59 protein-coding genes (2 of these 59 cut by a window edge) are annotated in these 54,228 nt (G+C 71.9%); 30 read left to right on the top strand and 29 right to left on the bottom strand.

The window, feature by feature from the left end; all coding sequences use genetic code 11:
• The 6 genes from M3147_RS02360 to M3147_RS02385 form a co-directional block, all read right to left on the bottom strand.
• On the bottom strand, window positions 1-133 hold the 5' end (the start) of the coding sequence (locus M3147_RS02360) for a branched-chain amino acid ABC transporter ATP-binding protein/permease (protein WP_251201860.1). Its footprint begins 1,667 nt before the window's first position; 133 of the gene's 1,800 nt are visible here — the first part of the coding sequence; the start codon lies at window positions 131-133; the stop codon falls past the left edge of the window.
• The gene (locus M3147_RS02365; RefSeq protein WP_251201861.1) at window positions 120-980 is read right to left on the bottom strand and encodes a branched-chain amino acid ABC transporter permease; all 861 of its coding nucleotides are present in this window, start codon (window positions 978-980) and stop codon (window positions 120-122) included. Before M3147_RS02365 ends, M3147_RS02360 begins: the two co-directional genes overlap by 14 nt.
• A gap of 88 nt (window positions 981-1,068) precedes the next feature.
• Entirely contained in the window at window positions 1,069-2,253 is a 1,185-nt protein-coding gene (locus tag M3147_RS02370) for an ABC transporter substrate-binding protein (RefSeq protein WP_251201862.1), read from the bottom strand.
• Between the two features lie 222 nt (window positions 2,254-2,475).
• Window positions 2,476-2,868 carry a nuclear transport factor 2 family protein gene (locus M3147_RS02375; RefSeq protein WP_251202137.1) on the bottom strand — a complete coding sequence of 131 codons (393 nt, stop codon included), beginning with the start codon at window positions 2,866-2,868 and terminating at the stop codon, window positions 2,476-2,478.
• Between the two features lie 5 nt (window positions 2,869-2,873).
• Window positions 2,874-3,683 (bottom strand): MoaF C-terminal domain-containing protein, encoded by an 810-nt coding sequence (locus M3147_RS02380; RefSeq protein WP_251201863.1) that lies wholly within the window; start codon window positions 3,681-3,683, stop codon window positions 2,874-2,876.
• 233 nt (window positions 3,684-3,916) lie between these two features.
• The gene (locus M3147_RS02385) at window positions 3,917-4,876 is read right to left on the bottom strand and encodes a helix-turn-helix domain-containing protein (RefSeq protein ID WP_251201864.1); all 960 of its coding nucleotides are present in this window, start codon (window positions 4,874-4,876) and stop codon (window positions 3,917-3,919) included.
• Window positions 4,877-5,062: 186 nt separating this feature from the next.
• On the opposite strand from M3147_RS02385, the gene M3147_RS02390 reads away from it, so the two are divergent.
• The 4 genes from M3147_RS02390 to M3147_RS02405 all read left to right on the top strand — a co-directional run bounded on the left by M3147_RS02390 (window position 5,063) and on the right by M3147_RS02405 (window position 9,354).
• On the top strand, window positions 5,063-5,602 hold the full coding sequence (locus M3147_RS02390) for a DUF5134 domain-containing protein (protein WP_251201865.1): 540 nt from the start codon (window positions 5,063-5,065) through the stop codon (window positions 5,600-5,602).
• A 191-nt stretch (window positions 5,603-5,793) separates the two neighbouring features.
• Window positions 5,794-7,290: a glyceraldehyde-3-phosphate dehydrogenase gene (locus M3147_RS02395; protein ID WP_308201034.1), complete on the top strand. Its 1,497-nt coding sequence runs from the start codon at window positions 5,794-5,796 to the stop codon at window positions 7,288-7,290.
• A 26-nt stretch (window positions 7,291-7,316) separates the two neighbouring features.
• A complete protein-coding gene (locus tag M3147_RS02400; RefSeq protein ID WP_251201866.1) occupies window positions 7,317-8,498 on the top strand; it encodes a thiolase family protein in 1,182 nt (393 codons plus the stop codon).
• A 67-nt stretch (window positions 8,499-8,565) separates the two neighbouring features.
• Entirely contained in the window at window positions 8,566-9,354 is a 789-nt protein-coding gene (locus tag M3147_RS02405) for an SDR family NAD(P)-dependent oxidoreductase (RefSeq protein ID WP_251201867.1), read from the top strand.
• A gap of 73 nt (window positions 9,355-9,427) precedes the next feature.
• On the opposite strand, the gene M3147_RS02410 is transcribed toward M3147_RS02405, so the two are convergent.
• From M3147_RS02410 to M3147_RS02420, 3 genes are all read right to left on the bottom strand, one after another.
• A complete protein-coding gene (locus M3147_RS02410; RefSeq protein ID WP_251201868.1) occupies window positions 9,428-10,405 on the bottom strand; it encodes a permease prefix domain 1-containing protein in 978 nt (325 codons plus the stop codon).
• Window positions 10,402-10,740, bottom strand: a complete 339-nt coding sequence (locus M3147_RS02415) for a PadR family transcriptional regulator (RefSeq protein ID WP_251201869.1) — start codon at window positions 10,738-10,740, stop codon at window positions 10,402-10,404. The genes M3147_RS02410 and M3147_RS02415 overlap by 4 nt, the downstream gene beginning before the upstream one ends.
• 82 nt (window positions 10,741-10,822) lie before the next feature.
• Window positions 10,823-12,040 carry a winged helix-turn-helix domain-containing protein gene (locus tag M3147_RS02420; RefSeq protein ID WP_251201870.1) on the bottom strand — a complete coding sequence of 406 codons (1,218 nt, stop codon included), beginning with the start codon at window positions 12,038-12,040 and terminating at the stop codon, window positions 10,823-10,825.
• 110 nt (window positions 12,041-12,150) lie between these two features.
• On the opposite strand from M3147_RS02420, the gene M3147_RS02425 reads away from it, so the two are divergent.
• Together M3147_RS02425 and ilvA are read left to right on the top strand one after the other, a co-directional pair.
• Window positions 12,151-13,389, top strand: coding sequence for an AI-2E family transporter (locus M3147_RS02425; protein WP_251201871.1), 1,239 nt, complete (start codon window positions 12,151-12,153; stop codon window positions 13,387-13,389).
• Window positions 13,386-14,624: a threonine ammonia-lyase gene (gene ilvA / locus M3147_RS02430; protein ID WP_251201872.1), complete on the top strand. Its 1,239-nt coding sequence runs from the start codon at window positions 13,386-13,388 to the stop codon at window positions 14,622-14,624. Before M3147_RS02425 ends, ilvA begins: the two co-directional genes overlap by 4 nt.
• Before the next feature lie 85 nt (window positions 14,625-14,709).
• On the opposite strand, the gene greA is transcribed toward ilvA, so the two are convergent.
• On the bottom strand, window positions 14,710-15,201 hold the full coding sequence (gene greA, locus M3147_RS02435) for a transcription elongation factor GreA (protein WP_251201873.1): 492 nt from the start codon (window positions 15,199-15,201) through the stop codon (window positions 14,710-14,712).
• A 75-nt stretch (window positions 15,202-15,276) separates the two neighbouring features.
• Window positions 15,277-15,750, bottom strand: a complete 474-nt coding sequence (locus M3147_RS02440; RefSeq protein ID WP_251201874.1) for a DUF4307 domain-containing protein — start codon at window positions 15,748-15,750, stop codon at window positions 15,277-15,279.
• A 67-nt stretch (window positions 15,751-15,817) separates the two neighbouring features.
• Between M3147_RS02440 and M3147_RS02445 the strand changes: the two genes are divergently transcribed.
• Window positions 15,818-16,153: a hypothetical protein gene (locus tag M3147_RS02445; protein ID WP_251201875.1), complete on the top strand. Its 336-nt coding sequence runs from the start codon at window positions 15,818-15,820 to the stop codon at window positions 16,151-16,153.
• Window positions 16,154-16,207: 54 nt separating this feature from the next.
• Here the strand turns inward: M3147_RS02445 and trhA are convergent, their stop codons facing one another.
• Window positions 16,208-17,014, bottom strand: coding sequence for a PAQR family membrane homeostasis protein TrhA (gene trhA, locus M3147_RS02450; protein ID WP_251201876.1), 807 nt, complete (start codon window positions 17,012-17,014; stop codon window positions 16,208-16,210).
• A gap of 72 nt (window positions 17,015-17,086) precedes the next feature.
• Here trhA and M3147_RS02455 point away from each other — a divergent pair, with 72 nt between their 5' ends.
• The 3 genes from M3147_RS02455 to M3147_RS02465 all read left to right on the top strand — a co-directional run bounded on the left by M3147_RS02455 (window position 17,087) and on the right by M3147_RS02465 (window position 20,773).
• Entirely contained in the window at window positions 17,087-17,872 is a 786-nt protein-coding gene (locus M3147_RS02455; protein WP_308201035.1) for an isoprenyl transferase, read from the top strand.
• A gap of 76 nt (window positions 17,873-17,948) precedes the next feature.
• The gene (locus M3147_RS02460; RefSeq protein ID WP_251201877.1) at window positions 17,949-19,067 is read left to right on the top strand and encodes an aminotransferase class V-fold PLP-dependent enzyme; all 1,119 of its coding nucleotides are present in this window, start codon (window positions 17,949-17,951) and stop codon (window positions 19,065-19,067) included.
• Window positions 19,068-19,369: 302 nt separating this feature from the next.
• Entirely contained in the window at window positions 19,370-20,773 is a 1,404-nt protein-coding gene (locus M3147_RS02465) for a PhoH family protein (protein WP_251201878.1), read from the top strand.
• A gap of 83 nt (window positions 20,774-20,856) precedes the next feature.
• Here M3147_RS02465 and M3147_RS02470 read toward each other — a convergent pair whose 3' ends face one another.
• Window positions 20,857-21,480: a pyridoxamine 5'-phosphate oxidase family protein gene (locus tag M3147_RS02470; RefSeq protein ID WP_251201879.1), complete on the bottom strand. Its 624-nt coding sequence runs from the start codon at window positions 21,478-21,480 to the stop codon at window positions 20,857-20,859.
• Window positions 21,481-21,573: 93 nt separating this feature from the next.
• On the opposite strand from M3147_RS02470, the gene M3147_RS02475 reads away from it, so the two are divergent.
• Both M3147_RS02475 and M3147_RS02480 read left to right on the top strand, forming a co-directional pair.
• On the top strand, window positions 21,574-21,912 hold the full coding sequence (locus M3147_RS02475; RefSeq protein ID WP_251201880.1) for a PadR family transcriptional regulator: 339 nt from the start codon (window positions 21,574-21,576) through the stop codon (window positions 21,910-21,912).
• Window positions 21,909-23,021 (top strand): hypothetical protein, encoded by a 1,113-nt coding sequence (locus tag M3147_RS02480; protein ID WP_251201881.1) that lies wholly within the window; start codon window positions 21,909-21,911, stop codon window positions 23,019-23,021. Before M3147_RS02475 ends, M3147_RS02480 begins: the two co-directional genes overlap by 4 nt.
• A 117-nt stretch (window positions 23,022-23,138) precedes the next feature.
• Here the strand turns inward: M3147_RS02480 and M3147_RS02485 are convergent, their stop codons facing one another.
• The 5 genes from M3147_RS02485 to xseA form a co-directional block, all read right to left on the bottom strand.
• Entirely contained in the window at window positions 23,139-24,554 is a 1,416-nt protein-coding gene (locus tag M3147_RS02485) for a class II fumarate hydratase (protein ID WP_308201036.1), read from the bottom strand.
• A gap of 70 nt (window positions 24,555-24,624) precedes the next feature.
• On the bottom strand, window positions 24,625-25,272 hold the full coding sequence (locus M3147_RS02490) for a carbonic anhydrase (RefSeq protein ID WP_251201882.1): 648 nt from the start codon (window positions 25,270-25,272) through the stop codon (window positions 24,625-24,627).
• Window positions 25,273-25,310: 38 nt separating this feature from the next.
• Window positions 25,311-25,967 (bottom strand): DUF4245 domain-containing protein, encoded by a 657-nt coding sequence (locus M3147_RS02495; RefSeq protein WP_251201883.1) that lies wholly within the window; start codon window positions 25,965-25,967, stop codon window positions 25,311-25,313.
• Entirely contained in the window at window positions 25,967-26,221 is a 255-nt protein-coding gene (locus M3147_RS02500) for an exodeoxyribonuclease VII small subunit (RefSeq protein ID WP_251201884.1), read from the bottom strand. Before M3147_RS02500 ends, M3147_RS02495 begins: the two co-directional genes overlap by 1 nt.
• Window position 26,222: 1 nt before the next feature.
• A complete protein-coding gene (gene xseA, locus M3147_RS02505; RefSeq protein ID WP_251201885.1) occupies window positions 26,223-27,458 on the bottom strand; it encodes an exodeoxyribonuclease VII large subunit in 1,236 nt (411 codons plus the stop codon).
• An 86-nt stretch (window positions 27,459-27,544) separates the two neighbouring features.
• Between xseA and M3147_RS02510 the strand changes: the two genes are divergently transcribed.
• From M3147_RS02510 to M3147_RS02525, 4 genes are all read left to right on the top strand, one after another.
• Entirely contained in the window at window positions 27,545-28,585 is a 1,041-nt protein-coding gene (locus M3147_RS02510) for a 4-hydroxy-3-methylbut-2-enyl diphosphate reductase (protein WP_251202141.1), read from the top strand.
• A gap of 84 nt (window positions 28,586-28,669) precedes the next feature.
• Window positions 28,670-29,320, top strand: a complete 651-nt coding sequence (locus M3147_RS02515; protein ID WP_251201886.1) for a TetR/AcrR family transcriptional regulator — start codon at window positions 28,670-28,672, stop codon at window positions 29,318-29,320.
• Window positions 29,311-31,044 carry an ABC transporter ATP-binding protein gene (locus tag M3147_RS02520; protein ID WP_251201887.1) on the top strand — a complete coding sequence of 578 codons (1,734 nt, stop codon included), beginning with the start codon at window positions 29,311-29,313 and terminating at the stop codon, window positions 31,042-31,044. The genes M3147_RS02515 and M3147_RS02520 overlap by 10 nt, the downstream gene beginning before the upstream one ends.
• Window positions 31,041-33,023: an ABC transporter ATP-binding protein gene (locus tag M3147_RS02525; RefSeq protein ID WP_285872964.1), complete on the top strand. Its 1,983-nt coding sequence runs from the start codon at window positions 31,041-31,043 to the stop codon at window positions 33,021-33,023. The genes M3147_RS02520 and M3147_RS02525 overlap by 4 nt, the downstream gene beginning before the upstream one ends.
• Before the next feature lie 108 nt (window positions 33,024-33,131).
• Here the strand turns inward: M3147_RS02525 and M3147_RS02530 are convergent, their stop codons facing one another.
• Complete coding sequence (locus M3147_RS02530; RefSeq protein ID WP_251201888.1) at window positions 33,132-33,758, bottom strand: DUF6264 family protein; 627 nt, start codon at window positions 33,756-33,758, stop codon at window positions 33,132-33,134.
• A gap of 7 nt (window positions 33,759-33,765) precedes the next feature.
• A complete protein-coding gene (fbaA, locus tag M3147_RS02535; protein WP_251201889.1) occupies window positions 33,766-34,797 on the bottom strand; it encodes a class II fructose-bisphosphate aldolase in 1,032 nt (343 codons plus the stop codon).
• A 94-nt stretch (window positions 34,798-34,891) separates the two neighbouring features.
• Here fbaA and M3147_RS02540 point away from each other — a divergent pair, with 94 nt between their 5' ends.
• The 3 genes from M3147_RS02540 (at window position 34,892) to M3147_RS02550 (ending at window position 37,543) form a co-directional block, all read left to right on the top strand.
• Window positions 34,892-35,953 (top strand): fructose-bisphosphatase class II, encoded by a 1,062-nt coding sequence (locus M3147_RS02540; protein WP_251201890.1) that lies wholly within the window; start codon window positions 34,892-34,894, stop codon window positions 35,951-35,953.
• Between the two features lie 143 nt (window positions 35,954-36,096).
• On the top strand, window positions 36,097-37,086 hold the full coding sequence (gene glpX / locus M3147_RS02545) for a class II fructose-bisphosphatase (RefSeq protein ID WP_251201891.1): 990 nt from the start codon (window positions 36,097-36,099) through the stop codon (window positions 37,084-37,086).
• Between the two features lie 67 nt (window positions 37,087-37,153).
• The gene (locus M3147_RS02550; protein WP_251201892.1) at window positions 37,154-37,543 is read left to right on the top strand and encodes a VOC family protein; all 390 of its coding nucleotides are present in this window, start codon (window positions 37,154-37,156) and stop codon (window positions 37,541-37,543) included.
• Between the two features lie 35 nt (window positions 37,544-37,578).
• Here the strand turns inward: M3147_RS02550 and rmuC are convergent, their stop codons facing one another.
• Both rmuC and M3147_RS02560 read right to left on the bottom strand, forming a co-directional pair.
• Window positions 37,579-39,078: a DNA recombination protein RmuC gene (gene rmuC / locus M3147_RS02555; protein ID WP_251201893.1), complete on the bottom strand. Its 1,500-nt coding sequence runs from the start codon at window positions 39,076-39,078 to the stop codon at window positions 37,579-37,581.
• 121 nt (window positions 39,079-39,199) lie between these two features.
• On the bottom strand, window positions 39,200-39,817 hold the full coding sequence (locus M3147_RS02560) for a 3'-5' exonuclease (RefSeq protein WP_251201894.1): 618 nt from the start codon (window positions 39,815-39,817) through the stop codon (window positions 39,200-39,202).
• Between the two features lie 66 nt (window positions 39,818-39,883).
• Here M3147_RS02560 and M3147_RS02565 point away from each other — a divergent pair, with 66 nt between their 5' ends.
• From M3147_RS02565 to M3147_RS02580, 4 genes are all read left to right on the top strand, one after another.
• Window positions 39,884-40,633 (top strand): class I SAM-dependent methyltransferase, encoded by a 750-nt coding sequence (locus tag M3147_RS02565; protein ID WP_251201895.1) that lies wholly within the window; start codon window positions 39,884-39,886, stop codon window positions 40,631-40,633.
• Window positions 40,634-40,701: 68 nt separating this feature from the next.
• Window positions 40,702-41,775 carry a redox-regulated ATPase YchF gene (gene ychF / locus M3147_RS02570; protein ID WP_251201896.1) on the top strand — a complete coding sequence of 358 codons (1,074 nt, stop codon included), beginning with the start codon at window positions 40,702-40,704 and terminating at the stop codon, window positions 41,773-41,775.
• 36 nt (window positions 41,776-41,811) lie between these two features.
• Window positions 41,812-42,516: an AraC family transcriptional regulator gene (locus M3147_RS02575; protein ID WP_251201897.1), complete on the top strand. Its 705-nt coding sequence runs from the start codon at window positions 41,812-41,814 to the stop codon at window positions 42,514-42,516.
• 35 nt (window positions 42,517-42,551) lie between these two features.
• Window positions 42,552-43,091 carry a VOC family protein gene (locus M3147_RS02580; protein ID WP_251201898.1) on the top strand — a complete coding sequence of 180 codons (540 nt, stop codon included), beginning with the start codon at window positions 42,552-42,554 and terminating at the stop codon, window positions 43,089-43,091.
• 280 nt (window positions 43,092-43,371) lie between these two features.
• Here the strand turns inward: M3147_RS02580 and M3147_RS02585 are convergent, their stop codons facing one another.
• The 3 genes from M3147_RS02585 to M3147_RS02595 form a co-directional block, all read right to left on the bottom strand.
• Window positions 43,372-44,361 carry a cation transporter gene (locus tag M3147_RS02585; RefSeq protein WP_251201899.1) on the bottom strand — a complete coding sequence of 330 codons (990 nt, stop codon included), beginning with the start codon at window positions 44,359-44,361 and terminating at the stop codon, window positions 43,372-43,374.
• Window positions 44,358-44,870 (bottom strand): hypothetical protein, encoded by a 513-nt coding sequence (locus M3147_RS02590; protein ID WP_251201900.1) that lies wholly within the window; start codon window positions 44,868-44,870, stop codon window positions 44,358-44,360. Before M3147_RS02590 ends, M3147_RS02585 begins: the two co-directional genes overlap by 4 nt.
• A gap of 76 nt (window positions 44,871-44,946) precedes the next feature.
• Complete coding sequence (locus M3147_RS02595) at window positions 44,947-45,555, bottom strand: CGNR zinc finger domain-containing protein (protein ID WP_251201901.1); 609 nt, start codon at window positions 45,553-45,555, stop codon at window positions 44,947-44,949.
• 66 nt (window positions 45,556-45,621) lie between these two features.
• Between M3147_RS02595 and M3147_RS02600 the strand changes: the two genes are divergently transcribed.
• A complete protein-coding gene (locus M3147_RS02600; protein WP_251201902.1) occupies window positions 45,622-46,854 on the top strand; it encodes an MFS transporter in 1,233 nt (410 codons plus the stop codon).
• 18 nt (window positions 46,855-46,872) lie between these two features.
• Here M3147_RS02600 and M3147_RS02605 read toward each other — a convergent pair whose 3' ends face one another.
• Window positions 46,873-47,448 carry a 1-acyl-sn-glycerol-3-phosphate acyltransferase gene (locus M3147_RS02605; protein ID WP_251201903.1) on the bottom strand — a complete coding sequence of 192 codons (576 nt, stop codon included), beginning with the start codon at window positions 47,446-47,448 and terminating at the stop codon, window positions 46,873-46,875.
• Window positions 47,449-47,512: 64 nt separating this feature from the next.
• Window positions 47,513-48,016: a hypothetical protein gene (locus tag M3147_RS02610; protein WP_251201904.1), complete on the bottom strand. Its 504-nt coding sequence runs from the start codon at window positions 48,014-48,016 to the stop codon at window positions 47,513-47,515.
• Between the two features lie 94 nt (window positions 48,017-48,110).
• Here M3147_RS02610 and M3147_RS02615 point away from each other — a divergent pair, with 94 nt between their 5' ends.
• The 4 genes from M3147_RS02615 to M3147_RS02630 all read left to right on the top strand — a co-directional run bounded on the left by M3147_RS02615 (window position 48,111) and on the right by M3147_RS02630 (window position 51,888).
• Window positions 48,111-48,773: an RNA polymerase sigma factor gene (locus M3147_RS02615; protein ID WP_251201905.1), complete on the top strand. Its 663-nt coding sequence runs from the start codon at window positions 48,111-48,113 to the stop codon at window positions 48,771-48,773.
• An 88-nt stretch (window positions 48,774-48,861) separates the two neighbouring features.
• Window positions 48,862-50,151: a hypothetical protein gene (locus M3147_RS02620; protein ID WP_251201906.1), complete on the top strand. Its 1,290-nt coding sequence runs from the start codon at window positions 48,862-48,864 to the stop codon at window positions 50,149-50,151.
• Window positions 50,152-50,208: 57 nt separating this feature from the next.
• Window positions 50,209-51,048 (top strand): DNA-formamidopyrimidine glycosylase family protein, encoded by an 840-nt coding sequence (locus M3147_RS02625; protein WP_251201907.1) that lies wholly within the window; start codon window positions 50,209-50,211, stop codon window positions 51,046-51,048.
• A gap of 51 nt (window positions 51,049-51,099) precedes the next feature.
• On the top strand, window positions 51,100-51,888 hold the full coding sequence (locus M3147_RS02630) for a GNAT family N-acetyltransferase (protein WP_251201908.1): 789 nt from the start codon (window positions 51,100-51,102) through the stop codon (window positions 51,886-51,888).
• A gap of 57 nt (window positions 51,889-51,945) precedes the next feature.
• Here the strand turns inward: M3147_RS02630 and M3147_RS02635 are convergent, their stop codons facing one another.
• Window positions 51,946-52,161, bottom strand: a complete 216-nt coding sequence (locus M3147_RS02635; protein ID WP_251201909.1) for a hypothetical protein — start codon at window positions 52,159-52,161, stop codon at window positions 51,946-51,948.
• Window positions 52,162-52,259: 98 nt separating this feature from the next.
• Between M3147_RS02635 and M3147_RS02640 the strand changes: the two genes are divergently transcribed.
• Together M3147_RS02640 and M3147_RS02645 are read left to right on the top strand one after the other, a co-directional pair.
• Window positions 52,260-53,120 (top strand): Fpg/Nei family DNA glycosylase, encoded by an 861-nt coding sequence (locus tag M3147_RS02640; protein WP_251201910.1) that lies wholly within the window; start codon window positions 52,260-52,262, stop codon window positions 53,118-53,120.
• Between the two features lie 55 nt (window positions 53,121-53,175).
• Window positions 53,176-53,751 carry a GNAT family N-acetyltransferase gene (locus tag M3147_RS02645; RefSeq protein WP_251201911.1) on the top strand — a complete coding sequence of 192 codons (576 nt, stop codon included), beginning with the start codon at window positions 53,176-53,178 and terminating at the stop codon, window positions 53,749-53,751.
• 1 nt (window position 53,752) lies between these two features.
• Here M3147_RS02645 and M3147_RS02650 read toward each other — a convergent pair whose 3' ends face one another.
• Window positions 53,753-54,228, bottom strand: partial view of a TOPRIM nucleotidyl transferase/hydrolase domain-containing protein gene (locus M3147_RS02650; protein ID WP_251201912.1) — the 3' portion only. 124 nt of this gene lie beyond the right edge of the window; the window shows 476 of its 600 coding nt (coding positions 125-600); its start codon lies beyond the right edge, outside the window — the gene reads right to left on this strand; its stop codon occupies window positions 53,753-53,755.

Here is a 54,228-nt window from a genome sequence, read left to right on the forward strand (position 1 = left end):
CGAGGAAGACGAAGTAGCCCGACAGTCCGATACTCAGGAGGTACCCGGCGACGACGCCCACGACGGCGACGCCGATCGGCCAGGCGAGGCGCAGGGCGCGGGAGCGGGCGAGGCCGGCGTCAGCGTGCGGCATCCCACACCTCCTTCCGCTGCGTCCACAGCAGCAGCACGACGATGAACAGGAACGGCAGGAAGTTGCGGATGAGCGCGACCTCGTCGATCTGCGCGACGAGGCCGGAGAGCACGCCGAGCACAAGTCCGCCGACGACGGCGAGGTCGAGCCGCTTGAAGCCGCCGAGCAGGGCGGCCGCCGCGGCGGGCACGATCAGCATCGCGAGGCTGATCGCGTCGTTCGACTGGGTCGGGGCGACGACGACGATCGCGATGGCGCTGATCACGCCGGTCACGACCCACACGGCGATCGAGAGGGGCTTCGACGGGATGCCGAGCAGCTCCGCCGTCGTCGGCCGTTCCGAGAGCGCGCGGAGCCTGGTGCCGATCGCGGTGCGGGTGAGCAGGATCCGCACCGCCACGGCGACGACGATCGCGAGCGACACGGTGACGAGTGTCACCTGGCTGATCACGACGCCGCCCAAGGTGAACGCCGGCCCGGAGATGATCGAGGCGAAGGGCTGCGGCTTGTTGCCGAACAGGATGAACGAGAGCGAGATGAGCAGCAGCAGCGGGCCGACGGTCATCGCCGAGCGGGTGGTCGTGTCGGCCTCGGACAGCCAGGTCGCGGCGATCCAGCCGATGACCCCCGAGAGCACCCCGGCGAGCAGCACGCCGAGCACCGAGCCGAGCCAGATCGGCAGGCCGGTCTCGGTGACGAGCCAGACGGCCACGAAGCCGCCGAACATGCCGGTCGCGGCCTGCGAGAAGTTGACGACGCGGACGAGCCGCGACATGAGGGTGAGGCACACGGCGAGCACCGCGTACAGTCCGCCGGCGGCGAGTCCGGCGAGCGCGCCCTGCAGCATGGCGTGCTCCTTCCTTGCGGGGTTCGGGGAGGGGCGGGGGAGCGAACGGCGGGACCGGCCGGGGGGAGGGCCGGTCCCGGCGCTCGGCTCACTCCGGGATCACGATCCAGTCGTCCCCGTTGGACTCCCACGCGTTCGTGCCGCTCAGCAGCTTGATGGGCCAGCCCGCGGTGTTGTCGTGGTGCGCGTCGGCGGTGCCGAACACCCACGGCGTGCCGACCATGGGGTTCTCGATCGGCTTCATGTCGTGCAGCGCCTTCGTCACCGTCTCGCGGGTGATGTCACCGTCCATGCCCTCGAGCACCTCGATGAAGTACTTCGCCGCGAGGAAGCCGCCCTGGCTGAACGAGGTGAGCGGGATGTCGTTCGCCTCCATCAGCTCGCGCCACTCCTGGTTGACGTCGCTCTCGGCGTCGGTGAAGGGGTAGAACTCGGCGGGCACGTAGACGCCCGCGCCGACGTCGGAGACGGCCTTCGCGAAGTTCTCGCTGTAGACGCTCGTGAGGTAGAGCCAGGTCACGTCGTCCCAGCCCTGGGCGGCGGCGGCCTTCACCTGGCCGATCGCGTCGGGCTCGACGGGGTTCACGGCCACGGCCTTGCAGCCCGCGTCCTTCGCCTTGACGATGTACGGCGTGTAGTCCGAGGCGCCGTACGGCACGGTGTCGTCGACGTAGATCGGCTCCTTGCCGGTGACCTCGGTCCAGCGATCGATGGCGGCCTGGTAGGTCGGCCGGGTCGATCCGGCGATCTCGAGCAGCACGCAGATGTCGTCGAGGCCGAGCACCTCGGAGCCGTAGTAGAGCGTCAGCGTCATGTCGTTGAAGGGGCCGACGTTCGCGGGCGCGATGTTCGGGGTCGAGAAGCAGCCGGTGTCGACGCCGATGCCGGGGATCGAGAGGATCTGCTCCTGCTCGTAGTACTGGGCGTTGATCTCGCACTCGATGAGGCTCGCGGAGCCGACCATGGCGACGGCCTCGTCGCTGCCGACGATCTCGCGCGCAGCGGCGGACGCGCTCGCCGGGTCGCCCTTGTCGTCGAGGGACTTGTACTCGATCTTCCGTCCGTCGAGCCCGCCGGCCTCGTTGAAGGCGTCGAAGACCGCGGCGGCCGCGAGGCTCGCCTCGGGGAAGGTCGCCGGGCCGCTCTTGGTGTTGACGGAGCCGACGACGATGGGCGAGCCGCTGCCGCCGCCGTCATCGCCGCCGGCGCAGCCGGCGAGCACGAGCGCGGTCGCGGTGGCGAGCGCCGCCGCGCCGAGGAGGTGATGCTTCATTGGATCCTGCCTCTCGATGGCCGCGGCAGTGGACCGCGGCATCCGTCGTCGATCCGGGCACGGAGCGACGTTGGTGCGTGGCTTGCAGTCTCCAGCGGCGCCCGGCGCGCTGGAATGCCGTGCAGCGCACGACGCTTGCCTGAGCGGGAAGACGCGTACGCCGCGTGCCGGCCTGGCTCGCCCCGCACGGATCGGGCCACCCGGCTGCGGGGGGTCGCCCGCTCAGGCGGGGCGGATGGCCCGGTTCACGAGCTCGGTGTCGGTGAACTGCTCGAAGCCGGTCACCCGGCCGTCCTCCAGTCGCCAGACGTGCGCGACGCGGGCGACGAAGAAGCGACCCGTCTCGCGGTAGGTGCCCGAGTAGGTGCCGATGCCGACGACGGTCGCACCGCCGTCGACGAGCTCGTCGATCGTGAGCGTGTAGTCGTCCCACTCGGCCTGGATGCGCTCGAACACGTGCTCGGCGACCGCGTGCGGGCCGACGTAGGTGCCGGCGTACGGGAAGCCCGCGGCCTCCGTCCAGCGAACGGAGTCCGCGAGCGGCGCGAGCATGCCCGCGAGGTCCCCGGCGTCGGAGGCCGCGTAGTGCGCCCGGATGATCTCCGCGTTGCCCATCCCGGTCACACCGGCTGCGCGTCGGGGTAGGCGACCGAGCCGAGCGGGTAGATGTGCCCGCCGGCCTTGGAGTGCTCGCTGCGGCCGTCACCCGTGAGGCCGAGGAAGTTGCCCGTCGTCATGAGCTGGTAGCCGAGGTCGTGCAGCCACACGCTCGCGACGGCGATCCGGAACTCGCGGAAGCAGAACAGGTACAGCCCGTCGTCGAGCTTCCAGACGGTCGAGAGGTCCATGTCGCCGTGGCCGCGCTGCACGCCCTCGAGGCACTGCCACGCGTAGCGCAGGCTCGACACGTAGACGTGCTCGTAGAGATGCTCGGGGCTGTAGCGGTAGACGTTGCGCTTGCCGATGAGGTCGCGGCTCGGGCCGGGGACCTCGCCGCTCGGCTCGGCGCCGTCGATCGTCGCGGCCCAGAACGACTGGCCGACCCGGGGCACGTCGTCCGGCGTCTCGTCGTCGGCGATGCGGCTCAGCACGACGATCGCGCGGCCCGTCGGCGCGGAGAGCACGACCGTGAGCGACTCGCGCGCTCGGCTTTCGAGGGGGAGGGTCACGAAGTGCACGCCCGCGCGCACCTCGACCGCGTCGTACGGGTCGACGGCGGGGGCATCCTGGTCGAGGGCGCCGCCGCCGGTCCAGCGCACGGTGCCGTCGTCGAAGGCGAGCTCGAGGCGGCTCCCGTCGTCGAGCGAGAGCCCGACGCGGCGGCCGGCGAGCGAGCCGCTCGGCAGTCGGTACGTGTCGATGCCCGCCGCGAACTCGTCGTAGCTGTGCCAGTCCTCTTCGCCCTTCACCGGGGCGGTGGTGTCGCTCATGCTGCGTCCTTCCGGTCGTCGTTCGAGCCATGCTCGGACGCGGCCGGCGGGGCCTCAAGGGGACCCGATGGATCGTGCCGGGGCGGTCAACCCGCATGCCGCCCGCGGCAAGCGGCCGGCACCCTGACCCCGAACCAGGGTTGCCCAACTTTCATGAAAGTTGGGCAACCCTGGGGAGGTGCGGCGGCTGGGCGGCCGGAGGCGGGAGCCCGAGCCCGAGCCCGGGGGACGGCTCAGCGGGCGCGGAGCTCGCTCGGCGCGTGCCCGTAGGCGGCCTTGAACGCGCGGCTGAAGTGCGCGGCGTCGACGAAGCCCCAGCGCGCCGCGATCGCCGCGACGGGGCGGTCGGCGTAGAGCGGGTTCATCAGGTCGCGGCGGCAGCGCTCGAGCCGCCGCGTGCGGATCCACGTCGACACGGTGGTGCCCTGCGACTGGAAGAGCCCGTGCAGGTGCCGGGTGGAGATGTAGTGCGCGGCCGCGATGGAGGCGGGCCCGAGCTCGGTCGAGGCGAGGTTCTCGTCGATGTACGCGCGGATGCGCTGCATGAGCGCCTGGTGCGGGTCGCCGCCCTCGCGGTCGAGGTCGAGCTCACGGGCGAACACGGTCGTCACGAGGTCGAGGGCGCTGTGGGTGAGCCGGACGCCGGCCGAGCCGTGCAGCTGTTCGAGGTTGCCGGCGAGCTGCGTGAGGTACGGCACCACGAGCGCGCCGAGCCCCTCGTCGCCCGCCATGCGGACGGCGGTCAGCTGCCCGACGACCTCCGAGGGGAGGTCGATCAGGTGCTTCGGGAACATCACGACCATGGTGCGGAATTCAGCGTCGAAGACGAGCGAGTAGGGCCGGTTGGTGTCGTAGACGGCGAGGTCGCCCGGGCGCAGCACCGCCTCGCGGTTGTCCTGGATGAGGATGCCGGAGCCGGCGAGCATGAGGCTGAGCTTGAACGAACCGCGGTCGCCGCGGGCGATGAGCTCGGGGGTGCGCTCGACGACGTGGTCGGTCGCCCGGACTTCGCTCACGTGCACCTCGTCGACGTTCGCCGCGCGGATGATGCCGCGGAACGGGTCGGGGTGCTCGCTCGTCACCTGCAGCGGCACGAAGGCGTCGCTCACGGCGGTGCGGAAGGCGGAGAAATCACGCGCGAGGATGGTCGAGACGGGGCCTTGCTCGGGACGAGCGGCGGGGGAGCTGTGCACGGGTTCACCTCGATGTGCTCGGAACGCGACTGCGTTGTATACGATCCGTAGCGGCGAGCTTAGCAGGCCGCCGCGGGCGCGGCACCCGCCCCGGAACGGGGCACTCCCGGCGTCGCTGCACTCCCGGTCAAGCCCGCTGCGCCCGCGGCACTGCGCCCGCGGTCCGGCGCTCGCTAGCGTCGGAACGTGCTCGCCCCCGTCCTCATCGCCGCCGCCCTCGGGCTCACGGCGGCGTCCGGCGTCTGCGCGGGCCTCGCCGTCGTGCGCCGCGCCGCGCCGAAGCGGGTCGTGCCCGCCGCGATCGTGATGGCGGTCTCCGCGGTGGACATGCTGCTGCCCGGCACCGTGCTCGCTCCGGTCGCGTGGGGCGCGCTCCTGCTGCTCCTCGCACTCGGCCTGCTGCTCGGTCGCACCGCCCCGGCAGCCCGTCGCGAGCTCGCCTGGCACGCCGGCTCGACCCTCGTGATGGCGGCGATGTGGTTCGGGATGGCGGTGCCCGGCGCGGCCGCCATCACCGATCCGGGCGGGGCGGCCCACGGCGGACACGGCGGGCACGGCGGCCCGATGCTCGGGGTGCTCCTCCTCCTCGCGGCGCTCGCGCTCGCCGTGGCGGCGTTCCGGCACCTCCCGCGGGCCCGTCGTCAGGAGGCGGGCATCGCGGCGTGGCGGCATCCGCTGATGGCCGTCGCGATGCTGGCCATGCTCGCGGCCATGCCCGCCTGGTGAACGGATGGCCTGTCCGCTGCCGCGCGCGGCGCGAACTGAGCGACGCTCGCCGCACGGTACACTGAGGGCGGGCCGAGGTGCCGCCGCGTCCAGTCCTTCCCACTCCGCGGGTCCGTACAATCCCAGACACCCCGTATTCGAGTGCGGTCGACGCTGCCCACCTGTGCGCGCGCGACCGAGAAGGACGCAACGTGAGCCACGAGTTCGAAGCCCGACGTCAGGACTGGATCGCCCGAGAGGAGCTCGCCGAGCGGATGATCCCGCTCATCGGCGGCCTCTACCGAGACCACGGAGTGGTCACGAGCATCCACGGCCGGCGGCTCATCAACCGCTCGGCCGTCGAACTGCTGAAGGCGCACCGCTTCGCCCGCCAGGCCGGCGACGTCGAGCTCGACCTCGAGGACACCATGCGCGTGCTCGAGGCGCTCCGCGACATCGCGCCCGGCCCGGCCTCGATCGACGTCGCCCGCCTCGTCACCCGCTACGCCGACGCCGCGGGCGAGCTCGACGACGCCGCCGCGCTCGCCGACTTCCTGCGCGCGGAGCTCGCGCCCGTGCTCGTCGACGTCGACGCCGCCCCGGCCGAAGGCACCGATGTCGTGCTCTACGGCTTCGGTCGCATCGGGCGCCTGCTCGCCCGCATCCTCATCGCGCACTCCGGCGGCGGCCAGGGCCTCCGCCTGCGCGCCATCGTCGTCCGCCGCGGCAGCGACAACGACCTCCAGAAGCGGGCCAGCCTGCTCCGTCGCGACTCGGTGCACGGCCCGTTCCAGGGCACGATCGAGGTCGACGAGGAGGCGAACACGATCCTCGCGAACGGCACGCTCATCCAGGTGATCTACTCCGACGACCCGGCATCGATCGACTACACCGCGTACGGCATCCGCGACGCGATCGTCGTCGACAACACCGGCCGTTGGCGCGACGAGGCCGGACTCGAGCAGCACCTGCGCTCGACGGGGGTCTCGCGCGTGCTCCTCACCGCCCCCGGCAAGGGCGCCATCAAGAACATCGTGCACGGCATCAACCACGAGGTGATCGAGCCGGGCGACCGCATCCTCTCCGCCGCCTCGTGCACCACGAACGCGATCACCCCGGTGCTCGCGGCGATCGACGAGGCGTACGGCGTCGTCCGCGGCCACGTCGAGACGGTGCACTCCTTCACGAACGACCAGAACCTCATCGACAACTTCCACAAGGGCGACCGTCGCGGCCGCTCCGCGGTGCTGAACATGGTCATCGCCGAGACGGGCGCCGCCAAGGCCGTGTCGAAGGCGCTGCCGCAGCTCGAGGGCAAGCTCACCGGCTCCGCGATCCGGGTGCCGACGCCGGACGTGTCGCTCGCCATCCTGAACCTGCAGCTCGAGCGGCCGACCGACAAGGCGACCCTGAACAGCTTCCTGCGGCAGACCTCGCTGACCTCGCCGCTGCGCCAGCAGATCGACTACATCGAGTCGCCCGAGGTCGTGTCGACCGACTTCGTCGGCTCGAACCGTGCGGGCATCGTCGACGGGCTCGCGACGATCGCCGACGGCACCGATGTCGTGCTGTACGTCTGGTACGACAACGAGTACGGCTACTCGTGCCAGGTGGTCCGCGTCATCGAGGCGATGGCGGGCAGTCACCCGGTCGTGCTCCCGGAGCGCGTGCCGGTGGTCGTCGAGCGCGAGATCGCTCCGGTCCCCTGAGCGGGTTCGCGACGTAGGCTGAGGGAATGAGCACCGAAGCCGTCATCGTCGACGTCGTGCGCACTCCGGTCGGGCGGGGCAAGCCCGGCGGGATGCTCTCGGCCGTGCATCCGGTCGACCTCCTCGCGGGGGTCCTCGACGCGATCGTCGGGCGCAACGATCTCGACCCCGCGCTCGTCGACGACGTCATCGCCGGCTGCGTGAGCCAGGTCGGCGAGCAGTCGATGAACCTCGCGCGCAGCGCGGTGCTGGCCGCGGGGTTCCCGGACACGGTGCCGGCGACCACGATCGACCGGCAGTGCGGGTCGAGCCAGCAGGCCGTCGCCTTCGCCGCGCAGGCGGTGCTCGCGGGGCAGGCCGAGATCGTCATCGCCTGCGGCGTGGAGTCGATGAGCCGGGTGCCGCTCGGCTCGTCTCTGCAGGGGGCCGACCCGCACGGCGAACGGCTGCGCGCCCGTTACCCGGAGGGCCTCGTCAACCAGGGCGTCGCCGCGGAGCTCATCGCGGTGCGCTGGGGCCTCGACCGGGATCGCCTGGACGCCTACGCGGCGCGTTCGCACGAGCTCGCAGCCGCGGCGGCCGAGTCCGGCGCCTTCGCCACGGAGCTCGTGCCGGTGCCGGGCGTCGACCGCCTGAGCGACGAGACCGTCCGACCGGGCACCACCGTCGAGGGGCTCGCCGGGCTGCCTGCGGCCTTCCGCACCGACGAGCTCGCCGCCCGCTTCCCCGAGCTCGACTGGCGCATCATCGCGGGCAGCTCTTCGCCGCTCAGCGACGGCGCCTCGGCCGCGCTCATCATGAGCCGGGCCGCGGCGGAACGGCTGGGTCTGCCACCGCGCGCCCGGTTCCACAGCTCGATCGTCGTCGGCAGCGATCCCATGACGATGCTCACCGGCGTCATCCCCGCCACGGCTCGCGTGCTCGAACGAGCGGGGCTCGGCCACGACGACATCGACGCCTACGAGGTCAACGAGGCGTTCGCCTCGGTGCCGCTCGCCTGGCTGGCGGACACCGGCGCCGACCCGGCGAAGCTCAACCCGCGCGGGGGAGCGATCGCGCTCGGGCACGCGCTCGGCTCCTCGGGCACGCGCCTGCTCACCACGCTCGTGAACCAGCTCGAGGCGAGCGGCGGCCGCTACGGGCTCCAGACGATGTGCGAGGGCGGCGGGATGGCGAACGCGATGATCATCGAGCGGACGGCGTCGTGAACGCCGACCGCGCCGGGCGGCGGGTCGCCGTCGCCCCATCGGCACACGACGAAGGGATTCTCCTGCAATGGAACTGACCGGCACCTCCGCCATCGTCACCGGAGCGGCTTCCGGCCTCGGCCGGGCGACCGCGCGCGCACTCGTCGACGGAGGCGCGTCCGTCGTGCTCGTCGATCTGCCCGGCCCCCGGGGTGAGGAGACCGCCGCCGAGCTCGGCGCCGCGGCGCAGTTCGTCGCCGCCGACGTCGCGGACGAGGCGCAGGTGCAGGCCGCGGTCGAGGCGGCGAGCGCGCTCGGCCCGCTGCGCGTGGCCGTGAACTGCGCCGGCATCGCCACCGGCAATCGCACGGTCGGTCGCGAGGGGCCGGCCCCCCTCGATGTCTTCGAGCGGACCATCCGCGTGAACCTCGTCGGCACCTTCAACGTGACCCGGCTCGCCGCCGCTGCGATGGCGCAGACCGAGCCGGCCACCGCGGGGGTCGAGGGCGGCCCGGCGACCCCGGAGCGCGGCGTGATCGTGAACACCGCCTCGGTCGCCGCCTTCGACGGGCAGATCGGGCAGGCCGCCTACTCGGCGTCGAAGGGCGGCGTCGCCGCCATGACGCTGCCGCTGGCCCGTGACCTCTCGAAGCTGCTCATCCGGGTCGTCACGATCGCCCCCGGCATCTTCGAGACGCCGATGATGGCGGGGATGCCGCAGGAGGTTCAGGACTCGCTCGGGGCCCAGGTGCCTCATCCCTCCCGGCTCGGCTCCCCGGCCGAGTACGCGGACCTGGTGCGCGCGATCGTGCGCAACCCGATGCTGAACGGCGAGACGATCCGACTCGACGGCGCCATCCGCATGCAGCCCAAGTAGCCGCTCGCTCCCCACAGCGACTTGCCCGACTTTCATGAAAGTCGGGCAAGTCGCTTGGAAGGGGCCGGACCGCTCAGGCGGCCGCGCGGCGTGCTCGGCCGGCCCGCCAGGTCTTCACGAAACCGTCGATGACGTCGGCGAGCGCCACGCCCACGATCGTCACGACCGTGACGGTCACCACGATGGGTCCGGCATCGCCCCAGGGCCAGCCCATCGCGTCGAGCGCCGCGGGGTTGACCAGCCGTCCCTCGACGAGCAGCCAGAGGGCGGGCACCGTGAACGCGACGTTCAGCAGCACGTTCACGACGGCGAGCCACCAGGTCCAGCCGAGCAGGAAGATCGCGACGGCGAAGAGGATCTCGAGCCCGATGATGCCGATGAAATAGGGCAGCCAGAAGCTCCACAGCGCGGGGTCGAGGAGCGGCACCGCTTCGAGCTGGGGCACCCAGGGGAGGCCGAACTGCTGCCAGACGAGGAACGCCGCGAACACGAGGAGGAAGAACACGGCGGCGATCAGCTCGGCGAGCCGGGAGGTGCGGGCCGGCTCGATGGTCGCGGGCAGCTGGTCGAGCGTCCACAACGAGTCGATGCCGCGTTTGCCCTCGGCGGTGGGGGTGCGCTCGAGCACGGCGAAGACGAGCGTCGTCCAGAACCCCAGGTGCACGACGACCGAGAGCGACACGACGACCGCCGAGCCGATCACGTCGCCGACGGGGGCTCCGGAGATCGCTTTGCCGAGGGCGACCCCGACGGCGGCGATCGGCACCACGAGCACGAGCAGCAGTTTCAACAGCCGCCACCAGGTGAGGTAGTAGCGCGGCCCGATGAGCTGCAGCGGGCGGTCGACGTATCCGGCGGCGAGCGCGACCGGATCGCCGAGCTCGGTGAGCACCGCGCGCTCGGCATCGTCGGGCGAGGCGCCCTGCTCGAGCAGTGCGTCGGTCTCGTCGCCGATGCGCTCGCGAAGCTCGCGCTCGAGGTCGCGCCGCTGGGCGTCGGGCACGCTACGGGCAGCCGCCCAGACGTAGCGGTCGGTCAGCGTGGCAGTCATGAGTCGTCTCCCGTCAGGCGCGCGAGCGCCGCGTCGATGAGTTTCCAGTCGCCGGTGAGCGCTTCAGCGAGACGCTCGCCCGCCGGGCTCGTGCGGTAGAACTTGCGGGGCCTCGCCTCGTCGGTGTTCCACTCGCTCGTGAGCAGCCCCTGCTTCTCGAGCCGCCGGAGCAGGGGATAGAGGGTGTTCGCGTCGACCGTGATACCGAGCGCGTTCAGCGATTCGAGCAGGGCGTAGCCGTAGTCGGCGGTGCGGAGGCGGATGAGGCAGGCGAGCACGACGGTGCCGCGACGCAGCTCCTGCAGGTGGCCGGCGGTGAGATCGTCTGTGCTCATGGCACACACAGTACTGTGCGTCACACACTATTGCAAGACGCACGATGACGTGTGGATGCCTCGAACGAGTCGGCCCAGCTGTTCAAGCCCGGCGGAGCGCCGCGGCGATCGCGGGGGAGAGCTCGCCACGCCCGGTCACCGCGACGTCGTCGAGCCCCTGCCAGGCCGCCGCGCGGCGCAGCACGGGCACCAGTCGTTCGGCCGCCTCGGCCGGGGCGCCGGGCTCCGCCCAGGCGGACTGCACTCGGAGCACGCCGGCCTGCCGGTCGCTCTTCAGATCGACGCGACCGACGAGGCGGTCGTCGACGAGGAGGGGCAGGCTGTAGTAGCCGAACACGCGCTGCGGCTCCGGTGTGTAGATCTCGATGCGGTAGTGGAAGTCGAAGAGGCGCTCGGTGCGGGGCCGGAACCACACCACGGGGTCGAAGGGCGACAGCAGGGCGGTCGCCTCGACCCGGCGCGGGCGGCGGGCGTCGCGGTGCAACCAGGTGGGCGTCGGCTTCGTGCCGGTGCGCCAGCCGGGCACCTCGACCGGCACCAGGACGCCCGCGTCGCGGAGCTCGTCGATCGCGCGTCGGACCGGCGCACGCTTCATGCGCCAGTAATCGGCGAGGTCGGCCTCGGTCGCGATGCCCAGAGCGGATGCCGCGAGCGCGACGAGCTCGCGCACCGCCTCGGGCTCGGGCGGCGCGGCGTCGAGCAGCTCGCCCGGCAGCGCCTGCTCGGGCAGCGCGTAGACGCGCTCGAAGCGCCGCCGCTCGACGCAGACGACGTCGCCCGTGCGGAACATCATCTCGAGGGTGCGCTTGACGTCGGACCAGCCCCACCACGGCCCGCGCCGCTCGTTCGCGTCGTGCTCGATCTCGCTCGCCCGCAGCGGGCCCTTGGCCGCGAGCTCGGACCGCAGCCAGCCGGCGAGGCCCCGGTCGTCGGCGACCCAGCCGCCCCAGTCCTCGCCGCGGTCGCGGTACTCCGCCCGACGGAACTCGAAGAGCGGCCAGAGCCGTCGCGGGATGAACGCGGCCTGGTGCGCCCAGTACTCGAGGGTGCGCCCGCGCCGGCCGTAAGTGAGTCGGTCGAGGGCCCCGCGGTCGTAGTGGCCGAGCCGGCTGAACGCCGGGAGGTAATGGCTGCGCTCGAAGACGTTGACGGAGTCGATCTGCAGCAGCCCGAGCCGGTCGACCACCCCGCCGACCGCCCGAGCACCGGCGGCCTCGGCGGGCTCGAAGACCGGCTTGCCGATGCCCTGGGCGGCGAGCGCGATGCGCCGGGCGAGGGCGGGGCTGACGGTATCGACCATGTGGCGGAGGCTATCGCCCGCCGCCGACATCCGCCTGCCGGCGCTGCGTCGGCCGGCCGGCACCGATCTCGCATGCCGGCTCCGGAATGGGCCGCATTTAGACTGGAGCGATGGAGGACTCGAAGGGGCGGGCTCGAGGCAGGTTCCGACGTCGGCCGAGGCCGGGTGAGGTCGAAGCGACGACGCAGGCGCCGCCGGACTGCCGTGAGGCGGACGACGGCGTGCCGTACGGCATGCGCCTCGCCGGCGCCTGGTCCTGGCGACTGCTCCTCGTCGGCGCCGTGATCGCGGTGGTGATCTTCCTCGTCATCCAGCTGAGGCTCATCGTCATCCCGCTGCTCGTCGCGGTGCTGCTCTCCGCGCTCCTCGTCCCCTTCAGTCAGTTCCTGCAGCGCCACCGGTGGCCGAAGTGGCTGTCGGTCGCCACCGCCATGGTCGCGATGCTCGCCGTCGTCGGCGGCCTGCTGACGCTCGGCATCTGGCAGATCGCGCGCGGCTCCGACGAGCTCGCCGCGCAGTCGCTGACCGCCTGGGAAGACCTCAAGGTCTGGCTCCTCGAGGGTCCGTTCCACATCACCGAGACGCAGCTGAACGACTGGGTCGGGCAGGCGCTGACCGCGATCCAGGAGGACTCCGGCGTGCTGTGGAGCGGCGCGCTCTCGGTCGGCTCGAGCTTCGGGCACTTCCTCGCCGGCATGCTGCTCGCCCTCTTCGCGACGCTGTTCATCCTCATCGACGGACGCGGCATCTGGAACTGGCTCGTCGGCATCTTCCCGCGCCGCGGGCGCGCCGCGATCGACGGGGCCGGCCGTTCCGGCTGGACCACGCTGCAGAACTTCGTGAAGGTGCAGATCCTCGTCGCGACGATCGACGCGGTCGGCATCGGCCTCGGCGCGCTGCTGCTCGGCGTGCCGCTCGCCATCCCGATCGCGGTGCTGGTCTTCCTCGGCTCGTTCATCCCCATCGTCGGCGCGGTGGCCACGGGCGCCCTCGCCGTCTTCGTCGCCCTCGTCTACAACGGCTGGGTGATCGCGCTCATCATGCTCGGCGTCGTGCTCCTCGTGCAGCAGGTCGAGGGGCACGTGCTCCAGCCGCTCATCATGGGCACGGCCGTCAAGGTGCACCCGCTCGGTGTCGTGATCGCCGTCGCGACGGGGTCCCTGCTCGCCGGCATCCCGGGCGCCCTCTTCGCGGTGCCGATCGCCGCGGTCGCGAACGTCATGATCGCGTACATCGCGAAGGGCGACTGGAAGCGCGGCAGTCCGCCCTCGGCCTCCGACGCGACCTCCCCCCTCTGGCGCACCGTCCCGCAGCGTCCCGGCTTCCAACGAGGAGAACCCACCCCGTGACCAACAGCTTCCCCGGCCCCGGGCTCGCCGACTTCGAGCGCGCCCGCGAGATCGTCGCCGGCGTCGCCCGCGAGACTCCGATGGAGTCCTCCCGCTACCTCGCCCGCGTCGTCGGCGTCCCCGTGCACCTGAAGTGCGAGAACCTGCAGCGCACCGGGTCCTACAAGCTCCGCGGCGCCTACCACCGCATCGCCAACCTGAGCCCGGAGGAGCGTGAGCGCGGCGTCGTCGCCTCGTCCGCCGGCAATCACGCGCAGGGCGTCGCGTTCGCCGCCCGCGAGCTCGGCATCAAGGCGACGATCTTCATGCCGGTCGGCGTCGCGCTGCCGAAGCTCGAGGCGACGCGCGCCTACGGGGCCGACGTCATGCTCGCCGGCGCGTCGTTCGGCGAGACCCAGCAGGCCTCGATCGAGTACGCCGAGCGCACCGGAGCCGTGCTCATCCCGCCGTTCGACCACCCGGACGTCGTCGCCGGGCAGGGCACGCTCGGCCTCGAGATCCTCGACCAGGTGCCCGACGCCGCGACGATCGTGGTGCCAATCGGTGGCGGCGGGCTCGCCGCGGGCATCGCGAGCGCCGCCAAGCAGCGCGCCGCGGCGGAGGGGCGCACCATCCGCGTCGTCGGCGTCCAGGCGGCGAACGCCGCGCCGTATCCCGTGTCGATCGAGGCGGGGGAGCCGATGCAGGTGCCCGTGCTGCCGACGATCGCCGACGGCATCGCCGTCTACCGCCCGGGCGAGCTGAACTTCCGCATCATCCGGGAGACGGTCGACGAGGTCGTCACCGTCGGCGAGGACGACATCGCGCGGGCCCTGCTGGTGCTGCTCGAGCGGGCGAAGCTCGTCGTCGAGCCGGCCGGCGCCGTCTCGGTGGCCGCGCTCATCACCGGCGCGGTGCAGTCCGACGGGCCCGTCGTCGCGATGCTCTCCGGCGGCAACATCGACCCGCTGCTCATGCAGCGCGTCATCTCGCACGGTCTCGCCGCTTCGGGCCGCTACCTGACGGTGCGCGTCGGCCTGCCGGACCGCCCCGGCCAGCTCCTCCGCATCGCGGAGCTTCTGGCCGGCTCGCACGCGAATGTCGTCGAGGTCCTGCACACTCGCCACGGCCGGGGCTTGCAGATCTCGGAGGTCGAGATCGACATCTCGGTGGAGACGCGCGGTCCCGAGCACCGCACCCAGGTGGTCGAGGTGCTCCGCAGCGCGGGCTACGCGCCCGTCGTCCTCGACGACTGACGAGGGTCGCCGCGCGCGACCGCCGCAGACGCAGGATGCCCCGGGCGATCGCCCGGGGCATCCGTTCGTCTCGCGGACCGGTCGGCTACTCGCCGCCCCAGGTCTCGACGCGGACGATCTCGACCGCGATCTCGCGGCCGTTCGGCGCCTCGTAGCTGGTCTTCTCGCCGACCTTCAGGCCGAGGATGGCGGCACCCAGGGGGGACTGCTCGCTGAACACGTCGAGCTCGGAGTCGCCGGCGATCTCGCGGCTGCCGATGAGGAAGGTCTCCTCGTCGCCGGCGATCACGGCGGTGATGACGGTGCCGGACTCCACGATGCCCTTCGACGCGGGCGCCTCGCCCACCTCCGCGTGCTTCAGCAGCTCGGTCAGCTGGCGGATGCGCGCCTCCTGCTTGCCCTGCTCGTCCTTCGCGGCGTGGTAGCCGCCGTTCTCCTTGAGGTCGCCCTCTTCGCGCGCCGCCTCGATGCGCTTGGCGATCTCCTCGCGACCGTGCGTGGAGAGATGTTCGAGCTCACCGGCGAGCCGGTCGTAGGCCTCCTGGGTCAGCCAGGTGACGGTGGCGTCCTGCGCCATGGTGCACACTCCTGTTCGGAACTGCGTCCGGAATAGACGTGTCGCCCCGGCGGATGCCGGAGCGAATCTCCAATGTTAGGTGAGCCAGCACCGGTTGATCAAACCGGTGTTCGCCTCCTGCGCGGTGCGGACGGTCTCGGTGAACTCGCGGATCGGCTTGTCGGATGCGGGGATCTCGACGACCTTCCAGCCGACCACCGTGAAGTCCTCGTTGAACGCCTGCACGATGCACGCCGTCTCGTTGCCCGCGGGGACCGAGAGCTGCCACGTCACCTCGACGGCGCGCTCGTCGGGCTGGAGCACATGGCCGATGTCGGTCGCCTGGATCTGCGGCTTGCTGCCGTCGAGCCCGGCCCACACGACCCAGGCGACGAGCACGATCGCGACGGCGACCCCGCCGAGCACGAGCAGCAGGCGGTCGCGCGAGCGGGCGCGCTTGGTGCGCCCGTAGCGGGCCTCGATCGCCTCGGAGGGCGCCGCGGGGGTGTCGGCATCGGCTGGCGACTGTTCGTCGCTCGGCGCGGATGCCGCGGCGTCGGCAGGGCTCACTCGGGCTCCTTCGAGGTGGATCGACTAGGCTGCATCCAGCCTAACGCCGCCCCCTGAAGGGAACCCGATGCTCCTGTCCTCCGCCGTTTCCGCGCTCTCCGCCGTCGTCGACGCGGCCGAGAAGGAGGAGTTCGACCCGAACACGGTCACGCCCGGCGTCATCGGCTTCGCCGTGACGTTCCTCGTGGCGGTGGCGGTGCTGCTGCTCATCCTCGACATGACTCGACGCATCCGCCGCACGAACTACCGCGCGCAGGTGCAGGAGCAGCTCGACGCCGAGGAGCAGGCGGAGGCCGAGGGCGCCGGCGACTCCGAGACCGACGGGGCAGCCGGCGCCGGGGCGGCGGACACCGCGGCCGAGCCGGTGCAGGAGTCCGAGCCTCCCGCCCCGAAGCGCGACTGACCGCGAGCGCGACTTATCGCGAGCGCGACTGACCGCGTCGTCGCGATCGCCCCGTCAGCCCGCGTTGTACGCCGGTGCGAGCGCGATCAGCAGGGTCGCCGTCCAGTGGCACATGAACGCCAGCACGGTGCACACGTGGAAGATCTCGTGGAAGCCGAAGTGCCCGGGCCACGGGTTCGGACGCTTCAGCCCGTACACGACCGCGCCGATCGTGTAGAGCACGCCGCCGACGATCACGAGCACCATCATCGCGACGCTCGCCGCGAGCAGGTCGCCGAGGTACATCACCGCCGCCCAGCCGAGCAGCAGGTAGATGGGGACGTAGAGCCAGCGCGGTGCCGTGATCCAGAACACGCGGAAGCCGATGCCGAGCAGTGCCCCGCTCCAGACCACGGCGAGCAGCACGAAGCCCTTCTCGGGCGGCAGCGCCAGCACGGAGAGCGGCGTGTAGGTGCCCGCGATGAGCAGGAAGATGTTCGCGTGGTCGATGCGCTTCAGGATGATCTTCGTGCGCGGCTTCCAGTCGAAGCGATGGTAGAGCGCCGAGTTGCCGAACAGCAGCATCGAGGTCAGCACGAACACGGCCGAGGCCCACTTCGCCGGGGCACCGTGGGCGAGCGAGATGAGCACGATGCCCGCCGCGATCGTGACCGGGAAGGTGCCCGCGTGGATCCAGCCGCGCCAGCTGGGCTTCAGCTCGGCCGGATTGGCGGGCGAGGCGTCGAGGAGCGGGATGTTCGGCAGTTCGGGACCGCGGTGCTCGTCGCGGGCGACCGCGGCGTCCGAGGCGTCGAGCTCGGCGGCCGGATGCTCCAGCCGCTCGGCGACGTCTTCTGGTTCGCGCGCGTCCGTGGGGGTCATGTCCCAAGCGTAGGACCTCGGCCATCACGATCCGCTGTGAGTGTCGGCCCCGGGTGGGGGTAGCGTAGTCGGGTGCAGAACAGCGATCGGTCCCTGGGTCGCGGTCTCCTCTACCGGATGTATCAACGGCGCCTGCAACGGGGCCTCGGTCCCGGTGCGGTGCCGCGGCACGTCGCGATGATCATCGACGGCAACCGGCGCTGGGCGAAGCAGCTCGGCTACGACACCGCCGCGCACGGCCACCGGGCCGGTGCCGCGAAGATGCGCGAGTTCCTCGAGTGGTGCGACGATCTCGGCATCCGCGTGGTGACGCTCTATCTGCTCTCGAGCGACAACCTCAGCAACCGCGCCCCCGACGAGCTGGCCGACCTCATCGAGATCATCGCCGAGCTCGCCGAGGAGCTCAGCCACTACCGCGACTGGCGGGTGCAGCACGTCGGCAGCGACGCGGGCCTGCCCGATCCACTCGTCGCCGCGCTCGACGCCGCCGAGCACCGCACGATCGACAAGCGTGGCCTGCACGTGAACCTCGCGGTCGGCTACGGCGGCCGCACGGAGATCACCGATGCGATGCGGGCCATCGTCGCCGCGCACCACGCCGAGGGCCGCAGCCTCGAAGACCTGGCCGAGCGGCTGACGCCCGATCTCATCGGCGAGCACCTCTACACCGGCGGCCAGCCCGACCCCGACCTCGTGATCCGCACCTCGGGCGAGCAGCGGCTCAGCGATTTCATGCTGTGGCAGTCGGCGCACAGCGAGTTCTACTTCGTCGAGGCGCTCGGCCCGGACCTCCGCAAGGTCGACTTCCTGCGCGCGCTCCGCGACTACGCCAAACGGCATCGGCGCTTCGGCGGCTGATCCGGCCGGGCGGTCGGTACGAGCGCTGTTCGCCCGCCGAGCGCTATCCTCAGTGCTGGACTCGAGGAAGGGGCCCATGAGCATCGAGGACTACACCGCCGGATTCACGGAGGAGCCGGGCTATCTCGACTACGGTCGGATCGGCCCGATCTCCTCGGTCGCGGCGGAGGAGACGCTCGCGCTCGCGCAGGTGCTCGCCCGTGCCCGGCACGGCAGTCTCGACGTCATGCGCGAGCAGGACGTCCGGCTGCGCGCCGCGGCATCCGTCCTCCTCGGGCTGCCGAGCGAGCAGATCGTGGCGCAGCCGAACACGAGCCAGGGCCTCATGCACGCGATGTTCGGGCTCACGGGCGGGGTGCTGCTGTCGGCCGGCGAGTTCCCGAGCCTTCCGATCGCGGCGGCGCGCGCGCAGGAGGCGCTGCACGTCATCACGCCGGTGTGGCTCGAGACCGACCACGGCAAGGTCACGCCGGCCCGCATCCGCGAACAGCTCGACCCGAGCGTGAAGGCCGTCGCGGTGAGCCTTGTGGACTCCCGCACCGGTTACCTGTGCGATCTCGAGGGCATCCGACAGGTGATCGGCGACCGTCTCCTCATCGTCGACGCGATCCAGGGCTTCGGCGTCGTCGACGCCCCGTGGGCGCTCGCCGACGTCGTCGCGACCGGGGGCCAGAAGTGGTGCCGTGCGGGCTGGGGGACCGGCTTCCTGGCGCTCAGCGAGCGGGCGCTCGACCGGTTGACCCCGGTGTTCTCCGGCTTCACCGGCACGGAGGAGGACGAGCCGTGGGGCGAGGTGCCGCCGCCGGCCTCGTCGGCGCGGGCGTTCCGGGTGACGAACCCCGATCCGATCGCCGAGGCGCGCTTCGCGGCCGCGCTCGAGGAGATCGCCCGCGTCGGCGTGCCGCAGGTGAACGCCGCGGTGGCGGACCGCGTGAGCCGCGTGATCGAGCTCGCCGACGAGTTCGCGATCGCCGTCTCGTCGTCGCGCGACGAGCACGAGCGCGCCGGCATCGTCGTGCTCGAGCCGCCGGCCGAGCAGGCGACCATCCTCTCCGCCTCGCTGCACAATCACGGTGTCACCGCGACGAGCCGGCAGGGGCGGGTGCGGCTGAGCGTGCACGCCGGAACCACGGAGGAGACGCTCGGCATGCTGCGCGACGCCCTCGTCTCCTACGCCACCGCCGCCAGCTACTGACCCCCCTCTCACCCCACACAACTCAGGAACATGTGCCGGTTATGGCAGACGTGGCGTCGCGGCATCCCTGGATCGATGCGGATGCCGATTCGATGCTTCCTGAGTTGTGAAAGGGGGCGGCAGCGGGGGTGGCAGCGGCCGTGGCGGCGGCGCGCGAAGGTGAACGCCGACATCCGCCCGCGTGTCGCTTCCGGGGTTCCCACGAAACGGTCGTAGCTTCACCTCAACGGGTAAATCACCTGTTCGAGTCGGCTCGTGACCGCTCGTAGGAGGATCGCCGGCCGGCGCGTGATCCGAGCGAAATGCTCGGGGCGGGAGCGGTTGTGGCGTCATCGGTTACTCCTGAATCGGTCGGTCGTTCCGCTGGGCGTGCGAAGGCGCGCGAGGCGGGGGCGGTGCGCGACGAGCTCGCGCAGGCCGAGCGCACGTACGTCCTCGACACCTCGGTGCTGCTGAGCGATCCGCGCGCCCTCTTCAACTTCCACGAACACGCGGTGGTGCTGCCGGTGGTGGTCATCACCGAGCTCGAGGCGAAGCGCAACGACCCCGAGATCGGCTACTTCGCGAGGCAGTCGCTCCGACTCCTCGACGAGCTGCGGATCGAGCACGAGCGGCTCGACTTCCCGATCCCGGTCGGCGAAGGCGGCTCCCTCCGCGTCGAGCTGAACCACTCGAACCCGGCGGTGCTGCCGAGCGGCCTCCAGCTCGGCGACAACGACTCCCGCATCCTCGCCTGCGCGGCGAACCTGCAGGCCGACGGGGTGCCGGTGACGGTGGTCTCCAAGGATCTGCCGCTCCGCGTGAAGGCTGCCTCGATCGGCCTCGACGCGCAGGAGTACCGGCACGAGCTCGCCATCGACTCCGGCTGGAGCGGCATGGCCGAGATCTCGCTCGGCTCGAACGACATGGCCCGGCTCTACGAGCGCGAGACGCTCACGACGAGCACGGTCGAGGGGATGCCGATCAACACCGGCCTCGTGCTGCATTCGGACCGCGGCTCGGCGCTCGGCCGGGTCGTGGGGGAGCGCGAGGTGCGGCTCGTCCGCGGCGACCGCGAGGTGTTCGGCGTGCACGGACGTTCCGCGGAACAGCGGCTCGCGATCGACCTGCTGCTCGACTCGGAGGTCGGCATCCTCTCGCTCGGCGGGCGGGCCGGCACCGGCAAGTCGGCGCTCGCGCTCTGCGCCGGGCTCGAGGCGGTGCTCGAGCGCCAGCAGCACAAGAAGATCATGGTGTTCCGCCCGCTCTACGCCGTCGGCGGCCAGGAACTCGGCTATCTACCCGGCGACCAGGGCGAGAAGATGAACCCCTGGGGGCAGGCGGTGTTCGACACGCTCGGCGCCCTCGTCTCGCAGAACGTGCTCGACGAGGTCGTCGAGCGGGGCATCCTCGAGGTGCTGCCGCTCACGCACATCCGAGGGCGCTCCCTGCACGACGCCTTCGTGATCGTCGACGAGGCGCAGTCGCTCGAACGGAACGTGCTGCTCACCGTGCTCAGCCGGATCGGTCAGAACTCGCGGGTCGTGATGACCCACGACGTCGCCCAGCGGGACAACCTGCGGGTGGGCCGGCACGATGGCGTCGCCTCGGTGATCGAGACGCTGAAGGGGCACGCGCTGTTCGGCCACATCACGCTGACCCGCAGCGAGCGCAGCGCCATCGCGGCGCTCGTCTCGGAGATGCTCGACGGCAACGAGCTCGCGTAGGGGTGTCGCGAGCCGAGCGGCCCGGGGCTTCGGCCCCGGGCCGCTTCCCGTGCCGGGTCGGCGCGCGGCGGCGGCCGCCGGACTCAGTACATGCGCTCGGCGTAACTCGGGCCGTAGTACTCCTCGAGCGCTTCGACGGACTCCTCGGGCCGTTCGAGCGCCTGCGCGATGACGGCCCGGCGGGGCGCGGCGTCGGGCGACCAGCTGGCGGCATCCCAGGTCTTCGAGCGGAGGAACGCCTTCGAGCAGTGGAAGAACACCTGCTCGACGGCGACCTCGAGCACGAGCGTCGGCACGTGCCCGCGCACGGCCATCCGTTCCGCGTACGGCACGTCGCGCAGGACGCGCGCCCGCCCGTTCACCCGCAGCGTGTCGCCACGGCCGGGGATGACGAAGACGAGACCGACGTTCGGATTCTCGAGCACGTTGTGGAAGCCGTCCGCGCGCCGGTTGCCCGGGCGCTCGGGGATCGCGAGCGTCGCGTCGTCGAGCGCGAGCGCGAATCCGGCCGGGTCGCCCTTGGGGGAGACGTCGGCGGCGCCCGAGGCATCCGCCGTCGCGATGAAGCACAGCGGGGATGCCGCGAGGAACGCCCGGTCGATCGCGTGCAACCGGGTCCGCTCCTTCGCCTTCGCGGCGGGCAGTGGTGTGCCGACGAGCGCTTCGAGCTCGGTGCGGTCGGTGACGGGCGTGCCTCCGTGATCCATGCCCCCACGCTACTCCGCTGCGCGCCTCGGCCACCTCGATGCAGCTATTCATTGGGCGTTGATGTGCTATCTCGATATAGCTAGAGTTTGGACATGTCGTCCCTCCGTATCACCGACGCCACCGTCGACGTGCTCGAGTCGCTGCTCGGCGCAGATGAACCGAGCTGGGGCCTCGCCGTGGTCAAGCACTCCGGGCGTCCAGCGGGCACGGTGTACCCGGTGCTCGAACGGCTCGAACGGGCCGGATGGCTCGAGTCCGAGTGGGAAACCGACACCGACCGGCCCGGGCCGCGGCGTCGCTTGTACCGGCTCACCGACACCGGTCGAACAGCGGCGTCGCGCGCGATCGCACATCGAGTCGCGAGCCGACGAGCCACGTCGGCCGTGCGTGCGGCGAGCGGCGTCGCGCACCCCGGCGGGGGGCTCGCGTGAGCGCCGAGCGCTGGGTGGGGGGTGCCGTGCTGCTCCTGCCCGACACGCTCCGGGCACGGTACCGCGAGGAGTGGCTCGGTTCGCTCCGCGACGCCCAGGAGCTCGAGGTGCCCCGCGGTGCGATCGTCCGCGGGGCGTACGTCACCGCCCTCGGCACGCCGCGTTCGCCCGCGGCGTTCGGGCTGACGCCGGCGGCGCTGGGCTTCCGCCGGTTGCGGTGGGCGGCGGCGTGGTTCGCGGCGGCGCTGGTGCTCGTCGTCGGGGGACAGCTCATCCCGGGGAGCGCCTTCCCACCCGCGACGGCGGGCCTGATCACGATCGGGTCGGCCGGGCTCGCCCTCGCCGCCGCGGCGTTCGGCGCGACCGCCGCGACGACCGGCATCCGGGTGCTGCTGCCCGTCCGGAGCGCGGTGCTCGGCTGGACGCTCGCCGTCGGCATCGCCGTCGCGGGCGCGCTGACGACCGCGCTCCTGCTCGGACTCCTCGCGCTCAGCTTCGCGATGGTGCTCGGGCTGTGCGCCGGCATCGCCGTGACCGCGGTGGCGCTCGCCTGGCCGATCGCTCGGGAACCCGCCCTCCGGCGGACGATTCCCGGGGTCCCCGCGGGGATCGGCACCCGGCGCTCGGCTCTGCTCGCCGCGACGACGCTCCTCGTCGCACTCGTCGTCGCGACCGTGCACCTCGTCGTGTGGAACCCGCTGGCGAAGGTGCCGGGACTCGAGCTGCGCGAGATCTACGCCGAACTGGCGGCTCGCGGCGAGGTCCCGGCGATCGGCGTCGGGTTCGTGCTCGTCTGGGCGGCGGGCTGGGTGCCGCTCGTCCTGGTGCTCCTCGCGGTCGCGATCTTCGGCAACCGCGGACTGCTGCGCAACCTCGACGAGCGCCGGGTGGCCCGCACGGCCCTCGCCGGGCTCGCCGCGCTCGGCTTCGGGGTGTTCGTCGCGGGCTTCAGTCTCGGCATGTCGCTCGCCGACGCGTTCCTGACCTCCGGCGCGGATGCCGCGGTCAGCGGGTCCGTGCTGACCGCGGCGGCCACAGTGGCGGGCGTCGCGGCGTGCCTGCGGATCATCCCGCACACCACGGCGCCGATCGAGGCATCCGCTTCCTGAGCAGGCCGCTCCGACCCCGCGCGAATCTCCTCCCCGGGCGGCCGCCCGGCCAGTGGCGTGCCGGAACGACGGATGCCCCGTGCCGAGGTGCGGCACGGGGCATCCGTCTGCTGAACGCTACTTCGCCTGCGGCGGGCGCGTCATCGAGAGCAGGTCGAGGGCCTCGTCGAGCTGGGCCTCGCTCAGCTCGCCGCGCTCCACGTAGCCGAGGTCGATGACGGCCTCGCGCACCGTGATGCCCTTGGCCACCGAGTGCTTCGCGATCTTCGCGGCGGCCTCGTAGCCGATGAGCTTGTTCAGCGGCGTCACGATCGACGGCGACATGCCGGCCAGTGCGGTCGCACGCTCGACGTTCGCCTGCAGCCCGTCGACGGTCTTGTCGGCGAGCACGCGCACCGAGTTCGAGAGCAGTCGGATCGACTCGAGCAGCGCGGTGCCCATGACCGGGATCTGCACGTTGAGCTCGAACGATCCCGAGGCGCCGCCCCACGCGACCGTCGCGTCGTTGCCGATGACCCGGGCGCAGACCATGAGCACGGCCTCCGGGACGACGGGGTTGACCTTGCCAGGCATGATCGAGGAGCCCGGCTGCAGGTCGGGGATGTGCAGTTCGCCGAGACCGGTGTTCGGGCCGGAGCCCATCCAGCGCAGGTCGTTGCAGATCTTCGTGAGGCTCACCGCGATGGTGCGGAGCGCCCCCGAGGCATCGACGAGGCCGTCACGGTTCGCCTGCGCCTCGAAGTGGTCGGCGGCCTCGGTGATCGGCAGCTCGGTCTCCTGCTGGAGGAGCTCGATGACGAGCTGCGGGAAGCCGGCGGGGGTGTTGATGCCCGTGCCGACGGCGGTGCCGCCGAGCGGGACCTCGGCGACGCGGGGGAGCGCCGTGCGCACGCGCTCGATGCCGAGCCGGATCTGGCGGGCGTAGCCGCCGAACTCCTGGCCGAGGGTGACCGGGGTCGCGTCCATCAGGTGCGTGCGGCCGGCCTTCACGACGCCGGCCCACTCGGTGGCCTTCGCCTCGAGGGCGACGGCGAGGTGGTCGAGCGAGGGGATCAGCTCGTCGATGAGGGCGGCCGTGACGGCGATGTGCACCGAGGTCGGGAACACGTCGTTCGAGGACTGCGAGGCGTTGATGTGGTCGTTCGGGTGCACCGGGCGGCCGAGCTTCTCGGTCGCCAGGGTGGCGAGCACCTCGTTCATGTTCATGTTCGAGCTCGTGCCCGAGCCGGTCTGGTAGACGTCGACCGGGAAGTGCTCGACGAAGCCGTGGCGGCCGGCGATGACCTCGTCGGCCGCGGCGACGATCGCCTCGGCGAGGTCCTGCTCGAGCACGCCGAGCTTCGCGTTGGCCTGGGCGGCCGACTTCTTGATGCGGGCGAGCGCGGCGATCTGCGCGGGCTCGAGGCCGCTGCCGGAGATCGGGAAGTTCTCGACGGCGCGCTGCGTCTGGGCGCGGTACAGGGCCTTCGCGGGGACCCTCACCTCACCCATCGTGTCGTGCTCGATGCGGTAGTCGGCGGCGTTGTCCACCACGATGTGTTTCCCTTTCGATCGGCGATGCCGGACGCTCCGGCGGGGCCCGGCTGGCGGCTGGCGTCGGCGGTCAGACCGCGCCGACGACGATGTCGGTCTCGACGCGGCCCTCGAGGAGCCGGTAGTTCGCGCCGACGATAGCCAGCGTACCCGCTGCGATCGCGTCGCTGATCATCTCGGAGGACTCGACGAGGCCGGTGACGGTGTTGCGCAGGTGCTCGCGGCCGACGTAGCCGGCGTCGATGCGTGCGGGCTCGAGCGGGGCATCCGGCCCGATCCCGGCGACCTTGCGCACGGCCGGGACGATCTTCGACACCAGTCCGCCGATGTACGAGGGCAGCGGTGCCGCGTCGGCGGCCTGCGAGTCGATCGCGGCGCGCACGGCGCCGCACTCGTCGTGGGCGAGCACGAGCACGAGCGGCACGTTCAGCACACCCACCGCGTACTCGAGCGAGCCGAGCGCCGAGTCGGAGACGACCTGCCCCGCGTTCCGCACGACGAAGGCGTCGCCGAGGCCGACGTCGAAGATGATCTCGGCGGCGAGGCGCGAGTCGCTGCAGCCGAAGATCGCGACGAGGGGGCGCTGGGCGTGCGCGAGCGACGCGCGGCGCTCGACGTCCTGGCGCGGATGCATCGGGGCGCCGGACACGAAGCGGGCGTTACCGTCGCGCAGCTCCCGCCAGGTGTCGGCGGGCGTCTTCGGGCTGGAGCTCGTCACGGAGGGATCCTCTCGTTCGGCGGCGGTCGCCGGCTCGGTCACTCGGTGCCGGCGGCGCCGTGCGCCGTGATGGTCGGCGCGATCGCCGTGGCCAGCTCGGCGAACTCCTCGGGCGAGGCGCTGCCGATCAGGATGATGGTCTGCTCGCCGGCCTCGGTGACGAGCCCGTACTGCGCGTTGCCGACATCGGCGTCGCTCGTGCGGTTGTCGTACACGGTCCAGTCGACGCCGGCGATCTCGGTCGTGCCGACCGGCAGGGTACGGGCGAGCTGGGTCGACACCCAGCTCGGGTTCGCCCCGACCGCCTGCGACATGCCGATGTACTCGTCGCCGGGCGTGAGGTAGCCGACGTACCAGGCGGTGACCTGGTCGGCCTTGCTGGTGCGGATCTCGGCGGCGTTCGCGCGCCAGCCCTCGGGCAGCACCGGGACGGCGAGATCGTTCGAGAACGCGGCCTGCACCTGTTCGGCCACGGCGGGCACGTCGACGTCGCGCTCGATCGCCGTGTTGCTGCGCGGCACGATGAGCACGATGAAGAGCATCAGGCCGAGGCTCGCGACGAGCGCGAGCACGAGGTTGCGCAGCGTCTGGCGCTGGCGGTGCTTGCGGGAGTTCTCGGCCTTGCGGGCGGCGGTCTCCTCCGGCGTCTCAGGGCGGCCGAGCTCCGCGACGACCCGCTGGGCGCGCTCGGCCATCAGGCCTCGCCCTCCGCATCGGACGAGGACGCCGCGGCGGATGCCCCGGCGCGGGCGGCGTCGAGCCGGGCTTTCGCGCCGATCAGCCACTCCTCGCAGCGCGCCGCGAGGGCCTCGCCACGCTCCCACAGCGCGAGCGACTGCTCGAGCGTCGCCGAACCCTGCTCGAGTTCGGCGACCACGCGCACGAGCTCGTCGCGGGCCTGCTCGTAGCTGAGCTCGGCGATGTCGGGGGAGGAGGGCATGCCTGTCATTCTATTCGCCGCGCCCGGCGGCATCCGGCGCCGCCCCCTCGGAGATCGCCGCGACCGTGCCCTCCGCGAGGGTGAGCGTGAGGGCGGTGCCCGTGGGCGCCGCGGCGGGGGCGCGCACGACGTGCCCGTCGGCGCCCTGCACGATCGCGTAGCCGCGGTCGAGGGTGGCCTGCGGCGAGAGGGCGCGGAGGTGACCGCGCAGCTCGCCCACGCGGTGTTCCTGCCGCTCGACGAGGCGGTCGACGAGCTCGGTGCCGCGGGCGACCCACCGGGTCAGCTCCTCGGCCCGCCGGTCGACGATCCATTCACCGGAGGCGAGCGAGGGGCGGGAGCGCAGATGCCCGACGCGGTCGATCTCGTGGGCGAGGAAGCCCTGCAGGCGCATCGTCAGACGGGCGCGTGCCTGCCCCACGCGCGCGAGCTCCTCGGCGACGTCGGGCACGACGCGCTTCGCGGCATCCGTCGGCGTCGAGGCGCGGAGGTCTGCGACCTCGTCGAGGAGCGGCCGGTCGGCCTCGTGGCCGATGGCGCTCACGATCGGGGTCGTGGCCGCCGCCGCGGCGCGCACCACGCGTTCGTCGCTGAACGCCAGCAGGTTCTGGAAGTCGCCGCCGCCGCGGGCGACGATGATGACCTCGACCTCCGGGTCGGCGTCGAGGCGCTCGATGGCGCGGGTCACCTCGCCCGCGGCGCGGTCGCCCTGCACCGCGGCGTGCACGACGCGGAAGTCGACCGCGGGCCAGCGCAGCCGGGCGTTGCGCAGCACGTCCTTCTCGGCGTCGGAGTCCTTGCCGGTGACGAGCCCGACGACGCCGGGCAGGAACGGCAGTCGGCGCTTGCGCTCGAGCGCGAACAGCCCCTCGCTGGCGAGCTGGGCGCGTAGCCGCTCGAGCCGTTCGAGGAGGTCGCCGAGGCCGACGTGCTTCAGCTCGAAGACCTGGAAGGTGAGGCTGCCGCCCTTCACCCACCAGTTCGGCTTGACGAGCGCGACGACCCGGTCGCCCTGCGCGAACTCCTCGGACAGGCGGGCCTTCACGCTCGACCAGAGGGTGAAGGAGACCGTCGCGGCCTGGTCGAGGTCCTTCAGCTTGCCGTAGACGTTGCCGGCGGAGACGCCCCACTGCGTGATCTCTCCCTCAACCCATACCGTGCCGAGCCGGTCGATCCACTCCTTCACCTTCGTGGAGAGGAGCGCGACGGGCCACGGATCGTCGCGCGTCGCCGGCGCCTGCGTCACTCTGCCTCCCGGGAGCTCGTCAGCCAGCGGCACGTAGGATGGACATCGTGACGAGCTCGATTGATGCCCCGCGGGTCGGCCTCGGCATGCCGAGAATCCCGAGCGTGCGAGGCCGGCTCAAGGATATCCCTGCCGACCGACCCAAGCGCGTGCTGCTCGCCGCGCCCCGCGGCTACTGCGCCGGCGTCGACCGCGCCGTCGTCGCCGTCGAGAAGGCCCTCGAGCACTACGGTGCGCCCGTGTACGTGCGCAAGCAGATCGTGCACAACATCCACGTCGTGACCGAGCTCGAGAAGCAGGGCGCGATCTTCGTGGACGAGGTCGACGAGGTGCCGGAGGGCGCGCACATCGTGTTCAGCGCGCACGGCGTGTCACCCGCCGTCGTGAACGCGGCCGCCGATCGGGGGCTGCACGCGATCGACGCCACCTGCCCGTTGGTGACGAAGGTGCATCGCGAGGCCGTGCGCTTCGCTCGCGACGACTTCGAGATCCTGCTCATCGGCCACGAGGGGCACGAGGAGGTCGAGGGCACCGCCGGCGAGGCCCCCGATCACGTCACGCTCGTGAACAGCCCCGACGACGTGCCCGACATCGAGGTGCGCGACCCCGACAAGGTCGTCTGGCTCTCGCAGACCACCCTCTCGGTCGACGAGACGATGGAGACGGTGCGGCGGCTGCGCGAGCGCTTCCCGAACCTGCAGGACCCGCCGTCCGACGACATCTGCTACGCCACGCAGAACCGTCAGGTCGCGATCAAGAAGGTCGCCGCCGAGGCGGAGCTCGTGATCGTGGTGGGCTCGGCGAACTCCTCGAACAGCGTGCGCCTCGTCGAGGTCGCCCTCGAGAACGGCGCCAAGGCCGCCTACCGGGTCGACTTCTCGAGCGAGATCCGCCAGGAGTGGCTCGAGGGCGTCGCCACGGTCGGCGTCACGAGCGGCGCCTCGGTGCCGGAGGGCCTCGTCACGGAGGTGCTCCTCGAGCTCGCCGACGCGGGCTACGGCGAGGTGGCCGAGGTGAAGACGGCCGAGGAGGACCTGATGTTCTCGCTGCCGAAGGAGCTCCGCAAAGACCTGGCGGGCAATCGCGACGCCCGGGCGCTCGGCGGTCGCACGCGCGCGAACGACTGAGCGCTTCCGTTCCGGCCGGCGGCGGTGCTTCGCCGCCGGCGAACAGGATTGGAGTGAGCGCTCACTCAGCGTAGGCTCCCGCTCGTGACCACCACGAGCGAGGCCCGCAGAGGGCGGGCGAAGCCGATGTCCGTCGACGAGCGCCGCGAGGCGATCGCCCGGGCGACGCTGCCGCTGCTCATGGCGCACGGACGGGACGTCACCACCCGGCAGATCGCCGAGGCGGCGGGCGTCGCCGAGGGCACCCTGTTCCGCGTCTACGAGAGCAAGGACGCGATCGTGGATGCCGCGGTCGCGGCGTACCTCGAACCGGGCCCCTTCCGCGCGGAGCTCCGACGCATCGACCCCGCCCTGCCGCTCGAGCTCAAGGTGCGGATGATCATCGACCGCTTCCACGACCGCTTCACCGGCATCTTCGGCGTCTTCGCCGCCCTCGGCACCCACCCGAGGCCGCCGGTCGACGTCAACGTCGACGCGATCGTGGCGATCTTCTCGGAGCTGCTCGAGCCCGAGCTCGAACGCCTCCGCGTACCGCCGGCGACCGTCTTCGCCTTCGTCCGGGTCGTCGCGTTCGCCTCGGCGCTGCCCCACTTCAGCTCCACGATCTCGCTCGACTCCGCCGAGCTCGCGAGCCTCGTCTGCCGGGGCATCGCGAACGATCCGCCGCACCCAGCGGACACGTCATCCGCCCTCGCCGACCGTCCCACCACCGAGAGGAGCGAGCTGTGCTCGTAACCCTGCTTCGTCGATATCTGAGGCCGTACTGGCCACTGCTCGTCGCCGTCGTCGTCTTCCAGCTGGCGCAGTCGATCGCCTCGCTCTACCTGCCGAGCCTGAACGCCGACATCATCGACGACGGCGTCGCGACCGGCGACACCGGCGTCATCTTCCGCCTCGGCGCCATCATGCTCGGCATCACCCTCGTGCAGGTCGCCTGCGCGATCGCCGCGGTGTACTTCGGCGCCCGCGCCGCGATGGCCCTCGGCCGGGACCTCCGCCGCGGCGTGTTCCGCCGCGTCTCCGACTTCTCCGAGCAGGAGGTGTCGCGCTTCGGTGCGCCGAGCCTCATCACCCGCTCCACGAACGACGTGCAGCAGGTGCAGATGCTCGTGCTCATGAGCTGCACGATCCTCGTCTCCGCACCGATCCTCGCGATCGGCGGCGTGATCATGGCGCTCCGCGAAGACCTGCAGCTCTCCTGGATCATGGTCGTCGCCGTGCCGGTGCTGCTCGTCTCCGTCGGGCTCATCATCAGTCGCATGGTGCCGCTGTTCCAGTCGATGCAGCGCAAGATCGACAACGTGAACCGCGTGCTGCGCGAGCAGCTCACCGGCATCCGGGTCATCCGTGCCTTCGTCCGCGAGGGCGTCGAGAGCTCGCGCTTCGACGAGGCGAACGACCAGCTCACCGACACGGCGCTGAAGGCGGGCCGGCTGTTCGCGCTCGTCTTCCCGATCGTCATGCTCGTGCTGAACCTCTCCAGCATCGCCGTGCTCTGGTTCGGCGCGTTCCGCGTCGAGGACGGCTCGATGCAGATCGGCTCACTCACCGCGTTCCTCAGCTACCTCATCCAGATCCTCATGGCCGTGATGATGGCGACGATGATCGCGTTCCTGCTGCCCCGGGCCGCCGTGTCGGCCGGACGCATCGGCGAGGTCCTCGAGACCGAGCCGAGCGTCGTCGAGCCGACCGCGCCGGTGAGTGAGCTCACCGAGCCCGGCACCGTCGAGTTCCGCGACGTCACCTTCGCGTATCCCGGCGCCGACGAGCCGGTGCTGCGCGAGGTGAGCTTCACCGCCCGTCCAGGCCAGGTCACCGCGATCATCGGCAGCACGGGCGCGGGCAAGACCACCGTCGTGAACCTCGCCGCTCGGCTCTTCGACGCCACCTCGGGGAGTGTGCGCGTCGGCGGCATCGACGTCCGCGATCTCGACCCCGAGGTGCGGAACGACCAGTTCGGCCTCGTGCCGCAGAAGCCGTACCTGTTCGCCGGCACCGTCGCCTCCACCCTCCGCTACGGCAACCCCGAGGCGAGCGACGAGGAGCTCTGGGCCGCGCTCGAGACCGCGCAGGCCCGCGACTTCGTCGAAGCGATGCCCGAACAGCTCGAGGCGCCGATCGCGCAGGGCGGCACGAACGTCTCCGGCGGGCAGCGGCAGCGGCTCTCGATCGCCCGCGCCCTCGTCAAGCGACCACCCGTGTTCCTCTTCGACGACTCGTTCTCGGCGCTCGACACCGCGACCGACGCGCGCCTCCGGGCCGCACTCGAACGGAGCGTGGGCGACGCGACCATGATCGTCGTCGCCCAGCGCGTCGCCACGATCACCGGTGCGGACCAGATCCTCGTCATGGAGGACGGCCGCATCCTCGATCGCGGCACCCACCCCGAACTGCTCGAACGATCGCAGGCCTACCGCGAGATCGTCGAGAGCCAGCTGAGCGTCGAGGAGGCGGCATGAGCGAGACGAAGCCCCCGAGGCCCCCGATGCGCCGCGGCCCGATGGGCGGCGGCCCGATGGGCGGCATGGGCATGCCGGCCGAGAAGTCGATGAACTTCGGGCCCTCCGCGAAGCGCCTCGTCGGACGGCTCGCGCCCGAGCGCGGCCCCGTCGTGTCCGTCATCCTGCTCGGCATCGTGAGCGTCGTGTTCTCGGTGCTCGGCCCGAAGATCCTCGGCCAGGCGACGAACCTCATCTTCGAGGGCTTCTTCTCGGCGCAGCTGCCCGCCGGCGCCACGAAGGAGCTGGTCGTCGAGGGCCTGCGCGCGCAGGGCCAGGACCAACAAGCCGACCTGCTGTCCTCCCTGAACCTCACGCCGGGCCAGGGCATCGATTTCGGCGCGGTCGCGACGGTGCTGCTCTGGGTGCTCGCGCTCTACGTGCTGTCCTCGCTGTTCGGCTGGGCGCAGGCCTATGTGCTGAACGGCGTGACACAGCGCACCGTGTACCGGCTGCGCCGAGAGGTCGAGGAGAAGATCCACCGGCTGCCGCTGTCGTACTTCGACAAGATGCAGCGCGGCGAGCTGCTCTCCCGGGTCACGAACGACATCGACAACATCTCGCAGACGCTCCAGCAGACGATGAGTCAGCTGCTCACCTCGCTGCTCACCGTCGTCGGCGTGCTGATCATGATGTTCGTCATCTCGCCGTGGCTCGCGCTCATCGCGCTCGTCACCATCCCGGCGACGCTGCTCATCACGACGGTCATCGCGAAGCGCTCGCAGAAGCAGTTCGTGGCGCAGTGGACGCACACGGGCGTGCTGAACGCGCGCATCGAGGAGGCCTACTCGGGCCATTCGCTCGTGCGCGTCTTCGGCCGCACGAAGGAGGTCGAGCAGGCCTTCGACGAGAAGAACGAGGAGCTCTACCGGGCGAGCTTCGGCGCCCAGTTCGTGAGCGGCATCATCATGCCGGCGATGATGTTCGTCGGGAACCTCGTCTACGTCGTCATCGCCGTGGTCGGCGGGCTCATGGTCTCCGGCGGCTCGATCTCGCTCGGCGACGTGCAGGCCTTCATCCAGTACTCGCGTCAGTTCACGCAGCCGCTCAGCCAGCTGGGCGCGATGGCGAACCTGCTGCAGTCCGGCGTCGCGAGCGCCGAGCGCGTCTTCGAGCTGCTGGATGCCGAAGAGCAGGTGCCCGACCCCGTCGAGCCGGAGCGACCGGCGGAGGAGTCCGGCCGCCTCGTCTTCGAGGACGTCTCGTTCTCCTACGATCCCGAGCAGCCGCTCATCGAGGACCTCTCCCTCGTCGCGGAGCCCGGGCAGTCGATCGCGATCGTCGGGCCGACCGGCGCGGGAAAGACGACGCTCGTGAACCTCATCATGCGCTTCTACGAGCTCGACGGCGGCCGGATCACCCTCGACGGCGTCGACGTCACGAAGATGACCCGCGACGAGTTGCGCGGCCGCATGGGCATGGTCCTGCAGGACACCTGGCTGTTCGCGGGCACCATCCGCGACAACATCGCCTACGGGCGCCCGGACGCCACGGAGGAGGAGCTCCTCGACGCCGCCCGCGCGACCTACGTCGACCGGTTCGTGCGCTCGCTGCCCGACGGCTACGACACCGTGCTCGACGACGAGGCGTCGAACCTCTCCGCGGGCGAGCGGCAGCTGGTCACGATCGCCCGCGCGTTCCTCGCGCAGCCCTCGGTGCTGATCCTCGACGAGGCGACGAGCTCGGTCGACACGCGCACGGAGCTGCTGCTGCAGCACGCGATGAACGCGCTGCGGGCCGATCGCACGAGCTTCGTGATCGCCCACCGGCTGTCGACGATCCGCGACGCCGACCTCATCCTCGTGATGGAGGCGGGGCACATCGTCGAGCAGGGCACGCACAGCGAGCTGCTCGCCGCGGACGGCGCGTACGCCCGGCTCTACGAGGCGCAGTTCGCCGCACCGATCGACGACGACGCGGAGGAGGCGGTCGCCTCCTGACGGTCGGCTCGGGCCGCTCCGACGAGCGCGGCGCCCGGATGGCTCATCCGGGCGCCAGGCGCAGCCGGCCTCCGTGCGCCGGCCGCGATCGGCGGCTCGACGCCGGAGCTACGGCGTCGGGGTCGGTGTCGGCGTCGTGACGCCCGTGACGAAATCGACGTACGTCGGGTCGTTCAGCATCACGATCGACAGCAGCACGAGCGTCACCGCGAACGAGGCGGCACCGCCGGCGAGCGGGATCCAGAAGGCGAGCCGTCCGGCGCGCAGGCGCAGCACCGACAGGCCGAGCACCGCGGCGTAGAGCGCGAGTTGGACGATCGTGCCGACGAGCACGACCGTGGGCAGCCACTCGGGCGGGGTGAACGTGCCGACGCCCATGAGGTCGTAGCTCAGCTGCATCTGGCGGGGGATCTCCTGCAGCGATGCGGCCGAGTTCCAGGCGCCGAACGCGCCGAAGGCGAGCAGGCCGATCGTAAGGATCCGGTCCCAGCCGGGTGCGCGCCGGGCCGGGGCCGCCGAGGCATCCGCCGGCGTCGGCTGCGGCGGCAGCGGGGCGGATGCCTCGGGGCGCGCAGGCGCGGCGGGCGCGCTCGGCTCGGCCGCCTCGGGCGGCTGCCAGCTCCAGCCGGGGGGCGCGTACTCGCCGTAGCGAGGACGAGGCCGCTCGTCCGCCGACGGGGGAGTCGGGGTGCCCGGCTCCGGCGTCTCTGGACGTGCGGCCTCGTCGTTCGTCATCTCGGTCCTAGGCGGTGATCGACTGGCCGGCCGAGCCGAGCTGGCGCGTCGACTCGCCAACGCGCACGGCCATCGCGGACTCGGCGACCTTGCCCCAGGCGCGCGGGTCGTACTGCTTCTTGTTGCCGACGCCGCCGTCGACCTTGAGCACGCCGTCGTAGTTCTGGAACATGTAGCCCGCGATCGAGCGGGTGAACGCGTACTGGGTGTCGGTGTCGATGTTCATCTTCACGACGCCGTTCGCGACCGCCTCGGCGATCTCGGCGTCGGTCGAGCCGGAGCCGCCGTGGAAGACGAGGTCGAGCGGCTTCGGGCCGGTGCCGTACTTGGCGGCGAGGCCGTCCTGGATCTCCTTCAGCAGCGCGGGACGCAGCTTCACGTTGCCGGGCGCGTAGACGCCGTGCACGTTGCCGAAGGTGAGGGCGGCCATGTACCGGCCCTGCTCGCCGAGGCCGAGCGCCTCGACGGTCGAGATCGCGTCCTCGAGGGTCGTGTAGAGCGCCTCGTTCGAGCCCTCGTGCTTGACGCCGTCCTCCTCGCCGCCGACGACGCCGATCTCGACCTCGAGGATCGCGTTGATCGCCTTCATCCGGGGCAGGATCTCCTTGGCGATCTCGAGGTTCTCGTCGAGCGGCACGGCCGAGCCGTCCCACATGTGCGACTGGAAGATCGGCGAGCCGCCGGCCTTCACGGCCTCCTCGGACGCCTCGAGCAGCGGGAAGACGAAGTCGGCGAGGGCCGGCTTCGGGCAGTGGTCGGTGTGCAGGGCGACCGTGACGGGGTAGGACTTCGCGACCTCGTGGGCGAAGCGCGCGAAGGCGAGGGCGCCGGTGGCGCGCGCCTTCACGGTGTGCCCGGCGAAGTAGTCGGCGCCGCCGGTCGTGACCTGGATGATGCCGTCGGAGCCAGCCTCGGTGAGCCCCTGGAGCACCGCGTTGAGCGTCTGCGAGCTCGAGACGTTGAAGGCCGGGAAGGCGAAGCCCTTCGCCTTGGCGGTGTCGAGCATCTCGGCATACTGCTCGGGAGTTGCGATGGGCATGGAGACTCCTTCGTGACGACAGCGGGATCGCCACGAGTCTACCGAGTCCGTGTGCCGCTGCCGGGGGAGCGGGGACGTCCGCCAGGATGATGGCGTGATCGTTTCGTTGGATGTCGCTGATCTCACGGACCCGCTCGTGTCGGCGGTCGCCGCCGCGGCCGCCGGGTGCCTACCGCTCGTCGGGCGGGGCGACGGCGACGCGCTCGACGGCGCGGCGGTGGCCGCGATGCGAGCGGCGCTCGCCGTGGCGCCGGTCGACGGACGCGTCGTGGTGGGCGAGGGCGAGAAGGACGACGCGCCGATGCTGCGGCCGGGGGAACCCTTCGGTCGCGGCGGGACCGCAGTGGACCTCGCCGTCGATCCGGTCGACGGCACCAGGCTGGCCGCAGCGGGCCGCCCGGGCGCGATGGCGGTCGCTGCGGTGACGGCCCGCGGTGGCTTCCTCGACATCGGGCCGGCGCACTATCTCGACAAGCTCGTCACGTGGGTGCCGGGCATCGGGGTGCCGGGCGACGGCCCGGCGGATGCCTCGTCCGGCGACCTCGTCGCCGCGATTCCCGAGCTCGTGGCGCGGGCGGCCGAGCTGCGCGGGGTCACCGCCGCCGAGGTGCGTATCGCAGTGCAGGAGCGGCCTCGAAACCGCGCGCACGCCGAGGCGGTGCGCGCGAGCGGCGCCGAGCTGGTGGCGTTCGAGCACGGCGAGGTCGAGCGCGGCCTCCGGGCGCTGCACGGGGGCGTTTCCAGTGCCGCCGCGCCCGACACGTCGGGCTTGGCGGGCTCGGCCGACTCTGGTGGCTCGGCCGACTCGGGGCGGCTCGACGCCGTGCTCGGCATCGGCGGCGCGCCGGAGGGGGTGATCGTGGCGGGCGCCGCTCGCGCGCTCGGCGGATCGATGCTCGCCCGGTTCGCTCCGCAGTCTCGCCGCGAGGCGCAGCGGCTGCGCGACGCACTCGGCGAGGATGCGGTCGACGTGCGGCGGGGGTATCGCCTCGACGAGCTCTGCCCCGGGCCCGCCGAGGTGGCGGTCGCGGCGGTCACGCGCTGCGAGATCGGCGTCTCGCTCGCGGGCGCGACGCGCACGCCGACCGGAATCCGCGTCGCCTGGTGGTCGGCCGACGCCGGGCGGCACGGCAGCCGCGACTTGACGGGCGGTTAAGAACCGGCGAAATTGCACGCTCGTGCACGCGGAATCCGCGGTCTGTTTCGAGCGGGCTGGTTAGGCTCGTGGTGGCGGGAACACCGCCGATCGGCGCGCCGTGAGACGATCCGCGGTGCAGATGCGTCCTGGAGGACCCCCTCATGAGCAACGAAGCCAGCCTGTTCCACCACCCCGACCGCAACCTCGCGCTGGAGCTCGTGCGGGCGACGGAGGCGGCGGCGATCCGGGCGGTTCCGTGGATCGGCAAGGGCGACAAGAACGCGGCCGACGGTGCAGCGGTCGACGCCATGCGCGCGTTCCTCGCGACGGTCGACTTCGACGGCGTCATCGTGATCGGCGAGGGCGAGAAGGACGAGGCGCCGATGCTCTTCAACGGCGAGCGCGTCGGCTCCGGCGACGGTCCCGCCTGCGACATCGCGGTCGACCCGATCGACGGCACCTCGCTCACCGCGGCGGGCCGTTCGCACGCGCTGTCGGTGCTGGCGGTGTCCGACCGCGGCACGATGCTCGACGCCTCCAGCGTGTTCTACATGGACAAGATCGTCACCGGCCCGGCGGGCCGCGGTGTCGTCGACATCCGCAAGCCCATCGGCGAGAACATCCGCGCGTACGCCGCCGCGATCGGCAAGGACGTCGCCGATGTGCGGGTCGCCGTGCTCGACCGTCCGCGCCACGAGCAGCTGATCGCCGACATCCGCGCCGCGGGCGCCGGCACCCGGCTCATCCTCGACGGCGACGTCGCGGGCGGCATCAATGCCGCCCGGCACGACTCGCGCATCGACATGTGCGTCGGCATCGGCGGCAGCCCCGAGGGCATCACGACCGCGTGCGCGGTGAAGGCGCTCGGCGGGTTCATGCAGGGCCGGCTCGCACCGAAGGACGACGAGGAGCGCGCCCGCGGCACCGCTGCGGGGCTCGACGTCGACGCGGTGCTCGAGCTCGAGGACATGGTGCGCGGCGACAACACCTTCTTCGTCGCGACGGGCGTGACCGACGGGGCGCTCGTGGCGGGAGTGAAGCGGGAGGGCGACTACATCACGACGGAGTCGGTCGTGCTGCGCTCCAAGTCGGGCACGCTGCGCCGTGTGCAGGCGGAGCACCTCGCCTCGAAGTGGCTCGACGAGGACTGAGTCCAGCCCCTCGACGCGATCCTCCTCGCGTGCCAGGCTGTGCCCTGACCCGATCGAGGAGGTTGCCATGATCGAGATTCGCGATGCGTTCCCCGGCTTCGCCGTGCGGGACGTCGATACAGCGCTCGCCTTCTACCGCGACGTACTGGGGTTCGATGTCGGCGAGGCGATGGGCGGTTTCAGCTTCGCGCTGCCTTCGGGGCAATCGGTGTTCGTGTACGGCAAGCCGGATCATTCGCCGGCGCCGTTCACGATCCTGAACTTGGAGGTCGACGACCTCGATGCCGCCGTCGATGCGCTGAACGCGGCCGGCGTGGTGACGAAGATCTACTCGGGCGAGCAGGACTACGGCACCGACGAGCGCGGGATCGCGCACGGCCGGGAGTCGGGGATGGGGCCGGACATCTGCTGGTTCCGCGACCCTTCGGACAACGTGCTCAGCGTGCTGCGCAGCTGATCGCGAGCGCGCGAGCGGGCTGGCGCGGCGTCGGTTCAGTCGTCGTCGCCGAGGCGTGAACGGATGCCCGCGTCGATGTCGGCGAACACCTCGAGCTCGTCGGCGGCGGTGTTCGCGGTCGTCGCGGTGTTCGCCGGGCGGGCCGCCGTCTCGGTGTCTGCGGCGAGAAGCTCGACCGGCTCGCCTTCGGGCTCGTCGAGGGCCGCCGAGGTGGTGAACTCGTAGGCCGTCAGCTCGCGGGGGCTCTCTTCGATGCCCTCGAGCGTGGCGAGCACCTTGGTCTCGTCGAGCGCCTTGAGCTTGCGCGCCGTGGGAAGCACCCTCGACTCGAGCGAGCCGACGAAGGTGTTGTAGTCCTTCACCGTGCGCTCGATGGTTCGACCGAGCTTCTCGATCTGCCCCGCGGTGGTGGCGAGGCGGCCGTACAGCTCGCGGCTGAGGTCGAAGAGCGTCTTCGCCTCCTTCGTGAGCACGTCTTGCTGCCAGCTGAACGCGACGGTCTTCAGCACCGACCAGAGCGTGACGGGGGAGGCGAGGGCGACCCGCTTCGAGAAAGCGAACTCGAGGAGCGAAGGGTCGGCCTCGAGCGCGCTCGAGATGAGCGACTCGCTCGGGATGAACGCGATGACCATCTCGGGGGAGGCGCCGAGCCCCTCCCAGTAGGTCTTGCCGCCGAGTGCGATGATGTGGTCGCGCACGGCCTTTACGTGGTTCTTCATGAGGCTCTCGCGGCGGCCGGCGTCGGCCCCCGTCGCGGTCGCCGGGATCTGGCTCGCCTCGAGGTAGGCGTTGAACGGCACCTTGGCATCGACGGCGATGTGCTTGCCGCCCGGCAGGTGGATGACCATGTCGGGCCGGCCGGCACCGGCGTCGGTCGTGACCGAGTGCTGCGTGTCGAAGTCGACGCGCTCGATGAGGCCCGCTGCCTCGACCACGCTGCGCAGCTGGGTCTCGCCCCAGACCCCGCGCGTGCTGTTGGAGCGCAGCGCGGAGGCGAGGGACTCGGCCGTTGAACGGAGCCGCTCTTCGTTCTCGGCGGCGATCTTCAGCTGCTGGCTGAGCTCGCCGTGCTGCTGGTGGCGCTGCGTCTCGAGTGCAGTGACCTTGCTCTGCATCTCGGTGAGCGTCTGCTTGACGGGCGCGAGCGCCTGGAGCACTTTGCTGTCGGCGGCCTCGCGCTGCTCGCGTTCGCGCCGCTCGAGCTCGTGGCGCTCGACGATCTCGCGGTACTGCGCCCTGGCGCTGAGGATCTGCTCGCGGAGGCCCTCGGCGGTCGCCTCGATCGCGGAGAGCTCGGCGCGGAGCTCGGCCTGCGCGCGCTGCTCGTCGGCGAGCAGCCGGGCGCGCTCGGCCGCGTGCTCGGCCTGCACCGCGGCCAGCTGGGCCTCGTGGCGGGCGGCGACGAGCGCCGGGTCTTCGAGGGCGGGCGAGCCGTCGCTGGAGCCGGCCGCGCGCCGCGCCGCCACGAACCACGTGGCGAGCGCCCCGAGGGCGACGCCGACGACGAGGCCGATGATGAGCAGCAGGATCTCCATGTCGACAGTGTCGCAGCCACCGCCGACATCGTCGGCCAGGCGCCCGGCGAGCCAGGCGCCCGGCGAGCCAGGTGCCCGGCGAGCCAGGTGCCCGGCGAGCCAGGCGTCGGCGGGCCCGGGACTACTGCAGGGCCATCGGGCCGTGTGCCGCCTCGCGCGCCTTCGTGGCGCGGGCGCCGAGGGCGCCGATGCGGACGCCCGTCACCTGGGCGAGCCGCTCGAGGTCGTCGCTCTCGTGCCGCTTGGCGGCGTGCGCGATGATCGCGGCGCACGCCTCGGCATCGTCGAGGGCGTTGTGGTGCGAGAAGTCCTCGAAGCCCGCCGCCATCGCGGCGACCGGAAGCCGGTAGGAGTCGAGATGGTAGGTCTTGCGCGCCACCTGCAGGCTGCACAGGTAGCGGTGGTCGGGAACGGGCAGCTCGAGCACGGCGCAGCTCTTCTCGATCACGCCCATGTCGAAGCCCGCGTTGTGCGCGACCAGCCAGTCGGCGCCCGCGAACTCGCGGAACTCGGCGAGCCGGTCGCCCCAGCCCGGGGCGTCGGCCACCATCTCGGGGGTGATGCCGTGGATGCGCACGTTCCACTCGGCGAATTCGTCGTGCGGGAACGGCGGGCGCAGCAGCCAGTACTCGCGCTCGACGACCCGGCCGTCGCGGACCTTCACCATTCCGACCGAACAGGCGGATGCGCCAGAGGAATTCGCGGTCTCGAAATCGATGGCGGTGAAATCCACTGACATGCGGGCATCGTCGCACGCGCCTCCGACGGTTGACGGATGCCTCGCCGCGGGCGTGGAATGGGAGACATGATTCCGGGGGACGCCGAGACGCAGCGGCAGGCGAGGTCGTTCGGCGACGCGGCATCCGTCTACCAGGCCGCGAGGCCCGGATACCCGGCCGAGGCGGTCGCCTGGCTCATCGGCGACGCCGCTCGGGTGCTCGATCTCGGTGCCGGCACCGGCAAGCTCACCGAGGCGCTCGTCGCGCTCGACCGCGAGGTGATCGCGGTCGACCCGGTCGCGGAGATGCTCGAGGAGCTCGAGGTCGCAGTGCCGGGCGTGCCGCGCATCCTCGGCACGGCGGAGGACATCCCGCTCGAGGACCGTTCGGTCGACGCGGTCGTCGCCGGGCAGGCGTGGCACTGGTTCATCCCCTCGCGAGCCGTGCCCGAGATCGCCCGCGTGCTGCGCCCCGGCGGAGTCCTGGGCCTCGTCTGGAACAGCCGCGACACGAGCGTCGGCTGGCTGAAGGAGGCCGGCGAGATCATGCACGAACGGCACGACGCGAGCGCGAGCTTCGAGCAGTACGTGCAGATCGGTCCGCCGTTCGGCCCGATCGAAGAGCACACCGTCGAGTGGACCGCGCGGATGACCCGGCAGCGCTTCCTCGACCTCGTGCGCTCCCGCTCCTACTTCATCACCTCGAGCCCCGGCGCCCAGCGGGACACGATCGCCCAGCTGGAACGGCTGTTCGCGCGGCATCCCGACCTCGCCGGCCGTGACGAGCTCGAGGTGCCCTACCGCACCCGCTGCTTCCGCGCCCGGCTCGGCGACTGACGCGCAGCGCCGGGCCGGCACGGGCCCGCGCCGGGCGGGACGGCCCGGCACCGGTACGATAGGGCCCCGTGGCTCTCACTATCGGCATCGTCGGCCTGCCCAACGTCGGCAAGTCCACCCTCTTCAACGCCCTCACCAAGAACCAGGTGCTCGCGGCGAACTACCCGTTCGCGACGATCGAGCCGAACGTGGGCGTCGTGAACCTGCCCGACCCGAGGCTCGAGACGCTCGCGGGCATCTTCGGCTCGGAGCGCATCCTGCCGGCCGCGGTGTCCTTCGTCGACATCGCCGGTATCGTGCGCGGGGCGAGCGAGGGCGAGGGCCTCGGCAACAAGTTCCTCGCGAACATCCGCGAGGCCGACGCGATCGCGCAGGTCGTCCGCGGCTTCACCGACGGCGAGGTCGTGCACGTCGACGGCAAGGTCGACCCGAAGTCCGACATGGAGACGATCAACACCGAGCTGATCCTCGCCGACCTCGAGACCCTCGAGCGGGCCATCACCCGCTACGAGAAGGAGGTCAAGGGCAAGAAGCTCGACCCCTCCGTGCTCGCGGCGGCCAAGGAGGCCCAGGAGGCGCTGCAGGCCGGCACCCCGCTCTCGGCGACGAAGATCGACCTCGAGCCCGTCAAGGAGCTCGGGCTGCTCACCGCGAAGCCCTTCATCTACGTCTTCAACGTCGACGAGGGCGTGCTGACGGATGCCGCGCGCAAGGCCGAACTCGCCGCGCTCGTCGCCCCGGCCGAGGCGGTCTTCCTCGACGCGAAGATCGAGTCCGAGCTCATCGACCTCGACCCCGAGGATGCGGCGGAGCTGCTCGCCTCGACCGGGCAGGAGGAGTCGGGCCTCGACCAGCTCGCCCGCGTCGGCTTCGACACCCTCGGCCTGCAGACCTACCTCACCGCGGGTCCCAAGGAGTCGCGGGCCTGGACCATCCGCAAGGGCTGGAAGGCGCCGCAGGCGGCGGGCGTCATCCACACCGACTTCGAGCGCGGCTTCATCAAGGCCGAGGTCATCTCCTTCGCCGACCTCGTCGACGCCGGCTCGGTCGCCGAGGCGCGCTCGCGCGGCAAGGCGCGCATGGAGGGCAAGGACTACGTCATGCAGGACGGCGACGTCGTGGAGTTCCGCTTCAACGTGTGAAACGGTGCGCCTCAGGGGTGCGTCGGGAGGGAGCGCATGTACGAGGAGCGCCATCCCGAATCGCCCGTGGTCGAGTGCGTGTGGCAGGCGCGTGCGACGAAGGACGAGCGCTACCTGGTCGAGGCGGTCGAGTACTGGGACCTGTGGTTCGCGCGCGAGCAGGATGGATCGCTGCTCGCGGGGCTCTCGGGCCCGTCGCTCGGGCACCGCTGGATCCGCTCGACGATCGGTGAACATAGCTGGGGCGTGCAGTTGAAGGCGCACGTCGTCCTGCCCGGGGTGAGCAAGCAGCTGCTGCTCGGCGGGGAGCAGCAGCTCGTCGTCGAGGAGCGCCGGGTCGTCATCGCGCAGCACGCCGTGCCGTTCCCGGAGTTCGGGGACCTCGAGGCCTTCACCGATCGGCTGCTCGAGCTCGACGTGCTGCGCGGCGACGACGAGGTCCGGCGGATGCTCTCCGGCGATGATGCGGGCTACTCGGAGCGGCACCGGCAACGCCGCGTCCGGGCTGCGACGGGGCTCACGCGCAAGCAGATCGCACAGCTGGCCCGGGCGCGGGAGGCGTACGCCCTGCTGCTCCAGGGCGTGCCGCCGGTCGAATGCGCTGCCCGGTGCGGCTTCGCGGATCAGGCCCATCTCACCCGCTCGCTGCGGGTGTTCCACGGCCGGACCCCGGCGCAGGTGCTCTCCGGACAAGGGTGGCGGAATCCTTCAATACCTCGACCCGGCGGGATGATGCACTGAGGACATCGCATCCACCACCAGGACAGGAGCACACGATGTCTGCACCCGCCGCCCCCGAGGGCTACGCCACCGTCAACCCCTTCATCATCACGACGGACGCCGACGAGCTGACCCGGTTCGTGATCGAGGTCTTCGGCGGCGAGGAGCGCGCCGAGGCCCGCACCATCGACGAGGACGGGCTGCTGCTGCAGGCCGAGGTCCGCGTCGGCACGACCACCGTCATGCTCGCCGAGCGCAAGCCGGACTGGCCGTTCACTCCGAGCCTGCTCCAGGTCTACGTCGACGACCTCGACGCGGTGCTCGAGCGCGCGCTCGAGCGCGGCGCGCGCCTCGTCACGAAACCGACCGACTTCTTCGGCACGCAGTTCGCCCGTGTGCAGGATGCGAGTGCGAACCTGTGGTGGATCTGGCAGCACGGCGACGCGGTCTGGGACGCGCAGGACGGTGAGGGCGAGTGGGGTGCCGAGGGCGTCGACGAGGGATGGGGCGAGGTCTCGCCCGAGCTCGCCTATATCCATGACACGCTGCTCGAGGCCATGACTTCCCTGAGAGACCCGAGGAGCTCCCGCCACTGAGGCTTCGAGGCGGTCGAGCTCGACCCGTCGTCCGACGCGTGCGACCACGGCACGGCCTTCCTGGTCCGGTTCGAGGCGGCGCTCGTGCGGCTGAGACCCGCTGCGAGTCTTACCGCAGCACGCGATACCGCAGGTGCGTCTCGCTCGCGTAGGCGGAGGTCTCGAGGCGTTCGAGCTCGATCCGCTGCCCGAGCCCCGCAAAGAGGGAGATGCCCTCGCCGAGCAGCACCGCCCGCTACGGAGCACGCTGAGCGTTCGCAGGCGAAACGCCCGCGCGAGCTCAGGCGTCCGCGGCTCGATCGGCCTCGCTCGGCAGCTCCTCGACCGGTACCACCACGACGTCCTGCACCTTCCAGTCGAGCCGGGCGATGCCTTCGGACGCCTCGGAGAGCGCCTCCGTGCGCACCTTCGCCCGGCGCGGCACGACGAACGCCTCGACGTGGAAGACCTGCCCCTCGTCGCGCAGCCGCACGCCGGCGTCCACCACCCAGGGCAGGCTTCGCAGGTATCCGGTGATCTCGCCGGCCAAGGGGTGCGGCTTCTTGTCGTCGTAGCTGCGGGCGCGTTGGTCCATCAGATCGATGACTGCGCCCTTGGTGTTGCGCACGCCGTCCCAGACGATGCCGATCGAGATGAAGAGTGCCGCCGCCCCGTCGAGCCACCAGATGCCGAGGCCGATGCCCAGTACGCCGACGATGGACGCCGCGTTCGTCTGCCAGTCGGCCTTCGCCATGTCGGCGTCGGCGTAGAGCAGCTTGTTGTGGAGCACCGGGGCGAGTTTCGCCTTCGCCGGGCCGTAGATGAACACCGGGCCGACGACCACGACCACCATCACGGCGATCATGAGCCAGCCGAGCCAGATCGTCTGGCCGAACAGCTGCACGGTGCCGATGGTGGGATGCTCGGCGGAGATGAGGGACAACGCGGCCTCGACGGCGAGGTTGAGGCCCACCGCGAGCAGCGCGATGCCGGCGACGAGATGGCCCACGCCCATCGCGCGGTGCAGACCGTAGGGATGCTTCACGGTCGGCCGTCGCCGTACGAAGATGACGGCGGTGAGGAAGGCGAGCTGGGGGAGCAGCGAGAGCATGTCCTCGATCCAGGCGGTGCGCATCGCCTGCGAGCCGCCCACCACGAACGCGACGACCGTGATCGTGATCGAGGTGTACACGATCGTGAACAGCTCCCAGTGGATCGCCTTCTTGAGGGCGATCCGCTGCTTCTCGGGCAGGTCGATGCGACCGAACTGCGCGCTGCTCGGCCGGGTCATCCGCCGACCTCCTCGTCGAGATAGCGCTCCAGCGCCGAGAGGAAGGCGTTCTCGCCCATCGGCACGAGCAGCACGAGGTTGCGGCCGTCGGCATGCTCGATGTCGCGGTATCCCCGCGTGAGGCCGGCCTGCTCGATCCACGGGGTCTGGTCGGTGAAGCCGCCGATCACCAGGTCGAGCTCGCCCTGCTCCAGCGCGGCGACGAGCGTCTCCTCGCTGCCGACACGCCAGGTCGCTCGGGCATCGAGGGTGTCGGCGAAGCCGCGCACGAGCTCGGGGAGCGGGCCGTCGGGGCTCGGCCCGTCGGTCTCGACGAGGCCCGGCTCCTCGACGGCGCCGACGCGGAGCTCGCCGCCGCTGACCCGGTCGAGCGTGCCGTCCGGATCCCTCGGGATCTGCAGGCCGCACGCGGCGAGCGAGAGGGCGGCGAGGCAGGCGACGGCGCCCAGCAGGATCCGTCTGACCGCGCGGCCGCCGGAGATCCGCACAGCGTTCACGGAGCTTCGCACCCGCTCATCATGGCCGAGATGCGGCACCCGCCACAGCCGCTTGACGAGCCGGCCGGCGATCTGCCATAGGCGCGCATCAGGCCTGCGACTCAGCCTCCCGCCGGAGGCGCTCGGCATGGGCGCGCACGCGGTTGCGGTTGCCGCAGTCCGCCGAGCTGCACCAGCGGCGGTTGTGCTGGCGGGAGGTGTCGAGGAACACCCAACCGCAGTGCCGATCCTCGCAGCGGTGGAAGCCGGAGAGCGCGGGGGAGGCGAAGAGCCGCGCGAACTCCAGGGTGAGCAGGTGCCGGGGAGTGTCGAGGCCGAGGGCGCGCGGATGCCACGCCCAGACGCCGTGCACGCTTCGCTCGAGGTGGCTGGCCGCGTGCGCCACGGGGAGCTCGCGCTCGAGCACCGCGGGCGACGCCGTGTCGCCGGTGAGCGCGGCGTAGCTGTCGTCGCGGAGCGCCAGGATCCGCGCGTGTTCAGTGGCCGCCGCCGATGGGTCGGCTTCGGCGAGTTCGGCGAGGCGATCGGCGTGCGCCGGGGACAGCAGCTCGACCCGCTCGAGCCAGGCGAGCACGTGGGCGAAGCTGCGCAGGCGCTCGCTGCGACGGTCGGGGTCGAGCCGCCAGTCGACCGTGTTGCAGAGGTCGAGCGCGAGGTCGCCGCCGAGTCGGGAGACGGTGAGCTCCGGCATCCGCATCGCGCCCCCCTCTCGCGGTCTGCTACCTTCCTGCTAATGATCATAACCGTGATAGGGAATTAGCGGATGCCGAGACGCTCCGGCTTCGCCGCCCTCTGGGCCTCGCAGGCGACGTCCAACACCGCCGACGGCATCCTCGCGGCGGCCGCCCCGCTGCTCGTCGCCTCGATCACCCGCGATCCGGTCGTCGTCGCGGGCATGACCGTGGTGCAGTTCCTGCCCTGGCTGGTGTTCACGCTGCCGGCCGGCGCGCTCACCGATCGGATGGACCGGCGGAAGCTCCTCGTCGCCGGCAACCTCCTCCGCGCGCTCGGGTTCGCCCTGCTCGCCACGTCGGTCGCCGTGGGGTGGCAGAGCGTGTGGCTCCTCTACGCCGCGGTGTTCGTGGCCGGCACCGCCGAGACCATCGTCGACAACGCGGCGCTGACGGTGCCGCCGCGGCTCGTCCCGCGGGCGCAGCTCGAACGGGCGAACGGACGCCTCTTCGCGACCCAGTCGGTCGTGAACACCTTCGTCGGGCCGCCGATCGGCTCGTTCCTCATGGCCGTGGCGGCCACGCTCGCGTTCTTCACGAGCGCCGGCCTCTTCGCCGTCGCGGCCGCCGCCGCGCTCCTGCTCCCGCCGCTCCGGCCGACGGCGCACGCGTCGCACGCCGACACCGACGCCCCGCCTCCCGAACGGGCCTCCGTGCTCGCAGACATCGCCGCGGGCTGGGGCCACTTCTGGCGGCACCGGCTGCTGCGCCGGGTCGCGCTCATCTCGGCATCCTTCAACTTCTTCGGGACCGCGACGGGCGCGGTCCTCGTGCTCCTCGCGACCGGACCGCTCGGAGTGGCCGAGGCCTGGTACGGCCTGTTCATCGCCGTGCCGGCGGCCGGCGCCATCCTCGGCTCGCTCGTCGCGGAGCGCGTGATCCCACGGATCGGCGGCGGACCGGTGATGTGGGCCGCCGCGCTGGTGCCCGCGGCGAGCTTCGCGGTGCTCGGGCTGAGCACGAACCTCGTGCTCGCGCTGGTCGGCATGTTCCTGGCCGCCGTCGCGACCGCGTGCAACCAGATCGTCGTCTCGACGCTGCGGCAGGCGGCCGTGCCGGATGCGCTGCTCGGTCGGGTGACCGCGGCGTACCGGCTGATCGTGCTCGGCGCCGTGCCCTTCGGCGGCGTCGTGGGCGGGGTGCTGGCGAGCGCGTTCGGGCTGCAGCCCACCTTCGTGATCGCGGCGATCGGCCTCGCGCTCGCCGCGGTGCTGCTGATGCCGGGCGTGACGAGTGAGGCGCTGCGCCGGGCCGAGCTCGGCTGAGCGCCGACCGGCGGAACCTCAGCTCAGCGCGAGCTCCTCGCGCAGCCGCGGCTCGACGCGCCGCGTCGGGCGGAGGCCCGCCTTGTCGGCGTAGAACGCGCGGATCCGGTCCATGTCGGCTGACAGGTCGTCCCCGAGCGCGAACGTCGGCCCGAGGCCCGTCGTCATCGTGGTGCGGTCGACGAAGCCGAGGGTCACCGGCATCCCCGTCGCCTTCGCGATGCGAGCGAAGCCCGACTTCCAGAACTCGTGCGGCCCTCGGGTGCCGTCGGGCGTCACGACGAGCCCGAAGACCTTCCCGGCCCGGACCTCGGCGACGACCTCGTCGACGACGCGTGCGGGATCGGCGCGGTCCACCGGGATGCCGCCGAGGCGGCGCATGATCGGGCCGCGCCAGCCGGCGAACAGGCTCTTCTTACCGAGCCACCGCACGTCGATGCCGAGCCGCCAGGCGATGGCGAGCATGAGGACGAAGTCCCAGTTCGAGGTGTGCGGGGCGCCGATCAGCACGGTCGGCTGGGTGGGCGCGGGCGACCCGGTGAGCGTCCACCGGCTGCAGGCCCAGTAGACGCGGGAGACGAGTCGTCGAAGCATTCACCCACGGTACGCGGGGCGGTATGCCGGCCCGCGCATACGCGACGATTCGTCGGGCCGGGCGCTACGTCGCGAGCTCCGGGAAGAGGGCGCGCAGGAGCGGATGACGCGGCCCGGCCGGGTCGCAGAGCTCGGCGAACAGGGCGCCGAGGTCGTCCGCGACGACCGTCGTCAGCTCGAACTCCGGCTCACCGCCATGCACGATCCGGCCGTCGGCACGGATCGCCAGATACTCGTAGTCGCCGCCCACGGCGAGGAGGACCGGCAGATGCTCGGTCCAGAACGCGGCCACCGCCGCGGCCTGCTCCGGATCGGCCGCGGCCTCGAGGCTGAGCGTCTCGAGCTCGTTCCAGGCGAACCCGGAGTCGGCGGTGCCGCGGTAGTCCTCGACCGAGAGGAACCAGGCCGTCTCGTCGGCGTTGGCGAGGCGGCTGAACGCGACAGTCCAGGCGCCGAAGGCAGCGGGGAAGCGGAGGAGCGAACGGGGGACGGGGCGCTGCTCGTCGAGCGGCGGCTCGAAGCCCCATCCGGCTCGGCGGAGGGCCTCGATCGTCGTGGCGGAATCCATCGTGATCGACGATAGCGGGGTGGTCGCCGCCCGTCATCCCTCGCGAATCCGCGATCGCGTGCAAGACTCTCGCCCGACGGGACACAAACAGGGCGTGAAGCGCGCGAGCACCGACGAGATCGCCCCGGACGAAGGGGAGCCGATGCCCGAGGACCCGAGCGGTCGCCCCGAGCCGGGCGACGCCGAGGCGGGTCCGGCCGGGCCGGGCGCGGCCGGGCCGGGCGTGGCCGAGCCGGGAACGGCACAGCCGACCGCCGCGGCGAGGGCCGAAGAGCACCGCTGGTTCGAGGGGGTCGTGCGCGAGCACGCGGGGGCGCTCGTGCGCTACTTCGCCCGCCGAGGCCCGCGGCAGGACGCAGAAGACCTCGCCGCCGACGTCTTCGCGACGGCCTGGCGCCGCCGCGCGGACGTGCCCCGTGACGCGGTGCTGCCCTGGCTCTACCGCACGGCGGGGTTCACACTGGCGAACCATCGCCGCAAGCTCGTGGATCTGCCCGTCGAGACGGTTCCCGAGCGAGGGGCGGGTCCCGTGTCCGAGGACCCGGAACTGAGCCTGCTCTTCGACGCCGAGCTCCGCGGTGTGCTCGAGAGCGTCGGCGAGCGGGAGCGGCGCATCCTGCTGCTGCACGCCTGGGAGGGGTTGGACGGCGAGGAGCTCGCCGCGGTGCTCGGCATCAGCCGTTCCGGCGCGGACGCCGCGCTGTCCCGTGCCAGGAAGCGGCTGCGCGAGGCCTGGGGCGAGCGGCTGGCGTTCTGACGCGCCGCTCCGAGCAGTGCAAGCTCCGCGGCGCCCACGACATATCCCTGATGACGGCGGCTCCGGCCCCGCGAGGAGAGGCGAGGACATGAACGACGACGAGAAGAACGACCCGAGCGACCCGGTGGCGCGGCTGCGCGCCGCGGACCCGGCCGCCGGCGTCGAGCCGCGCGCCGGCTTCGTCGAGCAGACGATCACCGAGGCGACGACCGAGGCCGCGGTCCCGGTCGCCGAGCTCGGCACCGAGCGGGCGAAGCGGCGCCCGCGCTGGCTGCCCATCGCCGCGGTCGCCGCGTCGATGCTCGTGCTCGGTGGCGGTGCGGGCTACGCGGTCGCGGCGCTCGGTGGGGCGGGCGACGGCTCGAGCCTCGCCGGGGCCCCGCCGATCTCCCTCTCGGGCGGGCAGGGCGGCACGCAGGCGCAGGTCACTGAAGGCCAGCCGGAGGCCGCGAACGACAAGGCGATGGCCGGGTCGGGCGCCTACGACTCGATGCCGTGGGGCTGGGGGCGCAACCAGTTCACCTCCTCCGGCCTGTCGACCGAGAGCGGGACCGCCGAGGGGTACGCGTTCGACCCGGGCGCGGCCGCGAACGCCGAGACCGTCGGTGCGCTCGCCGCCGCCCTCGGGGTCGCCGGTGACCCGGTGCTGAAGGACGGCAACTGGACCGTCGGGCCGCAGGACGGCTCCGCGCCGTCCGTGTGGGTGAATCTCGACGGCGCGCTGACCTTCTGGTATTCGGATCCCGCGATCTCGCCGTGGACCTGCCCGGAGGACGGCGGCGACTGCACCCCGACCGGCACTCCGCCGAGCGAGCAGGCCGCGATCGACGCGCTCCGCGCCGTACTGACGGCGACGGGACGCGATGCCGACGCTTTCGCGTACGGTTCGGAGACCTGGGAGGGTGCGGTCACCCGTACCGCGCAGGCCTGGCCGCTCGTCGACGGGCAGCGGATCGACCAGTCCTGGTCGATCGAGGTGGCCGAAGCGGGCACGGTCTCGGTCTCCGGTGCGCTCGCCCCGATCATCGGGCTCGGCGAGTATCCGATCGTGAGTGCGGACGAGGCGTTCGGGCGGCTGTCCGACCCGCGCTTCGGAGCACAGCGCTCCGGAGGCGTCATCGCGCTCCGGGACGACACCGTGGGCGGCGAGACGTGGGTCCCGCCGACCGCGCCCCCGGCGACTCCGGGGGAGGGTGCCGCGGTGTCGTGGCCGGTGACCGAGGTGCACATCGTCGAGGCCCGGCTCGGGCTCGCGAGCCAGTGGCAGGCGGACGGCAGCGTGCTGATCGTCCCGGCCTACGAGTTCACCGACTCGGACGGCGGCACCTGGTCGGTGATCGCGGTCGCCGAGGAGTCGCTCGACTTCGGGACGGAGTGAACCGGGCGGGCCGCCCGCTCGCGTGACGCCGTCGGCGGGACGTGAGAGGGTGGCCCCATGCCGGAGTCGCCAGAGGTGCAGGCGCTCGTCGAGGAGCTCGGCGAGCGCGTCGTGGGTCGGGCCGTGCACGAGATCGACGTGCTCGAGTTCCGGGTCGTGAAGACCCGGGCACGGCCGCCCGTCGAGCTCGTCGGCGCGCGGGTCGCGAGCGTCGCCCGGTACGGCAAGCACTTCGCGCTCGGCTTCGACGACGGTCGGCATCTCGTCGTCTCGTTCGGTCGCCACGGCTGGGCGAGATGGGGCGGCTCGGATGCCCCGAGCGACGCGCCGCCCGTGCTGATCACGATCCGTTTCGAGCAGGGCCCGGAGCTCGAGCTCACCGACGCCGGCGGCTGGGTGTCGCTCGGCGTCTCCGTGGTCGACGAGGTCTCGGCGGTCTCGGCGATCGCCAAGCTCGGGCCCGACCCGGCCGACCCCGCGTACTCGCGCGGCGACTTCGACCGCGCGTTCGCCGGGCGGCGCAAGCAGACGAAGGCCGTGCTCCAGGAGCAGGAGTCGATCGCGGGCATCGGCAACGCGTACTCCGACGAGATCCTCTTCCGGGCGCGTCGCTCGCCCGTCGCACAGGTCTCGACGCTGTCGGGCGAGGAGCTCGACGGCCTGTTCGCGGCGACGGTGGGCGAGATCACCGAGGCCGTTGCGGCGCGCCGGGGCATCCCGATCGGTGAGCTCAAAGCGGCGAAGGTCGCCGCGATGCGTGTGCACGGCCGCACGGGCGAGCCCTGTCCCGAATGCGGCGGCACCGTCCGCGACTTCGCCTTCGCGAGCACGGTCGGCCAGTACTGCCCGAGTTGTCAGACCGACGGCGTGCTGCTGCCGGAACCCGGGGCACGCTAGGCGCCCGCCGCCGGCTTGCACGAGCGGCCCGGCACCGCGGAGGATGGCCGGATGGACGAACGCGCGGCCCTGCTCCTGGCCTACGATGACGAGCTCCGAACCGAGGCGGAGGTGCGCGGGGCCGAGTCCGTCGAGCGGCTCGGGCCGCTCTTCGTCGCCCGGTTCTCCGGCGGTCGGGGCTTCGTGAGCTACCGCGACCTCGGCGAATCGACCGCCGAGCGCGTCGCCGAGCTCGTCGCCGAAGTCGCGCAGCGTTTCACCGCTGACGAGCGCATCGTCGAGGCCGAGTGGAAGACGCGCGGCCACGACGTCGCGCCCGGGCTCAACGAGGCGCTGCTCGCCGCGGGGTTCGTCCCGGAGGAGCCGGAGTCGATCATGATCGGCGAGGCTCGGGGGCTCGTGGCCGACGTCGAGCTGCCGCCCGGGGTGGTGGTGCGTCGCGTGGTCGACGAGCGCGAGGTGCGTGCCGCGAGCGCCATGCAGGACGAGGTGTTCGGATCGCCGGTGTCCGAGATCCGGGCCGACGAACTGCTGCAGAAGCTCGCGAGCGGCGACGGGGTCGAGGAATGGGTGGCCGAGGTCGACGGTCGGATCGTCAGCGCGGGCCGGATCGAGCCCGTGCCCGGCACCCGATTCGCGGGCATCTGGGGCGGGGCGACCCGTGCGGAGTGGCGCGGACGCGGCATCTACCGCGCCCTCACCTCGGCGCGAGCACGCTCGGCGCTCGCCCGGGGCAAGACGCTCATCCACAGCGACTCGACGGAGTTCTCCCGACCGATCCTCGAACGTTCCGGCTTCGTCACGGTGTCGACGACCACGCCGTACGTCTGGCAGCGCTGAACTCGGCCGCGCCGGGCGTGCGGCCCGGGCGGCCGTGCGGGGCGGCCGGCCTGCGGTTCAGGCCGCGTGCGACATGGGGGCGACGAGCACGCGGACGGCCGCTTCGGGTGCGGCCGTGAAGCGGCCGGCCGCGCCGTCGGCGGTCGTGTACTCGACGCGGATGCCGCGGCCGATTCGTCGGACGCGGGTGACCTCGTACTGGCGGCTCGTGGTGTTCACGAGCACGTCGCCGGCCCGCAGTTCGCGGGTCTGCCGGAGCTCGACCTCGTTCATGATGAGAGTGTCTCAGGAGCCACCGACATTCCGCCGAGGCATCCGCTCGCTCGGTTGCTGCGCTTCCGGATGTCGGCCGCTGGTGGCAGCATCGAGGCATGCCGGAGCTCCCCGAAGTGCAGGCCCTGACCGCGTTCCTCGACGAACGCGTCGTCGGGCACGCCTTCGCCTCGCTGCGGGTCGCGGCCATCTCGGCGCTGAAGACGTTCGATCCGCCGCTCCCGGCCCTCGATGGGCGAACCATCGAGCGCGTCGCCCGGCACGGCAAGTTCATCGACCTCGATGCCGGCGGCGTGCACCTCGTCTTCCACCTCGCGCGCGCGGGCTGGCTGCGGTGGTACGACGAGCTGCCGGCGACCCCGGTGAAGCCGGGCAAGTCGCCACTCGCGCTGCGGGTGCGGCTCGACGACGGCTCCGGCTTCGACCTCACCGAGGCCGGCACGAAGAAGTCGCTCGCGGTGTCCGTCGTCCGCGACCCGGCCGAGGTGCCCGGCATCGCCCGGCTCGGGCCCGATCCGACCGCCGACGACTTCACGCTGGCCGACTTCGCGGCGGTGCTCGACGGGCGGCGCACTCAGATCAAGGGGCTGCTCCGCGACCAGTCCGTCTTCGCCGGCATCGGCAACGCGTACTCCGACGAGATCTTGCATGCCGCCCGCATGTCGCCGTACGCGCTCGCCGCAAAGCTCACGCCTGAGCAGGTCGAGCACCTCTACACCGCGATGCGTGCGACGCTCGCCGAGGCGGTGGCCGAGGCATCCGGCAAGCCCCCGGCCGAGCTGAAAGACGCCAAACGCCGCGCGCTGCGCGTGCACGGGCGCACCGGTCAGAGCTGTCCCGTGTGCGGCTCGACCATCCGCCAGGTCATCTTCGCCGACTCGACCTTCCAGTACTGTCCCGGCTGCCAGACCGGGGGCAAGGTGCTCGCCGACCGGGTGCTCTCCCGCCTCGTCAAGTAACGCGCGGCCGAGGTGCAGCGGCGTCCTGCGCCCGTCGCTGCCAGACTGGGAGACGATGACGACCGCGAACGTGACCTGGCCCCGACCCGCCGGACGACTCGAACTCCACCTGCCCACCCCCGCGCTGCTCGACCGAGTGCTCGACTGGCGCAATCGCCCCGAGGTGACCCGCTGGCTCCTCACCACCACGGTCGAACCGGCGGCATTCCGATCCGCCTGGCTCGACGGCATCGCCGATCCGAAGGACCACTCCGCCGTCGCCCTCCTCGACGGCGAGGTCGTCGGCACCGGCTCCCTCTGGCTGAGCGATGCGATGGGACAGAGCCACGTGCCCGACGGCCCGTGGCGCGGGGCCGAGGCCGGAATCGGGTACCTGATCGACCCGGCGCGGGCCGGAGCCGGTCTCGCGACGGACCTCGCCCGCGCGCTGCTGGGCCTCGCCTTCGAGGAGCTCGGCGTGCACCGGGTGACCGCGGGCTGTTTCGCCGACAACGTCGGCTCCTGGCGCGTGATGGAGAAGCTCGGGATGCGCCGTGAGCAGCACGGTGTGCGCGACTCCTGGCACGCCGAGCTCGGCTGGATCGACGGCTACACGTACGCGATGCTCGCCGAGGAGTGGCGAGCGCGCTGAGTCAACCGAGCTCGAGCTCCAGCCGATCGAGCAGTCGCCGGAGCGGCGGAGGCGTCGTGGAGGCGTCCAGGCGCTCGGCGAGGCGGGCGGCGAGCGCGCGTTTGCGTCCGGAGCCGCTCCCGGCGAACCGGTGCAGCTGATCCGCCCGCGGCCGCCCTCGCCACTCCGGCTGCCGTTGGAACGTCTCGAACCGGCCGGCGTCGCCGATCTCTCGGACCGCGTCCTCGACGGACGCCGTGCCGAGGGCGCGGATGAGCTCGTCCTCGAGATCTCGCACGCAGACGAAGAAGCCGCGTGCGGCGAGCTCCTCCCGGTCGGGGAGCACCTCGTCGCCGGCGACGGCGGCCGCCACGAAGCGCTCCTCCGGGGCGTCGGCGAGGCCGAGCAGCACCGTCGATGGATGGCTCGCCCGGAATGCCGTGATCACTCGGCGGATGTTCGTGACGCCCTGCATCGAGACGAGCTCGGGCCCGCCCG

Source organism: Agromyces mediolanus, from assembly GCF_023715325.1.
Lineage (GTDB): Bacteria > Actinomycetota > Actinomycetes > Actinomycetales > Microbacteriaceae > Agromyces > Agromyces mediolanus_A.

What these genes read in the sequence shown, in the direction of transcription:
- M3147_RS02425 (WP_251201871.1), top strand. Translation starts at nt 12,151, where the DNA reads ATGGAGGACTCGAAGGGGCGGGCTCGAGGCAGGTTCCGACGTCGGCCG.
- M3147_RS02640 (WP_251201910.1), top strand. Translation starts at nt 52,260, where the DNA reads ATGCCGGAGCTCCCCGAAGTGCAGGCCCTGACCGCGTTCCTCGACGAA.
- M3147_RS02475 (WP_251201880.1), top strand. Translation starts at nt 21,574, where the DNA reads ATGTCGTCCCTCCGTATCACCGACGCCACCGTCGACGTGCTCGAGTCG.
- M3147_RS02405 (WP_251201867.1), top strand. Translation starts at nt 8,566, where the DNA reads ATGGAACTGACCGGCACCTCCGCCATCGTCACCGGAGCGGCTTCCGGC.
- M3147_RS02500 (WP_251201884.1), bottom strand. Translation starts at nt 26,221, where the DNA reads ATGACAGGCATGCCCTCCTCCCCCGACATCGCCGAGCTCAGCTACGAG.
- M3147_RS02530 (WP_251201888.1), bottom strand. Translation starts at nt 33,758, where the DNA reads ATGACGAACGACGAGGCCGCACGTCCAGAGACGCCGGAGCCGGGCACC.
- M3147_RS02495 (WP_251201883.1), bottom strand. Translation starts at nt 25,967, where the DNA reads ATGGCCGAGCGCGCCCAGCGGGTCGTCGCGGAGCTCGGCCGCCCTGAG.
- M3147_RS02525 (WP_285872964.1), top strand. Translation starts at nt 31,041, where the DNA reads ATGAGCGAGACGAAGCCCCCGAGGCCCCCGATGCGCCGCGGCCCGATG.
- M3147_RS02370 (WP_251201862.1), bottom strand. Translation starts at nt 2,253, where the DNA reads ATGAAGCATCACCTCCTCGGCGCGGCGGCGCTCGCCACCGCGACCGCG.
- M3147_RS02375 (WP_251202137.1), bottom strand. Translation starts at nt 2,868, where the DNA reads ATGGGCAACGCGGAGATCATCCGGGCGCACTACGCGGCCTCCGACGCC.
- M3147_RS02550 (WP_251201892.1), top strand. Translation starts at nt 37,154, where the DNA reads ATGATCGAGATTCGCGATGCGTTCCCCGGCTTCGCCGTGCGGGACGTC.
- M3147_RS02415 (WP_251201869.1), bottom strand. Translation starts at nt 10,740, where the DNA reads ATGAGCACAGACGATCTCACCGCCGGCCACCTGCAGGAGCTGCGTCGC.
- M3147_RS02400 (WP_251201866.1), top strand. Translation starts at nt 7,317, where the DNA reads ATGAGCACCGAAGCCGTCATCGTCGACGTCGTGCGCACTCCGGTCGGG.
- M3147_RS02565 (WP_251201895.1), top strand. Translation starts at nt 39,884, where the DNA reads ATGATTCCGGGGGACGCCGAGACGCAGCGGCAGGCGAGGTCGTTCGGC.
- M3147_RS02645 (WP_251201911.1), top strand. Translation starts at nt 53,176, where the DNA reads ATGACGACCGCGAACGTGACCTGGCCCCGACCCGCCGGACGACTCGAA.
- M3147_RS02600 (WP_251201902.1), top strand. Translation starts at nt 45,622, where the DNA reads ATGCCGAGACGCTCCGGCTTCGCCGCCCTCTGGGCCTCGCAGGCGACG.
- M3147_RS02580 (WP_251201898.1), top strand. Translation starts at nt 42,552, where the DNA reads ATGTCTGCACCCGCCGCCCCCGAGGGCTACGCCACCGTCAACCCCTTC.
- M3147_RS02585 (WP_251201899.1), bottom strand. Translation starts at nt 44,361, where the DNA reads ATGACCCGGCCGAGCAGCGCGCAGTTCGGTCGCATCGACCTGCCCGAG.
- M3147_RS02560 (WP_251201894.1), bottom strand. Translation starts at nt 39,817, where the DNA reads ATGTCAGTGGATTTCACCGCCATCGATTTCGAGACCGCGAATTCCTCT.
- M3147_RS02630 (WP_251201908.1), top strand. Translation starts at nt 51,100, where the DNA reads ATGGACGAACGCGCGGCCCTGCTCCTGGCCTACGATGACGAGCTCCGA.
- M3147_RS02365 (WP_251201861.1), bottom strand. Translation starts at nt 980, where the DNA reads ATGCTGCAGGGCGCGCTCGCCGGACTCGCCGCCGGCGGACTGTACGCG.
- M3147_RS02635 (WP_251201909.1), bottom strand. Translation starts at nt 52,161, where the DNA reads ATGAACGAGGTCGAGCTCCGGCAGACCCGCGAACTGCGGGCCGGCGAC.
- trhA (WP_251201876.1), bottom strand. Translation starts at nt 17,014, where the DNA reads ATGACCCCCACGGACGCGCGCGAACCAGAAGACGTCGCCGAGCGGCTG.
- M3147_RS02420 (WP_251201870.1), bottom strand. Translation starts at nt 12,040, where the DNA reads ATGGTCGATACCGTCAGCCCCGCCCTCGCCCGGCGCATCGCGCTCGCC.
- M3147_RS02610 (WP_251201904.1), bottom strand. Translation starts at nt 48,016, where the DNA reads ATGGATTCCGCCACGACGATCGAGGCCCTCCGCCGAGCCGGATGGGGC.
- M3147_RS02465 (WP_251201878.1), top strand. Translation starts at nt 19,370, where the DNA reads ATGCTCGGGGCGGGAGCGGTTGTGGCGTCATCGGTTACTCCTGAATCG.
- M3147_RS02510 (WP_251202141.1), top strand. Translation starts at nt 27,545, where the DNA reads ATGCCGAGAATCCCGAGCGTGCGAGGCCGGCTCAAGGATATCCCTGCC.
- M3147_RS02625 (WP_251201907.1), top strand. Translation starts at nt 50,209, where the DNA reads ATGCCGGAGTCGCCAGAGGTGCAGGCGCTCGTCGAGGAGCTCGGCGAG.
- M3147_RS02595 (WP_251201901.1), bottom strand. Translation starts at nt 45,555, where the DNA reads ATGCGGATGCCGGAGCTCACCGTCTCCCGACTCGGCGGCGACCTCGCG.
- M3147_RS02410 (WP_251201868.1), bottom strand. Translation starts at nt 10,405, where the DNA reads ATGACTGCCACGCTGACCGACCGCTACGTCTGGGCGGCTGCCCGTAGC.
- M3147_RS02470 (WP_251201879.1), bottom strand. Translation starts at nt 21,480, where the DNA reads ATGGATCACGGAGGCACGCCCGTCACCGACCGCACCGAGCTCGAAGCG.
- M3147_RS02445 (WP_251201875.1), top strand. Translation starts at nt 15,818, where the DNA reads ATGCTCCTGTCCTCCGCCGTTTCCGCGCTCTCCGCCGTCGTCGACGCG.
- M3147_RS02620 (WP_251201906.1), top strand. Translation starts at nt 48,862, where the DNA reads ATGAACGACGACGAGAAGAACGACCCGAGCGACCCGGTGGCGCGGCTG.
- rmuC (WP_251201893.1), bottom strand. Translation starts at nt 39,078, where the DNA reads ATGGAGATCCTGCTGCTCATCATCGGCCTCGTCGTCGGCGTCGCCCTC.
- fbaA (WP_251201889.1), bottom strand. Translation starts at nt 34,797, where the DNA reads ATGCCCATCGCAACTCCCGAGCAGTATGCCGAGATGCTCGACACCGCC.
- greA (WP_251201873.1), bottom strand. Translation starts at nt 15,201, where the DNA reads ATGGCGCAGGACGCCACCGTCACCTGGCTGACCCAGGAGGCCTACGAC.
- glpX (WP_251201891.1), top strand. Translation starts at nt 36,097, where the DNA reads ATGAGCAACGAAGCCAGCCTGTTCCACCACCCCGACCGCAACCTCGCG.
- M3147_RS02575 (WP_251201897.1), top strand. Translation starts at nt 41,812, where the DNA reads ATGTACGAGGAGCGCCATCCCGAATCGCCCGTGGTCGAGTGCGTGTGG.
- M3147_RS02460 (WP_251201877.1), top strand. Translation starts at nt 17,949, where the DNA reads ATGAGCATCGAGGACTACACCGCCGGATTCACGGAGGAGCCGGGCTAT.
- M3147_RS02380 (WP_251201863.1), bottom strand. Translation starts at nt 3,683, where the DNA reads ATGAGCGACACCACCGCCCCGGTGAAGGGCGAAGAGGACTGGCACAGC.
- M3147_RS02605 (WP_251201903.1), bottom strand. Translation starts at nt 47,448, where the DNA reads ATGCTTCGACGACTCGTCTCCCGCGTCTACTGGGCCTGCAGCCGGTGG.